The 57671-nt window shown below is 41.5% G+C and carries 32 protein-coding genes (2 of these 32 only partly in view); 30 read left to right on the top strand and 2 right to left on the bottom strand.

All coding sequences use genetic code 11. From position 1 onward, the window contains the following. The 26 genes from LQ227_RS02325 to LQ227_RS02200 form a co-directional block, all read left to right on the top strand. On the top strand, positions 1–616 hold the end of the coding sequence (locus tag LQ227_RS02325; protein WP_230148082.1) for a RagB/SusD family nutrient uptake outer membrane protein. 1103 nt of this gene lie to the left of the window's left edge; the window shows 616 of its 1719 coding nt (coding positions 1104–1719); the start codon falls outside the window, past its left edge; the stop codon is at positions 614–616. Positions 617–673: 57 nt separating this feature from the next. Next, positions 674–2188, top strand: a complete 1515-nt coding sequence (locus LQ227_RS02320; protein WP_230143800.1) for a glycoside hydrolase family 32 protein — start codon at positions 674–676, stop codon at positions 2186–2188. 438 nt (positions 2189–2626) lie between these two features. Further along, positions 2627–3226 (top strand): RNA polymerase sigma factor, encoded by a 600-nt coding sequence (locus tag LQ227_RS02315; protein ID WP_230143801.1) that lies wholly within the window; start codon positions 2627–2629, stop codon positions 3224–3226. Positions 3227–3402: 176 nt separating this feature from the next. Beyond that, positions 3403–4515, top strand: a complete 1113-nt coding sequence (locus LQ227_RS02310) for a FecR family protein (protein ID WP_230148079.1) — start codon at positions 3403–3405, stop codon at positions 4513–4515. Positions 4516–4725: 210 nt separating this feature from the next. Then, positions 4726–8046: a SusC/RagA family TonB-linked outer membrane protein gene (locus LQ227_RS02305; protein WP_230148077.1), complete on the top strand. Its 3321-nt coding sequence runs from the start codon at positions 4726–4728 to the stop codon at positions 8044–8046. Between the two features lie 25 nt (positions 8047–8071). After that, positions 8072–9505, top strand: a complete 1434-nt coding sequence (locus LQ227_RS02300; RefSeq protein WP_230143806.1) for a RagB/SusD family nutrient uptake outer membrane protein — start codon at positions 8072–8074, stop codon at positions 9503–9505. Positions 9506–9518: 13 nt separating this feature from the next. Continuing rightward, positions 9519–10256, top strand: a complete 738-nt coding sequence (locus LQ227_RS02295) for a DUF4843 domain-containing protein (protein WP_230143807.1) — start codon at positions 9519–9521, stop codon at positions 10254–10256. An 11-nt stretch (positions 10257–10267) separates the two neighbouring features. Continuing rightward, a complete protein-coding gene (locus LQ227_RS02290) occupies positions 10268–11692 on the top strand; it encodes a PKD-like family lipoprotein (protein ID WP_230148075.1) in 1425 nt (474 codons plus the stop codon). A 9-nt stretch (positions 11693–11701) separates the two neighbouring features. After that, positions 11702–12910 carry a redoxin domain-containing protein gene (locus LQ227_RS02285; protein ID WP_230148073.1) on the top strand — a complete coding sequence of 403 codons (1209 nt, stop codon included), beginning with the start codon at positions 11702–11704 and terminating at the stop codon, positions 12908–12910. A gap of 39 nt (positions 12911–12949) precedes the next feature. After that, the gene (locus tag LQ227_RS02280; protein ID WP_230148071.1) at positions 12950–14167 is read left to right on the top strand and encodes a thioredoxin fold domain-containing protein; all 1218 of its coding nucleotides are present in this window, start codon (positions 12950–12952) and stop codon (positions 14165–14167) included. A gap of 475 nt (positions 14168–14642) precedes the next feature. Continuing rightward, positions 14643–21479: a cellulose binding domain-containing protein gene (locus tag LQ227_RS02275; RefSeq protein WP_230148068.1), complete on the top strand. Its 6837-nt coding sequence runs from the start codon at positions 14643–14645 to the stop codon at positions 21477–21479. A 198-nt stretch (positions 21480–21677) separates the two neighbouring features. Then, positions 21678–22853: a type IX secretion system outer membrane channel protein PorV gene (porV, locus tag LQ227_RS02270; RefSeq protein WP_230148066.1), complete on the top strand. Its 1176-nt coding sequence runs from the start codon at positions 21678–21680 to the stop codon at positions 22851–22853. A 290-nt stretch (positions 22854–23143) separates the two neighbouring features. Further along, positions 23144–25729, top strand: a complete 2586-nt coding sequence (locus LQ227_RS02265) for a helix-turn-helix domain-containing protein (RefSeq protein WP_230148064.1) — start codon at positions 23144–23146, stop codon at positions 25727–25729. Positions 25730–25811: 82 nt separating this feature from the next. Next, positions 25812–28160, top strand: a complete 2349-nt coding sequence (locus tag LQ227_RS02260; RefSeq protein WP_230148062.1) for a TIM-barrel domain-containing protein — start codon at positions 25812–25814, stop codon at positions 28158–28160. Between the two features lie 116 nt (positions 28161–28276). Further along, positions 28277–29836, top strand: coding sequence for a glycoside hydrolase 43 family protein (locus tag LQ227_RS02255; RefSeq protein WP_230148060.1), 1560 nt, complete (start codon positions 28277–28279; stop codon positions 29834–29836). A 575-nt stretch (positions 29837–30411) separates the two neighbouring features. Continuing rightward, the gene (locus LQ227_RS02250; protein ID WP_230148058.1) at positions 30412–32412 is read left to right on the top strand and encodes an alpha-L-arabinofuranosidase C-terminal domain-containing protein; all 2001 of its coding nucleotides are present in this window, start codon (positions 30412–30414) and stop codon (positions 32410–32412) included. A 518-nt stretch (positions 32413–32930) separates the two neighbouring features. Continuing rightward, on the top strand, positions 32931–35894 hold the full coding sequence (locus LQ227_RS02245) for a SusC/RagA family TonB-linked outer membrane protein (RefSeq protein WP_230148056.1): 2964 nt from the start codon (positions 32931–32933) through the stop codon (positions 35892–35894). Between the two features lie 34 nt (positions 35895–35928). After that, positions 35929–37497, top strand: a complete 1569-nt coding sequence (locus LQ227_RS02240; RefSeq protein WP_230148055.1) for a RagB/SusD family nutrient uptake outer membrane protein — start codon at positions 35929–35931, stop codon at positions 37495–37497. A gap of 9 nt (positions 37498–37506) precedes the next feature. Next, the gene (locus tag LQ227_RS02235; protein ID WP_230148052.1) at positions 37507–38724 is read left to right on the top strand and encodes a carbohydrate-binding protein; all 1218 of its coding nucleotides are present in this window, start codon (positions 37507–37509) and stop codon (positions 38722–38724) included. Positions 38725–38735: 11 nt separating this feature from the next. Beyond that, a complete protein-coding gene (locus LQ227_RS02230; RefSeq protein WP_230148050.1) occupies positions 38736–39779 on the top strand; it encodes a DUF5007 domain-containing protein in 1044 nt (347 codons plus the stop codon). Between the two features lie 23 nt (positions 39780–39802). Further along, entirely contained in the window at positions 39803–42958 is a 3156-nt protein-coding gene (locus tag LQ227_RS02225; RefSeq protein ID WP_230148048.1) for a SusC/RagA family TonB-linked outer membrane protein, read from the top strand. 25 nt (positions 42959–42983) lie between these two features. Further along, a complete protein-coding gene (locus tag LQ227_RS02220) occupies positions 42984–44516 on the top strand; it encodes a RagB/SusD family nutrient uptake outer membrane protein (RefSeq protein ID WP_230148047.1) in 1533 nt (510 codons plus the stop codon). A gap of 15 nt (positions 44517–44531) precedes the next feature. Continuing rightward, a complete protein-coding gene (locus LQ227_RS02215; RefSeq protein WP_230143834.1) occupies positions 44532–45236 on the top strand; it encodes a fasciclin domain-containing protein in 705 nt (234 codons plus the stop codon). Positions 45237–45282: 46 nt separating this feature from the next. Beyond that, positions 45283–46944 (top strand): DUF5008 domain-containing protein, encoded by a 1662-nt coding sequence (locus tag LQ227_RS02210; protein ID WP_230143835.1) that lies wholly within the window; start codon positions 45283–45285, stop codon positions 46942–46944. A 28-nt stretch (positions 46945–46972) separates the two neighbouring features. Next, positions 46973–48721 carry a LamG-like jellyroll fold domain-containing protein gene (locus tag LQ227_RS02205; protein WP_230143836.1) on the top strand — a complete coding sequence of 583 codons (1749 nt, stop codon included), beginning with the start codon at positions 46973–46975 and terminating at the stop codon, positions 48719–48721. A gap of 122 nt (positions 48722–48843) precedes the next feature. After that, positions 48844–51309, top strand: coding sequence for a glycoside hydrolase N-terminal domain-containing protein (locus tag LQ227_RS02200; RefSeq protein ID WP_230143837.1), 2466 nt, complete (start codon positions 48844–48846; stop codon positions 51307–51309). Between the two features lie 146 nt (positions 51310–51455). On the opposite strand, the gene LQ227_RS02195 is transcribed toward LQ227_RS02200, so the two are convergent. Continuing rightward, a complete protein-coding gene (locus LQ227_RS02195) occupies positions 51456–52430 on the bottom strand; it encodes an AraC family transcriptional regulator (protein ID WP_230143838.1) in 975 nt (324 codons plus the stop codon). A 296-nt stretch (positions 52431–52726) separates the two neighbouring features. On the opposite strand from LQ227_RS02195, the gene LQ227_RS02190 reads away from it, so the two are divergent. Further along, the gene (locus LQ227_RS02190) at positions 52727–53224 is read left to right on the top strand and encodes a hypothetical protein (protein ID WP_230032684.1); all 498 of its coding nucleotides are present in this window, start codon (positions 52727–52729) and stop codon (positions 53222–53224) included. Further along, entirely contained in the window at positions 53217–54401 is a 1185-nt protein-coding gene (locus tag LQ227_RS02185) for an NAD(P)/FAD-dependent oxidoreductase (RefSeq protein ID WP_230143839.1), read from the top strand. The genes LQ227_RS02190 and LQ227_RS02185 overlap by 8 nt, the downstream gene beginning before the upstream one ends. Before the next feature lie 153 nt (positions 54402–54554). Here the strand turns inward: LQ227_RS02185 and LQ227_RS02180 are convergent, their stop codons facing one another. After that, positions 54555–55445: a winged helix-turn-helix domain-containing protein gene (locus LQ227_RS02180; RefSeq protein ID WP_230148045.1), complete on the bottom strand. Its 891-nt coding sequence runs from the start codon at positions 55443–55445 to the stop codon at positions 54555–54557. 250 nt (positions 55446–55695) lie between these two features. Between LQ227_RS02180 and LQ227_RS02175 the strand changes: the two genes are divergently transcribed. Beyond that, positions 55696–56544: a helix-turn-helix transcriptional regulator gene (locus LQ227_RS02175; protein ID WP_230148043.1), complete on the top strand. Its 849-nt coding sequence runs from the start codon at positions 55696–55698 to the stop codon at positions 56542–56544. Between the two features lie 179 nt (positions 56545–56723). Continuing rightward, on the top strand, positions 56724–57671 hold the 5' portion of the coding sequence (locus LQ227_RS02170; protein ID WP_230148041.1) for an amidohydrolase. The gene runs 327 nt beyond the window's last position; 948 of the gene's 1275 nt are visible here — the first part of the coding sequence; its start codon is at positions 56724–56726; the stop codon falls past the right edge of the window.

Here is a 57671-nt window from a genome sequence, read left to right as displayed (position 1 = left end):
AGGTGCACCTTTTAAATATAAGCCAACATTTGTATTCCAGCGCTCCTGGTCAAGAGCACCGGCTATTTACGATGCGTTTGCCAGTATGAAAGAAGCAGTACTTCCAGATGACGCTTCTTTTCAGAAAGTTCCACCATTTATCGGAAGTTCGAAAAACTGGCAGATCATCCGCTACTCAGATGTGCTGCTTTGGAAAGCAGAAGTGTTGATAGAGCTGGGGCGGCCATTGGAAGCTGTTCCGCTGATCAATCAGGTTAGAAACCGTGCAAACCTAAGTCGTAACCTACTGAAAAATGCAGCTGGAAACCCGACTTCAAACTATAACGTTCAGCTTTATCAACCAGGGGTAAATTGCACCTGGACCCAGGATTTTGCAAGGCAGGCCCTAAGATTTGAAAGAAGACTTGAGTTCGCCACAGAAGGTTATCACTTTTTTGATTTGGTGAGGTGGGGGATTGCTGCGCAGACTATGAACGCTTATTTTACAGTCGAAAAATCAAGGGTTGCCCATCTCGCAGATGCCCGGTTTACGGCAGGAAGGGATGAATATTTCCCAATTCCATTAAATCAGATTAACTTTAGTAGCGGGGTATATAAACAAAACAACGGATGGTAATATTTCTAATGTCCAGGGAGCCTTCCCTGGATATTTGTTAAATTTTAAAAATACAACATGAAAAACAAATCTATAAGATCGATATTCTTTTTGCTTTTTTGCCTATTTTCTGTCGGTTCTAAAGCTCAATCTACAGGAGGCGAAAAATACAGGCCAGCTTTCCATTTCTCACCAAAGGCACATTGGATGAATGATCCTAACGGAATGGTGTATTATAATGGCGTTTACCATCTTTTCTTTCAGTATCATCCCGGAGGTACAACCTGGGGACCTATGCACTGGGGACATGCGACAACCCAAGATTTCTTTAACTGGGAGGAAAAGCCCATAGCACTTTATCCAGATAGCCTGGGCACTATTTTTTCTGGAAGTATCGTAATTGATAAAGACAATACCGCAGGATTTGGCAAAAATGCTATGGTTGCAATATTTACGCATCATAACCAGAAAATCGAAGAGGCCAAGACTGGTCTGCACCAATACCAGAGTATTGCTTATAGTAATGATGAAGGTAAAACGTGGACTAAATATAAGGGTAACCCTGTGCTTCCAAACCCCGGGATAAGTGATTTCAGGGATCCCAAGGTAATGTGGTATGAGCAAGGCAAAAAATGGATCATGACTTTAGCAACAAAGGACAGGATAACTTTCTATTCCGCTCCAGATCTTAAAGCCTGGAAACGCGAAAGTGATTTTGGAGCCAACCTGGGCGCCCATGGTGGGGTTTGGGAATGCCCGGATCTATTTCCACTCAAAAGCAATGGTAAAACGGTATGGGTGCTTTTAGTAAGCATCAATCCCGGAGGCCCTAACGGAGGTTCTGCAACCCAATACTTTACAGGAAACTTTGATGGGAATAAATTCGTGCCAAATTCTACAAAAGAGAAATGGGTGGATTATGGAACCGATAATTATGCAGGGGTTACCTGGTCTAACACTGGCGACAGGAAGATATTCCTTGGTTGGATGAACAACTGGCAGTATGCCAACCAGGTGCCTACCAAGGCCTGGCGCGGCGCTACAACAATTGCCAGAGATTTATCGCTCGCAAGTGTAGATGGAGATTATTATCTTCGTTCATTACCTGTAAAGGAAATTTCGCCATCATTAAAGCCTGTTTATAAGAAAGGACCTGTTATTATTGATAAGGAGATTGACCTTTCTGCATATGCCAAAGCTCTGGATGGAAAGTTCAAACTCGATCTTAGCCTTGAAAATACCAGCGACTTCAATATTATATTATCGAACGTTAAAGGACAAAAGCTGATTATAGGCTACGACAAAAAGAACAACAGTTACTTTATCGACCGGACACTATCTGGCGAAACATCATTTGAAAAAGGATTTGCAAAAAAACATAGTGCGCCCAGGTTACTGGCCGATAAGAAAATCAATATTAGCTTGATCCTGGATGTAGCATCTATAGAACTTTTTGCTGATAACGGATTAACTGTGATGACAGATATCTTTTTTCCGGATAGTGCTATTAAAACAATCAAGATTCAGAGCAAAGCCGTTAGGAAGTTAAGCAGTCTTTCTCTGTCAAAGATTGACGAGAAGCAATTAAAATAGTGTAAGAGGTTGTATCTTAAATATAGATTTGTCATCCTTTCCAAAGGACTCCTACGAAGAGGGGGTAATTTATTTTATAAAAATCAAAATAGATGAGAGAGACGTTTTTTTTGCAGTGATAGGCTGCGAAGAATCGTCATTGCGAGAAGGCTTTTTCAGCCGACGAAGCAATCTTACAACGATCGCTACCAGCGTGCGCATTAAGATTATTCATTTTTGCAGTTGTTTTTAAAGGCATTCATGAGCTCGCTTCGTTCGGTTATCTTTGTTCCTCGCAATGACGACCTTTCTATAGGATTTGTCTTATGATAAAACATTAATCACCAAAACCCTGGCAAATAAATATCCTGTAAGTATTCATTGAAATATATGCCAATGGCGTTTCCCCGAAATTATTATTACCTTGTATTTTTAAGTTAATGTATATTTGTCGGACGAATGGTCAACATTAATCACACGGATGAAAAGTCTTTATTGCTTCAATTGAAAAACGGTGATGAGCGTGCATTTGAAATACTATACAATAACTATAAATTCCGGATTGCCGGAAATTTATTCAAACTTCTCAAATCTGACGACCTGGTAAAAGAAATGCTGCAGGAGCTTTTTTTTAAAATATGGGAAGTGCGGACACAGATTGATCCCGAAAAGTCATTTAAATCATATCTCTTTCGTATAGCGGAAAACCTGGTGCATGATTATTTTCGGAAAGTGGCAAAAGACAAACGTTTACTGACTAAAATAGTTGCTTCAAGTTCAGAGCTTTATCTTCATGTTGAAGAAGATATGCTGAGTAAAGAAGATGCCCAAAAATTGCAGAACGCCATAAATCTGATGCCCCCTCAGCGTAAAATGGTATTTACACTCTGTAAATTAGAGGGTAAATCTTATAAAGAAGTAGAGGAGATTATGGGCATTAGTGCCAAAACCATCAGTAGCCACATGCTGCAAGCCAATAGGTTTCTTAAAACGTATTTTAGGGATTCTCCAACACTTACCATTTCGATCGTTTTAGGTATTTTATTCAAAGGCTTTTGATGGTGATCGTTAATTTTGGAAATTAATTGTTAATTTTTTATTAACCGACTAAGGATATTTTTGCTTAGCTCCGTATTAGCTGTAAAAATTGAACCTTGAAGCCATCCGATCAACTCCATATTCTCTTCAAAAAATACCTTAATAATAGCTGTAGTCTTGAAGAAACACAGCGTCTGATGAGGTATTTTCAGCTTGATGAAGATCAGGAAGTGTTGAAAGATCTCATTATCGGCGTTTTAGAAATTGAGGACGAACGTTATGAAACCGATCCTGCCATTGCCGGGGTACTGGCTAAGGTAGACCGGGATCTGTTTGTTCAGATACATGAATCAGCACAAGCCGTACCTGAAGGTAAAAATAAAACACTTAAACTTTGGTTACAAATCGCTGCTGTTGCTGCCGTTTTGGCCGTAGTATACATCGGTGTTTATTTCTTTAATAACCAATCCGAAAAGGTTGCCACTGTCCCTGTAACAACTGTACATGATATCAAACCAGGGGATTTTGGCGCTACACTTACTCTGGCAAATGGAAGGAAAATTAGTTTAGCCAATGCATCCAAAGGCGAAATAGGAAGGGAATCAGGAATAGTCATCACTAAATCAGGCGATGGCAAACTGGTGTATCGAGTTAGTGAAAAGGTTTCGGATCCCAATGCATCCAATACCTTGTCTACCGCCCGTGGCGAAACCTATCAGGTGCGGTTGCCCGACGGATCGCTTGTATATTTAAATGCCGCTTCCAGCCTCACCTATACCACCTCCCTCATTGAAAACGGAAAACGGGTAGTTACCCTTAGTGGTGAAGGATATTTTGAAGTGGCTAAGGATAAGCAACATCCATTTATTGTAAAGACAGACCGGCAGGAAGTAGAAGTATTGGGAACTCATTTTAACATCAGCAGTTATGCTGATGATGAAATAGAAAAAACCACCTTGCTGGAAGGAAGCGTGAAGCTCTCAGCATCGGGTAACTACAAATTGCTAAGACCAGGGCAACAAGCAAGGTTATCCGCTGGTAAAATAAAGATTATTGAAACGGATACCGATCTGGCTGTTGCCTGGAAAAACAATGAATTTGTAGTCGAAAGTGAGCACATTGAAACAATCATGAAAATGATCAGTCGATGGTATAATTTGGAGGTTGTTTACGTTGGTGAAAAAACCACCCAGCGTTTCAGCGGCAAAGTGTCAAGATTTGATAAACTGTCAAAAGTACTTGAAATCGTCGAGTCAACAGGGGAAGCCCATTTCGATGTAAAAGGACGAACCGTGTATGTATCAAAATAAACAAACTAAACTATTAATAGAATACTAACCTTAAACCAACCAAATGAAGAAAAGATTACACTAACTCAAGACATGTTGAACGAAACCAGGCCCTGATTAGCCATCAGGACCTGGCAAAAGTTTGGAACATTCAATTAAAAATCAAACTAATAACCGCAGTCCTCTGTACGGTCCAACGCAAAAGAGGCTGCTTAACCAAACCGACTACTAATGTATCAAAATTCAAGGAAATTTGGTATGCCTAAACGGCTGTACCTTAAATTATTGCTAACTATGCGCTTAACCATCGTAATTATAATAGCGTGCTTTTTGCAGGTGAGTGCGTCGAGCTTTGCCCAAAAAGTGACCTTAACCAAGTCGAATGCTTCACTCCGATCTGTCTTCAAAGAACTTAACCAACAGACGGGTTACAATTTTTTTTATACGGACAATTTGTTGGAAAATTCGTCGCCAGTAACCATCAATGTTAAAGATGTAGAATTGTCTGCTGTACTTAACCAGATTTTTGCAGCGCAAAACCTGGATTTTGTTATCCGTAACAAAACTGTGGTCATCAAAGCAAGTGAGCTGGCCAGGCAGGAAATCATTTCCGGTTTTGTAGGCGATGCCAAAGAACGCAAGCCCATCCCGGGTGTTACAGTGTCGATCAAGGGAACAAAGTCTACCGTTCAGACGGATAAAAATGGAAAATTTACTATCAGTATATCAGCAGGTGCAACCTCTTTGGAGTTCAGATTTGTAGGTTATAAAACCGTTGATGTACCCATCTCACCTAATTCGAATTATACCATTTACATGGAGGAGAATCAGGTTACGCTAAATGAGATGGTAATTACAGGGATGGTTGACCGGAAGGTAAGTACCTACACCGGAGCTGCCAAAACCATAACTGCTGCCGAGCTTAAGGCGGTGAGTCCCGTAAATATCTTTGCCGGCATTGCTGCCCTTGATCCATCTTTCAGAATGATCCCCAATAACAAGATAGGCGGGAATATCAACGCGCTTCCGGAAGTGACCATGCGTGGGCAAACGTCTTATCCAACCCTGGGTTCGGAGCTTGTTGGCAACCCAAATACGCCATTATTCATTCTTGACGGATTTCAGGTTTCTTTACAGGCAATTGTAGACCTGGACATGAATCAGATTGCCTCGGTAACTTTATTAAAGGATGCTTCGGCCACTGCAATGTATGGCTCTCGTGGCGGTAACGGTGTGATGGTCGTTACAACAATTCTTCCTCCGAGAGGAAAAGTAGAAGTTTCCATTACCAATAACTTCACTTTATCATCTCCTGATCTTTCCGTTTACCATATGCTGAATGCGGAAGAAAAATTGGATTTCGAACGTCGTGTCGGTTTTCTCAACAGTTATAGAGGGCAAGCCATTAATGCCGAACGATATAAAGCAGTGGTGAGCGGTGTTAATACAGACTGGAAATCTATTCCTGTTCAAACAGGAATCAACAACAGAACCAACCTTTCATTACGTGGGGGCGACCAGTCTCTAACTTTCAACCTTACTTTTAGTGGGAATTTTTTACAGGGCGTAATGAAGGAACAGGACAGGAAAAATTATTCGGGAAGTTTTACGCTGAGTTATAAAACCAATAAATTAACGTTCCAAAACAATACGATTGCAACTCAGGTCATTTCTAATGATTCGCCTTATGGGGAATTTAGTCAGTACCTGGATCTGAATCCGTACTGGAAACCTTACGATGAAAACGGTAATGTAAACAAGTACTTGGAAAACATCGATTTGGGCTTCGGTGTAGGAAGTTCTGTGGTCTTAAACCCGTTAATGGATATTAATTATAACACCATTAACAACAGAAATAAGAACTTTAATTTAAGAAACAATACCACTGTACGTTACGACTTTAGTAAATCACTATGGTTCAATGGCGCACTTGGAATCACAAAAGTGAACGGAACAATAGATAATTTCTATTCCGCATTAGATAGCCGTTTCAATGGAATCGCAGATTTAAGTGCACGAGGTACCTATTCGAAAGATAACAGTGATGCCTTTACCATGGACGGAACAGGCTCTGTGAACTACAACAAGAATTTTGGAAAACATGGTATTACTGTATATGCAGGATTCAGGCTGGCCAGTACAAGCTTAAATTCATATAATGTATCTACGCAGGGTTTCCCATTCGATCGTCTGGACAATATCTTGTTTGCTGCACAATATTTGAACAGCAGGCCTACCGGAACTGAAAGTACAATTAACAATCTTTCTTATACAGGAAGTGCAAACTACTCTTATGATAACCGGTATTTTACCGATTTTACTTATACAAGAGATGGCTCTTCTGCTTATGGAGAGAATAATAAATTTGGTAATTTTTGGTCTGCAGGTTTAGGATGGAACATACATAATGAACAATTCCTTAAGGATAGCAGAATAATTAACTTGTTGAGGATTCGCGGTAGTTACGGTTCTACAGGTACATCTGTACAAGATCCTTACGCCGCACAATTCAGGTACAATCTGGGTACGTCCACCGGTTATTTCGGCGAGGTAGGAGCTTTTCCCGGTGCACTTGGCAATCCCAATCTGAGCTGGCAGCAAGTACTGAAGTCGAACATTGGTATTGCTTCATCATTTCTGGACAACCGTTTGACTTTTAATGCAGAATTTTATAATGAAGTAACTCAGAATGCGTTAACTACAGTTTCGCTGGCACCTAGTACCGGTTTCCCTTCATATACCGAAAATTTAGGTAAAATTCAAAATAGGGGATTGCAATTTGACCTCGGTTATACTATACTGTCTGAACCTCGCAAAGGCTTAAAGTGGAATGTTTCTGTAAACGCCGCCACTAACAAATCTGTATTGAAAGAACTTTCTGGTAAACTTAAAGCCTTCAATGCCGCATTAAATACAAATAACGCCAATCAGACTTCCGAAAATGCACAGTTCATTGAAGGTCAGTCGACCACGGCTATTTATGCGGTAAGGTCGCTAGGCATTGATCCCGTTACCGGCCAGGAAGTTTACCTGAAAGCAGATGGTACCCCAACTTTTGTGTGGGACGTTAATGACAAGACCTATGTTGGTGATACCCGCCCCAAGTGGACAGGTGCCATCAATTCAAACTTCCTATATGCAGGTTTTGCCTTAAATTTTAGCTTCAATTATAATTATGGTGCTGATCTGTATAATAGTACGTTATTAAACCGGGTAGAGGCCGTTGATGCACGCAACAACGTAGACCGAAGAGCGTACGACCTAGGTTGGACGGGACCTGGAAGTTTGAGCCCATACCGCAGGATTACCACCTTCCCGACACCAACAAAGCTTACTTCACGCTTCGTTCAACGCGATAATAACATTCAGCTCAGCTCAATTAATTTGAGTTATCAATTTAAAACCGCATTGGTAAAAAAATTAGGCTTGCAAAACCTTAGTGTTAGTGCCACTACGAACAACCTGGGCACCTTTAGTTCCATTGAAATTGAACGTGGTACAGATAATCCTTTTGCCAGAGAATATACATTCGGCTTAAGTGCAAGATTTTAAATTCAAAAGATAAATTCATATCCCAATGAAAAGAACAATATTAATTATAGGAATTCTGGCAATAGGTGCGGTGTTTTCCGGTTGTAAGAAATTTTTGGATGTACAGCCCAAAACGAGTCTATCTGAAGAACAGCTGTTTACTTCAGAAGTTGGTTTTCAACAGGCTTTATCAGGCGTATACGGCCAATTGGCTGGTAGCAATCTTTACGGAGATAACCTTTCTATGGGCTTCGTTTCTGCCCTGGCACAAAATTATTCAACACTCAATACCAGTGCAGGTGTTTCGCTGCAACAAACACAACTCCTAAACTATGCTTCAACGGAAGTAGTAGGATACACCAATGCCATCTGGTCTTCGAGTTACAGTGCAATTGCTGCAGCAAATAAAATAATTGCAAATACGGAAATAAACCGTTCTGTACTAAGCAATAATTCATATGCACAGCTGCGCGGTGAAGCCTTAGCTTTAAGGGCGTTTATACATTTTGATTTATTACGGATGTTCGGTCCTGAATATACTGCGGGTGCTAATTTAAAAGCCATCCCTTATAAAAAAGATGTAAACGAAAACGCAATTATACCTGCTACAACTGCTGACTTGGTCAAATTTGCTTTAGCCGATCTGAAAGAGGCTGCAGATCTGTTGCTAGCGGTTGACCCGATTGTAACCAGCGATTTGAGGAGCAGACGGAATAAGTTAAATTACTACGGCGTAAAAGCACTGGAAGCAAGAATAAGATTATACAGTGGGGATAAAGCTGGTGCTGCTGCCGCTGCAAATGTAGTAATCAGTTCGGGTAAATATACGTTCGTAACTCAAGCTGCGGCAAGTGCCATTAGCTCAGGATTGGTGGTACGCGACCGCCTATATTTCAATGAGCAGGTATTCATGATCAGGGTTAGGGATATATTGCCAACTGTACAGCGTTACTTCAGATTTAGAGGTGCTGTAGATCAAACCCTTACGCGTACTCCTGCTAATTTTGCTACGCTGTACGAAACTTCATCCGGTGGTGGTACAGACATCAGGTTCGTTTACCGTTTAGAGCAGGATGGAGGAGGCTTGTTCCCATCTAAGTTCTGGCAAGCCTCAACCGCTACCACTACAATTACCGATAATTTATTAGATCAGTATGTACCGGGTATACGTCTTTCAGAAATGTACTACATCCTGGCTGAAACTGCAGAAACACCAGCTGCAGGCGTTGGGTATTTAAATACGGTGCGCCAAAACAGGGGGCTTTCCAATCTGGCAACAACGCTCACAGCCACCGATCTTACAGCTGCAATCACCAAGGAATACCAGAAGGAATTTTATGCAGAAGGCCAGTTGTTTTTTTACTATAAGCGCATTAAAGCACTAAGAATGCAATTCCGCAACATCAACATGACCCCAGCGGACTACAAACTCCCAATTCCAGATGCTGAACTTCAATTTAATCCGAATTATGGAAACTAATCAAACTCGTATTATGAAATACTTATCATATATATTGATAGTAACCTGTCTTTTTTCCTGCAAGAAAGAAGCAGTCGAAACCTATCAGGGAAAGGATGGCATCAGTTTCTTTGCCTACACTTACGAACTTTTGCATACCACTGCAGTAAGAAGCTACTCATTTGCGCTGCAAGCGACTCAAAAGCAAAGAGACACCTTATTTATACCAATGCGCATCACAGGTAAGTTAACCGATAAACCGCGCACGGTACTACTCAAAACAGCTCAGGGAACAACCGCGACTGCAGGCGTAGATTTTGAGCTGAAAGAATTTACCATTCCAGCAGGAGTATCGAAATTTAATTATCCGTTAATATTGCTCAATTCTGCCGGAATGGCCAAAAATGTGTACAGAATTGTGCTGGAGCCCGCAGAAACTAAAGACTTTATTTTGGGTACTTTAGGACAGACACCTGCTACGATCATCAATCTTGGTACAGAAGAAAACTTCAGGTATCTGAAGGTAGATGTAACCAGCCAATATATTGAGCCTGCTTATTGGATCTATCTCCAGGCGGATTTTGGAGAATTCAGTGCCGTAAAATACAAGTTTATGGTGAAGACATTGGGTATAACCGATTTTTCTTACGATAAGATTGGTTCTGATGGTTTACTGAACTTTCCGGTTACCCTAAGGAATGCACTGGCCGCTTATGAGGCTGCAAATGGTCCATTGTTAGATGAGAACGGTCAACAGATATCGTTCCCTTAATTTAAAATATTATGCATTTAAAATACTTTTTAAAGCTCAGCCCAGTTTTTATTCTAATTATGCTGGCATTTGCTGCCTGCAAAAAAGACAATCAATCGTTTAAATATGATCAAATCAACGACATTAAGATTACAGATGCTATAACCGCTTTCACGGTTCCACAACTGGATTCGCTGATCATTACACCAACATTGGCCCAAACAATGCCCGAAGGTGATTCATTTACATATAGCTGGACAATTGATTCGACAACGATTGCCAAAACTAAAAATTTACGCATTAAAGTAACCTTAAGTCCAGGCACTTATTCCATAATTTACAGAGTAACGAGTAATAAAAATGGTATTTACACGCTGAAGCGTTATACCATCACAGTAAATGGTGTTTACCCGGATGGCTGGTATGTGCTCAACAGCAGGGATGGAAAGGGTAAAGCTTCTTTGATCCGGACGGATGACGTGATTTTTGATAACCCTATGGAGGTGGCCAACAATAAAACCTATCCGGGAAAACCCTTGGCCTTATACAATTTTGGAAAAGGTGGTTTCTTTTATTATTTCACTGATCAAAATGTGTATCGCTTTAACATGAACGATTGGTTAGAACTTGGTGATAGAAGTTCGATACTTCCAGGATTGGCAACACCGCTTCCATTTAAAACTGCACCGGCATTTATCATGAATACCTCAAAATTTGAACAGTATATTGTTGCTGATGGTAGTCTGTATGTTGGTGTTTCGGGAACAAATTCTGAAAATCTGAAACCCTTATCACAACGCATCCCCGGCAATTATGATTTATTCCCAGGCGTTTTCCCAGGCAATTTTAACACGACCTATTTTTACAATAATGCAACGATGAGTTTTATGCAGATGGGAATTTTGTCTAGAGTCCTTGAGCAATCGCCTGCAACACCATCGAGACCTTTCGATATGGCAAATGTAGGTAAGAAAATGATTGCCTATGATCGTGGCGTAACTACGTTATCCCAGGAAGGTATTGAGTGGTATTACATTATGGAAGACAATAATGGTCGTTACCTGATGTCGTTAACAGGCGACTCAGACAACAGTTTCCCTGGCGTTAACCAAAAAATGACGAACAGTCCGGAAATAGGAAGCGCAACTAACTTCGCAACCTCATCAATTTTAAAACAACTTTACTACACTGTTGGCAACAAGGTTTATTTGTACGATATGCTTGCAAACGCCGCACGTTTGATTTACACTTTTCCATCAGGATACGTAATTAAAGACATTGAAATGTTGCGTAGCACCAGTAAACAATTGGTGATCGGCGTTAATAATGGTGCAGCGGGTGAAGTTTATTATTTCAGTATCAATGGTCAGGGGGAATTTAGTAATGGTACCTATACCAAGAAATTTACCGGCTTTGGTGAAATTATACAAATTGCTCCTGCCAGACAAAACCTATAAACAACCCAATTGAATTATATTAATTATTTAACATATACGATCATGAAAAAAATAGTCCTGCTCATTGCAATCCTGGCTATAGGAAAGTCTGCGTTTACCCAGCAGGCACAACCGGCTTATAAAGCAAGTCTCGATTCTATGAAGCTATTTATTGATCTTTCAAAGAAAGAAGCCATTGTTAATCGCCTTGTCAAAGCCCATCCAAACGAAAGCTTTGACCAATACAGAGCTATACTCGTAGATAATTTTATAGTAGCAAAAAATTCTGAGAAGGCTTTATATTATTTTAACCAGATTCAGGAAACTGCAAGAATTATGTATGTTGAAAATGTTACTACCGGTTTAATGACTTATGATTTGAAAGCAGCTGAAACTTTGGTTAAGCAAGAATTAAACAACTCAACAAACGCAAAAGAAGAGCGGTTGTATTTATTACAGCTATATAGTCAGGTGGCGGATAAACTGGGCGATCATGAGAAAGCTTTCGCTGCTATAAAAGAGTGTTATGAGCAGGCTAACAAAAAAAATGCAGGATTGACTGCACAGTATTATTATTTGATGAGCAAAACCGGCAGGTACCAGGAAGCGCTTCCTGAACTGGAGAAAGCAGTTTTGTTAGGCTTGGCCGATGATGACTTTAAGAATGAACTGAAAAAAGCCTATATAAGTGAGCATCCGGGGAAAGATTCAAATGCTTACCTGGCTACTTTAACCAAGCAGTTTAACGACAAATATAAAGCAGAAATAGCAGCCAAAATGATGTCGGAGCAGGCACCTGAATTTAAAGTCAAAGACATAAATGGTAAAGAAGTATCCTTGTCAGACTTTAAAGGAAAAACCATTGTTCTTGATTTTTGGGCAACCTGGTGTGGACCCTGTAAGAAATCACTGCCGGCAATGCAAATGATGGTTAATAAATATAAAAACGACCCGACGGTGAAATTTTTGTTTATACACACTTGGGAAACGGTTCCAAACCCCAAGCCTGATGCGGTGAACTATTTGTTAACGCATAACCTGGATTTACCATTGTATATGGATACTAAAGATTCCGTTACAAAAAAGAACCCTGCAGTATCGTCATTTGGCGTTTCAGGAATCCCCGCAAAGTTTATTATTGATGGCAATGGTAAAATACGTTTCAAGGAGCTGGGATTACTTTGGCCAAATGAGGTTGCCGTTAGGCAACTTTCAACCATGATAGAATTGTCCCGTTAAAATGTAATCACCCAAAGAAACTCATAGAAAACAAACTGTATGAAAAAATTATTTTTAATATTCCTGTTGCTGCCTTTTATTGGTACGGCTCAGGTTAAAGGCACACATTTTGAACATGGACTTTCCTGGCAGGAGGTAAAAGATAAAGCTAAAAAAGAGAACAAATACCTTTTGGTAGACTGCTTTACAACCTGGTGCGGGCCTTGCAAATACATGGCCAGTACCATTTTTCCGCAGGAAAAGGTCGGTGAATTCTTCAACAAAAACTTTGTAAATGTTAAGGTACAGTTCGACCAGACCAAAAATGACAGCGAAGAAGTTAAAAGCTGGTATGCAGATGCCCAATCGATGAGCAAAGCGTTCAAGATAAATGCCTATCCTACTTTTCTGATCTTTTCTCCGCAGGGCAATCTTGTACACCGTATTGTGGGTGGCGGTGAGGCAGATGAATTTATCGCCAAAGCGAAGATGGCGCTGAATCCGGAAACCCAATATTACACGCTACTGAAAAAAAGCGAGTCTGGAAATGCTGCTCCTGAGACCCTGAAACAGTTGGCAATTAGTGCCGAGGCCGCCTATGATGAGGAAAACTCCGAAAAGTTTGCCAGTGCTTACATCGCTACACAAAAAGACCTGTATACCAAAGAGAACCTGGAGTTTGTGAGGAAATACACCAAAAGCAGCCAAAGCAAGGGATTTGAACTGATGCTAAAAGATCCTGAAAAAGCAGATGCCGTTCTGGGAAAAGGAAAATCAAATGAAATCCTGAGCGCCGTTGTTCTGGAGGAAAACATTTATCCCGGACTTCGAAAGCCCAATGCTAATGTAGATTCACTGGTTGCCGCCGTACAGGCGAAATACCCAACAGTAGACATCAGCAAGGCTACCGAACTGATAAAGATTCAGGTTTTCCATGCCGACAAAAAATGGGATAAATTTCAGCCGGCCTTACTAAGTTATATGAAAAAATACGGTGCCGAAGTAACCGCTGATAGGTTGAATTTCTTTGCATGGGCGGTTTTTGAAAACTGTAAAGATACTGACTGTATTACTGAGGCGTTGAGCTGGAGTAAACGCAGCGTGGATGAGACCCAAGCCAAGGAGCCTGCCTACCTCGACACCTATGCCAACCTGCTGTATAAGCTGGGCAAAAAGGACCAGGCGATTGCCATGCAGCAGAAAGCGGTAGACCTGGTTGCAGCCGAAAATAAAGCGAAATACCAGGTTACGCTCGACAAAATGAAAAAAGGCGAATAAACCTTTAAGATTAAGTAAAAGGGATGCAGTTCATGACACTGCATCCCTTTTTTATTGTGTCCTGACATAAGCCTCAGCAATAGGCTTGTTCTGTAAGCAAGCATTTCCATACGGAAATAACGCGCCCGATTTACCATATATAGAATATGCTGCATTAAAAATAGTGCGCTGTTACCGAGGCATAACATGGTTGTGCGGTATTATAATGTAAAACTGCAATGGTATATTCTGGCGACAGTAAGTGCAGCTATCATAGTTTTATGCTTTGTCGTACGTGTTGTATGTTATTTAATACACATTCGTCGAATAATAAATACAAAGCCATCACGCGTCACAAATAGAATACTTTAGAACACTAATTATAGTTATTTCTAAAAATATTTTTTAAATACCTAAGTATCAAAGTTAATATCATGTGTCCTTATGGAAATCAGCGCTCAAAAATCTGATCTATAACCAACTAAATTACATCCTTATGAAAAAACTTTTACTTTATCAGCTAAAACTGATGGCAAAAAAGAACCTGTTTTTTTTCTTTTTTGCCGTTCTGACATTTATCGGCGCTCAGCAATCAAAAGCCCAGGTTCAGACCTTAGTCCACCCGGGTATCGCTTTAAACCAGGCTGACCTGAATCAGTTAAAAGCCAACATTACCCAGGAACCATGGTTATCGGCTTACAATGCATTTAAAAATGACGGCAAGTCTAAGTTGAACTACGTGATGGCAGGGCCATATGCTACGGTAAGCCGTGCCCCGCACTTGAATAACAATGCGTGGATAAACGATATGGTTGCTATCCGCAATCTGACCTTTATGTATGTTTTTACTGCGGATAGTGCCTATGCCCGAAAAGCAACCAACATGCTGGATGCCTGGGCAGTTACCAATACCTATTGGGGCGGTATTGAAAATAATCTGGACATTGGCGACCATGCCCAGGATTGGGGCGTAGCGGCTGAAATACTCCGTTATACGTTTCCCGGCTGGACCGCAGCCAATACTCAGCATGTTGAAAACTATTTCGCTAATATCTTATTTCCGACATCCTTTGTACCTAATCCATTACGCGACCAGAACAAAGGTGCTATTCAGCTAAAAACAGCCCTCGCAGCATCGATTTTCTGTAATGATGTAACCCGGTTTAACCAGGCGCTTGAAGTGTACAGGATGGATGCCGGCGGAGGCATGCGTAACTCGTTGCCCAATGGCGAAACAGGTGATACAGGCCGCGATGATCACTGGGGAGTGCAGGCTACTGCCCTGGTATGGGGTGCAGAAGTTGCCTGGAAGCAAAGGGTTGATATGTTTTCCGAGTTAAACAACCGGGTATTGGCTATCGCTGAGCTGTATCATAAATTTGCTTTTGATGGGGATACCATGACTTATATCCCTTTTGGGGGCTATGCCAGTTATTGGACCAACTGGGGAATTAAGCCTGGAGGAAGACCATGGGGGATGACCAATATTATTCATAACGCATATAACAGGCGTAAGGGAATACCTACTCCTCAAACCGATAGGATGCGGGCCGCTTTGGGTGGTACCCAAGGGGAGTTCTTATATCTAAAATCATCCGATACTTCTACTGCGGTTAGTTTGCCCCCTGTATTTTATCCTTCCGAGCATGTGCAGCCAGTAAGTAACCTGACCAATATTGACATCGGTAACCCCGGACTCGCAGGCAGCGCATCCTTCAATAATGGAATCTGGACCCTTAAGGGCGCCGGAAATTCCACCAGTAATGCCTTCACTTTCAACTTTAAAAAAATTAGTGGTGATGCTGGCCTTGTAATAAAAATTGAAAATATGTCGCTTACTACCGGAAGCTCGGGTGTTATGTTTCGCGAATCATTAGCGCCCGGTTCCCGTTTTTGGGATCTTGCGCTCGGGGCAAATGGCGGTGTAGGAAGGCATGGACAGCCGAAAGCCCCGTGGTGGTTAAAAATTGAACGTGTAAACACCCGCATATTTGCTTACCACTCGCAGGATGGCGTTAACTGGACGAATCTTAGTTGCTGGTATTCAGCAACCGGTTTCCCGGCAGAGTTGTACCTCGGTTTTTACACCATCTCTAATAATACATCGTTACATAATACAACCACGTTCAGTAATGTAGGCTATAGCCAATCTGCACCGGCGGGATCTCCGGTAATTAGCAGTGCTACCACTGCCACAACTACCATTGGCCAACCTTTCAGTTATAACATCAGTGCCAGTGCCAGTCCTACTGCTTATAGTACCAGCGGTTTGCCTGCAGGGCTTAGCCTGAATGCGGCTACCGGTATTATTTCCGGCACGCCTACCGGATTAGGACAAAGCGAAGTAACACTAACAGCTACCAATGCCATAGGCAGCGGCACTGCAACTTTGATCCTGAAAGTGCTCAATAACCAGGCTCCTGCAGCGATCACTTCTGTTGTGGCATCAGTTGTTAATAATACACAGATCAAACTGAGCTGGCCAGCTTCAGCGACCGCTACCGGTTATTCGGTAAAACGTTCATTAGCAGCAGGAGGCCCATATAGCACTATTCAGGCAGCTATTACCCTCAACAGTTTTACAGATCCTGCTCCTGTACCTGAAGTAAATAACTATTATGTGATTACGGCATTTACAGGTGATATGGAAAGTGCTAATTCGAACGTAGTTTTTGCTAACGTTCCTCCAGGTATTCCGGGGCGCCCTGTAATAACCAATCAAAGCGACCGGATCAATCTTCTATGGGATGCTGCCAACGGTGCTTCTTCGTATAAAGTAAAACGAGGTACTGTAAGTGGTGGTCCGTATACTACGGTCGCAACGGTAAGTACGACGAGCTATACCGACACAAATGTTACCAGTGGCAATCCATACTTCTATGTACTTTCGTCATTAGGGGCTACAAAGGAAAGTGCTAATTCGTTAGAAGCCTTTGGCTCACCGGGTGCGAATTCGGCAATATGGAGCCCAACACCACTTACCGATTCATTGAACCTGGCCGCTAACTGGACGGGAAATATGCTTCCTGCGAATCCGGCCATATTAACGTTTGGCTCGACTACGGATTCGTTACTAACGAATGACCTAACCGGTCTGGTAGCCTCAAGGATTCAATTTGCACCTGATGCGAATTCCTATACTATTGCAGGGAATGGGTTAACACTGAAAAACGACCTGGTTAACAACTCGTCAGGAATTCAGACATTTACGACTGCTTTACAATTGACTGATCAGGTAAGTGTGAGTACAGGTGGCGGCGTTGTTTTGAATGGGATAATAAGCGGTACGGGTTCTTTAAGGATGAACTCTTGGGGAAATTTTTATATTAAAGGAAACAATAATACTTATTCAGGAAATACGACGATTATTAGTGGTAAGGTAATTGCATCGGGCTACGGAACCGGAACGCCCAGCCATCCTACAGCAGGGCCATTGGGCACAGGCAAGATCATAATGAACGGAGGGCTGCTACAGGCTCCGCCCGATGCGGGACTATCGTTATATAACGACATAGAAGTGTTGCCCGGAACCAGGAGTAGTTTGTATGAAGATTACGCTGCAATAAACCTTTACGGAAAACTATTAGGTTCTGGTAACATAGCGCATGATGGAAATTACTATGCCGGTTTGAATTTGTATGGAGATAATAGCGAGTATACCGGTACCTTTACCTCGATATTTAGAAGCGGGGCCCAGCGGATTCGCTTCATGGTCCCCGAATCTGGAAGTGCAAAGGCAGACTGGTTACTTGATGCCAATGCGCCTGATTGCCAGAATCTAAGTTTTAAAACCGGAACGATCCATTTTGGAGCCCTTAGGGGACGTGGTTATATTCGTACCGCCGGGAGTAATTCGCCGGTTATCAGCATTGGCGCACTAAATACATATTGCGACTATGGAGGAACCATTGACGCTCTTGGTGGTAATCTGACGGTTGAAAAAGTAGGTACAGGTACTTTGCGAATGTACGGTAACCAGCTCTACAACGGAACCACTACTGTAAAAAAGGGAAGACTATTAATAGCTAATGATGCAGCCAGTGGAGTTTTCAACAGCCCGATAATTGTACAAGAAGGTACTTTGGCAGGCACGGGAGTAATTCAATCATCGGCTACCATTGGAACCGGAAGCGGACCAGGTGCGATATTGGAACCTGGAGCGTCAGCGATCGGTACGCTTAAAGTAGGAGCACTTACCATGAAGGCTGATGCCACTTACACTGCAGAAATTAACCTGGGAAATGGCACTGGCGATAAAATTACAGCAACAAGTGTTATTTTGTTAAACAGTCCGAAACTTGTGTTAATTCCGATTGCGGGAGTACTTCCTTCTGGAACTTCATATACCATCGTTAACAATACCGGAACCTTACCTATAAATGGTACTTTCAAAGATCTGCCTGAATTATCTCTTATTTCGGCAGGCGGTTACAATTTTCGTGTTACGTACAGAGGTGGAACTGGTAATGACGTGGTATTGCTTGACGATCGTACTATAGGTGTAACCATCACCAGTGCATTAACTGATACTGCAATCATTGGCAAGAATTTTTCTTATACAATTACAGCTATCAAATCACCGACCAGCTTTAATGCTTCTGGTCTTCCTGCCGGATTGAGTGTAAATGCCACTACAGGTGTAATATCTGGAATGCCGGCCGAATTTGGGCTTTTCCCAGTTACGTTAACCGCTTCAAACGGTGCCGGAGCAGATACAGCCGCTCTTTCTTTAAAGATTTCAAGCAATATTGTAGGTGGCTTGATCGCTGCCCCTGGTGATGCTCAAATCATCCTTCAATGGGACTCGGTTATAAACGCTAATTATTCGTATCGTATCAAACGTTCTGAAACACCGGGTGGCCCTTATGCAACCGTTGCAACCATCAAAGGTTCAGAATATTTAGATACGGGTTTAACCAATGGTGTTACCTATTATTATACAATCGCAACAATAGATGGTATAATTGAAAATCCCAACAGTGCAGAGATCAGTGCAAAGCCATCTGTAAGTAAATACAGTTACTGGCCTTTTGACGAAGCCAATGGCATAACCGCTACAGATGTTTGGGGTAGCCGTACAGGTACACTGAAAACCGCAGCAACCTGGACTGCGGGAAAGATTAACAATGGACTTCGTTTTGATGGCACGGCCAATGGTTATGCGACGCTTCCTACATCTGTAGTAAGCACCTTAAATGATTTTACTATTGCCACCTGGGTTAAAATGGATGGTATATCTAACTGGGCACGTATTTTTGACTTTGGTACAGGAACTACGAATTATATGTTCCTTACACCGAAAAGCAGCGCCGGGAACCCTCGTTATGCCATTAAAGCCGGTGGTGGAGAGCTGATTTTAAACAGTAATATTGCCATTGCAACGGGTGTATGGACACATATTGCCGTAACGCAATCAGGTAATGAGGCTATTATGTATATTAATGGGACGGAAGTTGGGCGCAACAACGCGATGACATTAAAGCCTTTAAGTTTGGGAAATACTACCCTGAACTATCTTGGCAAGTCTCAATGGCCTGACCCTATGTTAAATGGAACCCTGGATGATTTCAGGATCTACAGCAAAGCACTGACGGCAACGGAAATAAAGATGCTGAACGCAGTGCTTAGTCAAACCATCACGTTTAACGCCCTGGCTCAAAAAACGGTTGGTGAAGCTGATTTTGATGCAGGCGCAACAGCAAGCTCGGGTTTAACCGTAAGCTATAGCAGCTCAGACCCTAATGTTGCAACAATAGTGAATGGACAACTTCACATTCTAACTGCGGGTACTACAACAATCACAGCTTCACAGGCCGGAAATGCCCAGTACATGGCTGCAACCCCTGTATCACAGGTATTGACCGTTAAAAATGTACAGACCATAAACTTCGCTGCCATTGCGCCGAAAGTTCTTGGCGATGCAGATTTTACCCTTGAGGCTTCCGCTTCTTCTGGTATTCCTGTAAGTTTTAGCAGTTCTGACGAAAGCGTAGCTACGGTTACAAATGGCGTGGCGCGAATCTTAAAAGCCGGAACCACAGTATTTACAGCCAGTCAGCCCGGAAATGAAACATACAATGCTGCCAGTGCTACTCAAAACCTAACTATACTGCCTTTAAATTTAAAGGTTTTATCGGCTGATGGTGACAACGGACAGCAATCGAACAATGTAATCAGGCCAAAGTTAAAGATCGTAAATGAGGATACCACTTCAACCAGTTACAGCATGCTTACAGCCCGGTACTGGCTTACAGCAGAAAATTTTGCAGGCATTAATACTTGGATAGATTATGCGCAGATAGGCAACAGCAAGGTTAAAACCAAATATGTTGCGTTACCTCAGCCAAGGAACGATGCATATGGCTATATCGAATACAGCTTTGATGCTACCGCAGGAACACTTAGCGCTGGGGGCAGTTCGGGCATTATCGAATCGGGCCTTGCCAACTCAAACTGGGCAAACTTAACCGAAAATAACGACTTTTCTTATCGTACAGGTTCTACCTACGCCGACAATAGCAAAATTACTTTATACCGTAACGGAACCCTGATATGGGGAGATGAGCCAGCGTTGATAACGGAAACCAAAAGCCTTAAAGTACTTACAGAGGGTAAAAATGCTGGAAGCAGCACAATCAGTACCTATTTAAAGCTAGAGAACACAGGCAATACTCCAGTAGATTACAAAGATATTTCCATCAGGTATTTCTTTACCCCTGAAAGTGCAGCAAGCCTGAACTTCTGGGCAGACTATGCCAATTTGGGAGCGTCTAAAATCCAGGGGCAGTTTGTGGCTATAAGTCCATCAATAGTCACTAATGGTGGTGCATACCTGGAACTGAAAGTAGATTCGAGTGCTGGTAAACTACATCCCTTAAGTGGAACAGGAAACATTCAGTACCGGATTGCCAAGTCAGACTGGTCAGCGTTTAATCAGTTAAATGACCATTCTTACCAACCTGGTAGTTTTGCTGAAAATAACCATGTGTGTGTTTACTACAGGGGAGACTTGATTTATGGCACTTTGCCTACCGGTACAAATAACCAGTTGGCCATTGCAGCACCAAAAGAATCCAGCATTAATTTAGCCAGCAGTACGGTAATTTATCCAAACCCGGTAACAAACAACAGGTTTAATATTACCACAACTGCAAACCTGTTAAAGAAGGATGTGGAAGTGAAGTTAGTAGATTTAACCGGACGCACCGTGTATTCAAAATCTGCGCTTAACAATTCTGGTAATATAGAAGTGCAGTTGCAGCGACAGGTGTCTGCGGGGCTTTATATTTTGCTTCTCAATAAACAGTATGCAGGCAAAGTGCTTATCAATTAGTCTTTGATTTTAATTTATATCCGTTCAGGAAGGGCGTTTTTAATTAATGTCCTTCCTGTTTTAAGTATGGCCAGTGGTATCTTAACTTACCTGTTAAAACCGGTTTGGTAAAGGTAATTCAGTAAAAAATGCTTTAACGATAATAAACGCTCATCAAAACTTAATGTGCAATCGATCCACATTTATATATCTAACACTATGAAAATACGATCAAACAAGGTGTCTACGAAAAAGTGGACTTTATTAATTCTGATTCTTTTGCATCAAACAGTATCTGCGCAGTCCATAAACGGCATCCAGACAGATGCCAGCGTGAGGAACAATATTTACACTGCGGTACCATTCCTGTTGATTACGCCACAGCCAAGGTCAGGAGCGATGGGAAATGCCGGCGTTGCCCTTGATCCTGATGCCAATTCTACTGTGATGAATACATCTGCGTTGGCATTTCTCACAGAGGGAGATTTCGGTATCTCCTGCTCTTATAGCCCTTGGCTCAAGCAGCTAGCCCCTGATATGAGTATTTCATATCTTAGTGGCTACTATAGGGTGAACCAGCGGAATACAGTATCTGCATCCATTAGGTATTTTTCTATGGGGGATATTAATTTCAGCGACGAAAATTTTCAGAATCTCGGCGTTTATAGTCCCAGTGAAGCTGCATTCGATCTTGGCTATTCGCTCAGGCTTGGTCCGGATTTCGCTCTCGGCGGAAATGTAAGGTATATCAGCAGTAATCTTTTCGGCGGAGGAACAGTTAATGGAAACAGGGGCTCGGGGAAAGCCCTGGCTGTAGATATTTCTGCTTTTCAGAAATCGGAAATAACGCTGGCAGGCACTCCTGCGGTTTTAAGCTTTGGCCTTAACCTGTCCAATATCGGCACAAAAATGACCTATCGCAATACCGCCCAGTCTTACTTCCTTCCTGCCAATATGAAGTTAGGATCTGCGCTTAAAATAGGCGAAGGGCAGAACAAGCTTACCTTATTGCTTGATTTTAATAAACTGATGGCTCCAACGCAGCCGGTTTACGGTCCGGATGGGAATATCGTAAAGGGACGGGATCCTGACCGTTCGGTACCATCTGGGATTTTAGGCTCTTTTAGTGACGCCCCCGGAGGCTTTCGCGAAGAATTAAAAGAGGTTGGCATATCAACGGGCGCAGAAATGAGCTTCAAAGAGACGCTGTACCTCAGAGCCGGCTACTTGTATCAGCACCCTGAGAAGGCAAATACTTCTTATTTCACCCTCGGCCTTGGTGTTCATTACAGTAGCCTTTCCCTTGATTTTTCATACCTGGTAGGATCGGGCTATAATCCACTTCGGAATACCCTGCGGTTTGGCATACAAACAAAATTCAGGAAATTTAAGTAAGCCCAGATTTTTTAAGGGCATTTTCGGGATTCGCATATCTTAGAACTGTAGTGGCCTGTTGGTTGGGATAACCAAAAGCTAATTGGGAGACTATTTGTTCAATTTCGACATGAGTAGCGTTAACTAAAATATTTTTGCGCAATCGATTGCTTAAATCGATTATTTTGCGAAATTCGTGTAACCAAATGTGTAAATAAAAGATGCTGTTGCCAGTATTGAAGTGGCAGCCTCATCTTCAACTAAATCTGTTCATAATTGCACCGATATTTTATGAGAACTCTGAAGCCAGAATGAAGCGAACAATCTTCCTTATTTCCATCTTTCTTTTCTTGTTCTCTTGTGCAAAATCACAAGAATTTGTATTTACACCACTTAATGTTCTTCACGGACTGAGTGACAACCAGGTTCGTTACATGCTTCAGTTACCCGACGGACGTATGGTTTTCAAAACAACCGGTAATATCAATATCTATGATGGGGCGGGGTTTAAGTATATTCACCGGGATTCGCAGCGAAAATATCCGTTAAAAACATACGATGGTTTTTACAGGATTTATCTGAGTGGCGATTCCATACTTTGGATAAAGGACTATAAGGAACTTTTGCGGGTTGATCTGCGCAAGGAGAAGTATACACAAGATTTAGCGGGCTATTTCAAAAAGATAGGTTTCCCTAAGCCAATAGATAATTTCTTCATGGATACAAAGCAACGGCTGTGGTTGCTAATTGGTGATAAACTTGTGCTTAGCGATCATACTCAAGAATTCGATCTCTCGCAGAATCAGGGGAGACTTCAGGATGTGAGCGCTGATGAAGAAAAGCTGCATCTTTTCTACAGTACAGGAAAGGTAATCTGTTACGATCTGAATTCGAAACGTAAGTTGTACAGTGCAGCTGCATATCCGGATACGCATTACGCTAGGTTTGGCAGTACTTCCCTAGTGGTCAAAGGGCGCAATGGTTTTTATCAGTTGAGAAATGGGACCCACGGCGGATTCTTTTTCTTTGATCTTCAAAAACAGGCCTGGAGAAAAATCCTTGAGACAGCATATACCTTAAATACCTTAGTGGTGGATGCAAAAGGTAAAGCATCTATCAGTTGCGCCAAGGGGATTTGGATAATTGATTGTTTTAGTAACGAAAAACGATATTGGCCGCTGCTAAACAAAACCGACGGAAGTAAACTTAATACAGAGATCAGTACACTGCTTTATGATAAGCAGGGCGGATTCTGGTTGGGGACCGTAAATCAAGGAATCCTTTACGATCATCCAGAGAGATATATTTTTAAGCATATCGGCGCATCGTATTTTTCAGGTGCCTTACTGGGCGATATCATCGTGAAAACATTTGCTGAGGACGCATCGGGCAACATTTACCTGAAATGTAAATCGGGCTTTTATCGTTACAAAGCCGCTTTAAGTAATGGTAATGCACTTGAGAAAGTTGATGTTTTTTCGATCCCCTCACCAGTACGTCGTAAATTGGAATATCCTCAAACGTTGATGGATTATAACATAGACCATACTGCAGAACTTACTGATTCGAGAGGCTGGAAATGGATAGGAACTGGAGACGGACTAAAATTATTTAAACCTTCCGGAGAACAGCATGTGTTTTATACTAAGGATGGGCTGTCAAACAATTTTATACAGGCGATATTACAAGACCGCCATAACAACATCTGGATCACCACCAGTTATGGCATTAATAAGCTTCAGATTGATTCAAGCAGTGGAAATGTTCACTTTACCAGTTTCGATTCGAATGCTGGCACATTAGACGGTGAATATACAAATCAGGCCGTTTACGAAAGTTTGAGTGGTGACCTTTATTTTGGAGGAATAAATGGATTCAGCATTTTGAAACCCAGTCGCCTTTTGCAACGTAAGCTGCCGTTTAAGCCTGTTTTTACTAATCTGTTCTTAAGGGGAGAAAAGGTTGAGCCGGGCAAAAGTTACGGTGATCGTGTAATTTTAATCAATAGTGCGCCGTATGTTAAGCAGATACAGCTTGATTATGATCAAAACTTTCTCACTTTTCAGTTTTCAGCGCTTAACTATCAGAATCCATCCCAAACCTTTTATCGATATCAGTTGATGGGGATAGACAAGTCCTGGCGTGAAACCTTCAGTCGCAGGGAAGATGGCGTAAATGGGCATGGTGTTCTCGAAATATCATATACCAATCTGCCTCACGGTAATTATAAGCTAAGGGTGATGGCTGCTAACAACAATAAAGAATGGAATGGGCCAATTTCTGAAATTGATCTAACCATTAATGCACCCTGGTGGCAGACATTGCCCGCAATTATCTGTTTCGGAGTATTGGCTTCAGTCTTGATATCGGCAGCAATATTTGCTTATATTTCTCACACCAGAAAATCATTGGAACGCAAGCATCGGGAAGAGCTTTTATTACTCAGGATCCGTAACTTAATTGATCAACAAAATGTTCTTCTCGCCGAAAAAGAAAACCTCCCTGCAACAGCTGAGGAGCATAGTAATGCTTCAGAATCCAAAACCGGTCTCAACCAGGCCGAATCTGAATTTTTAGAAAAGGCGATGAAGCTCGTAGAAATGAATATTGAGGTTACAGATTATTCAGTCGAGCAGCTCAGCCGTGATCTTAATATGGACCGTACCGGACTTTACCGGAAACTCATCACACTCCTTGATAAATCGCCATCACTGTTCATCCGCAATGTTCGCCTGGAAAAAGCGACGCAATTAATTTTAGAAGGCAAACTCAATATTTCAGAGATCACTGAAAGGGTGGGATTCAGCAGCTCAAGCTACCTGGGTAAATGTTTTTTTGAACAGTATGGCTGCAGGCCTTCGGAGTATGCCCGCAAGGTGAAAAATCAACGCCATTGATACTTTTTGCAACATGGTTGTTGTCTTAACATCACCGCTCAGCAGTATGTTTGCTATGATCAAATAAAAACTTATGATGCTTATGAAATTTTACAACAAAGCCGGTGGTGTGTTTATGCTTTTTGCATTTTTGCTCACCATGAACGGATGGGCACAACCCATACAAAAGACAGCACAAGGGCTGAAGTTTGCAGCCCGGCAAATGGATATCTCAGTTGAGTTCTATACAGAAAATACGGTAAGGGTTTACAAAACACCCATTGGCAAACCTTATCCTAAAACCAGTCTTTCAGTTGTGGCGGCACCTAGTAAAGTAGCTGTGAGGTATGCAAAAAAAGGGCAGAATCTGGTGGTAAAAAGCAGTAAAATTCAGGTAGAGGTAAATGTGGAAACTGGAGGGGTTTACTTCTACGATGCTTCTGGCAAGGAACTCCTTCAGGATAAGGATGGAGGCACACTGTTTTCGCCTGTAAATGATGCCGGAACCCCATCATTCAAGGTCAGAAATGCTTTTTCGCTGGATAAAGATGAAGCCATATACGGTGTAGGTCAGATCATGGATAATAAATTTAACCGGCGCAATTCCTCACATCTGATGAAAAATGAAAATATGTCAACTTATTCGCCATATTTTCTTTCTGTAAAGGGGTATGCGGTATTCTGGGACAATTACTCGATCTCTAAGTTTGAGGATAAACCTGACGAACTATCTTTTGAAAGCCTGGGTCACTGTGCTGATTATTATTTCATGTTTGGTTCCAATACGGATGGCGTAATTTCAGAACTGCGTGGACTAACCGGTAAAGCTCCAATGCTTCCGCTATGGGCTTATGGATTCTTTCAGAGCAAAGAACGTTATCATACACAGGATGAAAGTCTGAATGTGGTTAAAAAGTACCGGGACTTGAAAGTTCCACTGGATGTAATCATTCAGGATTGGCGCTATTGGCCGGAATATAATAAAACGGATAGCGCCTGGAATTCACAAACCTTTGATAAAGACCATTTTCCAGATCCAAAAAAATGGGTTGATGAGATTCATAGTTTGAATGCGAAGCTCCTGATTGTAACATGGCCGGGCTTTGGTCCGAAAACACCTCAGCGCAAGGAGTTCGACAGTAAGAATATGATCATTAATTTTGATACCTGGCCCCCGAAAAGTGGCGCAAGACCTTATGATGTATTCAATCCAAAAGCACTTGATATTTATTGGAAATACCTCAATAAGGGAATATTCAGCTATATTGGTAACGATGGGTGGTGGCTTGATTCAACAGAACCTGATCACATAAACGTTAAAGAATCTGATTTTGACCTCCCTACCCATTTAGGTAGCTACAGAAGTGTAAAAAACGGGTTCAGTCTGATGCACAATAAAGGGATTGCAACTAATCAGCGTGCTTCAAATCATGACAAGCGTGTGGTGATCCTTACCAGATCAGGCTTCATCGGCCAGCAGCGTTTTGGATCCAACACCTGGAGCGGAGATGTTACATCGAGCTGGGAGATGCTTCAAAAGCAGGTACCGGCGGCTTTAAACTATACCTTGATGGGAATCCCTAACTGGAATAGCGATATCGGTGGCTTTTTTGCCGGGCGCTGGCGAAATAATGGTGGGAATAAAAATCCTGAATTTCAGGAATTATATGTTCGCTGGATGCAATTCGGGGCTTTTAGTCCAATGATGCGTTCTCATGGAACCGACCTGCCACGGGAGATCTGGAATTTCGGTGAACGTGGTTCATGGTGTTTTGATGCTCAGGAGAAATCCATAAAACTGCGTTATAAGTTGTTGCCTTACATATATGGTACATCATGGGATGTAAGCGAAAATAACGGAACCTTTATGCGCCCATTGATTATGGATTTTATCGCCGACCAACGTACGCATGAAATCGGCACTGAATATATGTTTGGCCGCTCGATCCTGGTTGCGCCGGTAACGAAATATCAGATAAGGAAATCTCCGGTTTATTTACCTAAAGGAAGTGGCTGGTATAACTTTTGGACGAATGAGTATAGCGTAGGAGGGCAGACGGTTGAAACAGATGCTCCTGTTGACATCATTCCATTATATATGAAGACTGGCGCTATCATTCCATTCGGTCCTGATGTGCAGTATTCTACTGAGAAAAAATGGGAGAATCTTGATATTCGGGTTTATGAAGGTGCAAATGGAAATTTTACACTTTATGAGGATGAAAATGATAATTATAACTATGAAAAAGGGGCTTATACTACCATTGTGTTGAAATGGGATCAAAAATCAAGGACATTAAATATTTCCGATCGAAAAGGAAGTTATACCGGAATGTTGGCAAAGAGAAACTTCAATGTTGAGCTGATCACTTTGAATGCTAATAAAACCGGCGCCAAAACAAATACCCGATCGGTTGAATATAAAGGGAAAAGTATTGCTATTAAATTCTAGTTGAAGCTTTTTATGTGCTCACGGAGTATATCAATTGGTATTTATTGTCAATAAGCTACATGCATTAGGTTAAAATGAGCGCGCTATTAAGAACACTGAATTTTTGGATAATTATAATGCTGGTTTCACTAGGTGTTTTTGCCCAGGATGGGCTTGAAAAAGTAAAATGGGGAGCATGGGATAAATGGGGAGATATGGGAGATGGAACTTATAGAAACCCCTTGCTGCCTGGTGATTATAGCGATATTGATTGTATCAGGGTTGGAGCTGATTATTATGCCATTTCTTCTACTTTTCAATTTTCTCCAGGGGTGGTCATTCTCCATTCAAAAGATCTGGTAAACTGGACGATAGCCGGCCATGCGGTAAATGATCTTATACAGATTTCTGAGAAACTCGGATGGGAGCGAATGGACAGTTACGGAAGAGGGATCTGGGCAGGGGCCATCAGGCATCACTTAGGGAAATTCTGGATTTATTTCGGCACACCGGATGATGGATATTTCATGACCTCCGCTAAAAGTATAAATGGGCCTTGGGCACCCTTGGTGAAGGTTTTGGCCGCAAAAGGCTGGGATGACTGCTGTCCCTTTTGGGACGATAATGGCCAGGGTTACCTGGTTGGAACAAATTTCGCAGACGGCTATAAGATACACCTGTTTAAACTAACTGCTGATGGAAAAGAAATTATTACCGGATCAGATCAGGTAATCTATCAATCAAAAGGGAGCGAGGCAAGTAAACTCTATAAAATCAACGGTATGTACTACCACTTTTTTAGTGAGGTAAAGGATGATGGGCGGGTAGTGATGATCAGGAAGGCGAAAACCATAGCAGGGCCATACGGACCCGCGAAACAGATCGGGCATGCACAAAAGGATTTTCACGAACCCAACCAGGGCGGTATCGTAGAGGCTCCTGGCGGGAAATGGTATTTTCTAACCCACCACGGTTCGGGAGACTGGTCTGGCCGGAATATGAGTCTCTTACCCGTTAACTGGGTTGATGGCTGGCCTATCCTTGGTAAAGTAGGTATCGATACCATTGGCACTATGGTATGGGCTGATAAAAAGCCCGTTCAATCTTCAAATAAAATTCTGCCGCAATCAAGCGATGAATTTAATAAGGGCAAGATTCAGCCCCAATGGGAGTGGAACTATCAGCCGCGCATAGAAAAAATATCGCTAAAAGAAAGGAAGGGCTGGTTAAGGTTAAGGGCTTTCAGTCCACTGGAGAAAGACAATTTACTTAAGGCCGGAAATACCGTTACGCAACGTTCTATGCGTACAGTTAAAAATGAATCAGTCGTTAAACTCGATCTCAGCGGAATGAGTAACGGCCAAAAGTGTGGCTTAACCCATTTTGGATCTCCCTTGTACGCTGCATTTGGTGTGACCCAAAAAAATGGTAAAAAGGTGCTCGAACTGAATTTAAAAAAGATTATTTCTACCGGGCCTGAGATTAAAGGCAATATACTTTGGCTAAAATCTACCTGGGGCCTGGATGGGTTAAGCCAATATTACTATAGTACTGATGGGCTGCAGTTTATCGCCTTTGGTGCACCATACCAGTTAAGCTGGGGGAGTTATAGGGGCGACCGTATCGGTTTGTACAACTATAATAACGATAGCGACTCGGGGTATGTTGATATCGATTATTTCAGATATACTTACTAATCTATCAGGTCTGATTGGAACAGACTGAGGAGGCTGTATCATAAAATATAAGATTCTCATTCGAGGGATGATTTATTGTGTAAAAATCAATATAAATGACATGAGGATTTTTAGTGCATTTAGGTCGTGTGGAATCGTCATTGCGAGAAGGCTTTTTCAGCCGACGAAGCAATCTTACAACTATCGCTAGTAGCGAGTGCTTTAAGATTATTCATTTTTGCAGTTGTTTTTAAAGGCATTCATGAGCTTACTGTCGTTCGGTTATCTTCGTTCCTCGCAATGACGACCTTTCTTAAGAGATCTGTCATTGATAGCCTTGAAGAACCTGCCATAACACCGTCTAAGTCGTTTCGACAGGCTCTCCGAAGTAGTCCTTTGCAAAATTATATTTTTTGCCACAGGGATAGAAACGGTGAGTTATGAAAGTATAAATTGGATTTTCATGTTGATAAAATGGAGTCTACAGAGTATTAAATAGAGATTTGTATGTCTATAAAATATAACAAAACTATCCCCGAACAAACAAATGTTGCGGCGATATTTATTATGGTATATACCCTTACAAATTAAACCCTATGAAATTAAATTACCCTGTAAAAAGTGTGTTTTCTGCATGCATGGCTTATACAGCGATTGCAATCGGATACACTTCCGAAGTACAGGCACAAACTGCAAAAGTGATCAAAGTTAAAACAGACCATTCCATTGCCAAGGTACAGCCTAACATGTGGGGCGTTTTTTTTGAAGACATCAACTTTGGCGCCGATGGTGGCATTTATGCCGAACTGATCAAAAACCGCTCTTTCGAATTTACAAAACCGCTGATGGGCTGGACTTTCCAACCCAAAAAACCACAGGAAGGCGAGATATTGGTGGTAAACCGAAAAGAGGTGAACACCGCCAATCCCCGATATTTACAGGTGAAAAAACAAACCGGCGATTTTGAACTCGTAAACGAAGGTTTTAAAGGCATGGGCGTAAAAAAGGGCCTCCGTTACGATTTTTCAGTGATGTACCGTCAATCGAAGCCAGGTATTAAACTCGTGCTATTACTAAAAGATGCGAACAATAAAATTATCGGACAGGGAAGTTTAATACCTGATCAAGCCGGTAGCGACTGGAAAAAGCAATCAGCAAGTTTTACCGCGACAGAAACCGATCCAAAAGCCAGATTTTCAATTGTGTTTCAGGGAAAAGGAAATATCGATCTGGATATGATTTCTCTATTCCCAGGCGACACCTGGAAAAACCGTCCGCAGGGATTAAGGGCCGATATGGTACAGTTACTGGCCGATATGAAACCCGGTTTTATCCGTTTCCCTGGTGGCTGCATTGTAGAAGGCACCGACCTGGCCAACCGTTATCAGTGGAAAAAAACCATCGGCCCGATCGAAAACAGGCAACTGTTGATGAACCGCTGGAATATTGAATTTGCACACCGCCCCGCACCTGATTATTACCAGAGTTTTGGTTTGGGTTTTTTTGAATATTTCCAACTGGCAGAAGATATAGGCTCTGATGCCCTTCCGATATTAAACTGCGGCATGGCCTGTCAGTATAATTCGGCAGAAGTAGCTTCACTTGATGAACTCGATCCTTATATTCAGGATGCGCTGGACCTGATCGAATTTGCCAATGGCGATGTAAATACCAAGTGGGGGAAAATGAGGGCAGATCTTGGTCATCCAAAACCTTTCAATTTAAAAATGATGGGGGTTGGAAACGAAAACTGGGGCCCACAGTACCTGGAAAGGCTAGCGATTTTCACCAAGGCCATAAAAGCCAAATATCCCGATTTTAAGCTGATCTACAGCTCTGGCACCGGTCCGGATGGCGACCGTTTTGACTTATTGAATACTACTTTAAGAAACAATAATGCCGATTTTATCGATGAGCACTATTACCGCCCTGCTGATTGGTTTTTAAAAAATGCCGGCCGTTACGATAACTACCCGAGAAACGGATCGAAGGTTTTTGTTGGCGAATATGCGGTCCACGCAGACAATAGTATAGTTGGAAGCAACCGCAACAACTGGCAAAGTGCTTTAGCTTCAGCTTCGTTGATGACCGGTTTGGAGCGCAATGCCGATGTGGTACAGATGGCTTCATATGCGCCGCTTTTTGCCCATATCGATGCCTGGCAATGGGCACCCGATATGATCTGGGTAGATAACCTAAAATCGTACGGAACACCTGATTATTATGTACAGAAACAGTTTTCTACAAATAAAGGGACCGATGTGGTTTCGGTTACGCTTGATGAAAAGAATATTATCGGCCAGGATGGCCTTTATGCTTCTGCGGTAACCGATCAGGCAAAAAAAGAACTGATCATTAAAATTGCCAACAACTCCGATCAGGCACAGAATATTGATTTCGACCTGGAAGGAAAAATGAAACTAAAAAGTAAGGCCACCAATGAGGAAATAGCGAACAGTAACCTAAATCAACTCAACTCTTTCGAAAATCCTGAAGCGGTAAGCCCACAAAAAAGTATAATCAACCTAAAAGGCAAAAAACTCAACATCACTTTAAAACCTTATTCTTTTAACGTTATCAAAATTCCATTTAATTAATAGATTAACGATCATAATAAATCATATTATGATCTGATCGGATCTTTGGAAAGATGTTCAAAAGAAAATAAACCCATTTATCAGGTTAGTATTTAGTTAGCAAAGGGATATCCCGGATGAGGATGTCCCTTTATGTTAATTTCCCCTTCTCCGCTAACCAAAGTACAATATGTGAAGCCATAACTGAGCACATATTCATCCTGAAATATTAGACAGGAATAAATTTTCAGAAATAACTGGATCAGGAGAGTATAAGTTATACTGCATTGTGTCTTAACATAAACTAACCAACTATAAACTAAATTTTATGAAGCTTTTATACCTTAGAAACCCCGTTTTTGGGTTTTTAAACGTCTTTGTGACGTTTAAATGTTTTCTGGTTCAGGTAGAAATCCATCGGCGTTTTGAACTGTAATTTTAAAATCGATGTGGCTTCTTCCCAAGATTTTCTGATCGGCCCCAACTGTTCCATTAAAGGAACATTCATTTGAATCAATTGCACTTATAACACATTTATTATGCGTTTTGTATTTTTTTTATGCCTTTGCATTTCTTCAGTTTCAGTGTCTGCAATGGGGATTAACCATTATGGGTGGATCAGACAGGATACCACAGTAATCCAGAGGAGCTCAGCTCATATTTCCGCTAAAGATTCGCTCCAAAAGAAGGTAGCCAATATTGGGGGACTAAATAAGAGTGTGGTGAAATCTGCCCGGATATCTTCATTTCCCGGGGTTTCCCTACAACAATATTTAAAAGGACAGGCTGCCGGGGTAACTATTCAGGAACCAAGCGGTGAACCTGGAACAGAACAGCATATTTTTATACATGGCACACCTGTTCCACTCTTTTCGGCGAAAGATATTTCTTCATCGCAACCTTTGATCGTCTTGGATGGCGTACCATTGATTTCCAAGGATCATCCTTTTGCTTACGATATTCAACAATATGATTACAACCGCATCGGTCCAGCTACTAATCTGCTTGCCGGAGTTGATCCAGAGAATATCGAATCTATAGAAGTGATTAAAGACCTGAGCGAGGTAGCCAGATATGGCCCAAGGGCAGCGAATGGCCTTATTCTTATCCGTTCTAAAAAACCGCAGGCGAAGAAGACCATTAGCTTCAACTCCTATATTGGTCTGGCAACACGTGATGGCGTTAGCACCCTCAACGGAGCATCCGAGAGTAATTTCAGAAAACCGTTTTATAGCCAATATGCAACCGAAGAGCAAAAACAGAATACTCCGGCTTATCTGCGCGATTCTCTGTACAGCATTTATTACGGGCCAGCCAACTGGACGGATCTATATTATAAAAATGCCTTAATATATTCGGCAAATGCAAGTCTTGCCGGAGGCTCTGATAAAACTAATTTTCGGGCATCACTGGGAAATCAGAGGAATAACGGGGTGGCAGACGGAACCGGACTGAGCCGTTATAGCATTGGCTTTGTAATTAGTATGAAACCCCTGTCCTGGTTAAATATAACCACTTCAATTAATGGCAGCCAATTGGTACGCGATAGAAACAGGTACCAGCGTGACCGTTTTGCTGAAGAAAGGTATCTCCCGAATTTAACCAATCCAATTTCGCCGAACAAAGATTTCTATGCCAACTACTTAAGTGAATATGATAAATCATTTGATAAGAACAAAACCAATATTTTTGACGGTTATACAGAATTTGATTTCAGTTTTGGTAAACTAAATATCACTTCCAGGTTTTCGGCCGACTATAATGAAGGTTATCGCGATATATTTTATCCCAGTACACTGCTTGAAACGAATAGTTATGTATCCAACTACTTCGGATATAACCAGCGCCTGACGGCAGAAAATACAATAAGCTATTCATTTGATTGGAATAACGTTCATAAGCTTGATTTACAGGCAGGCCAGACATTGCAGTGGGATACTTACCATTACAACTATGGGTATGCTTACAGAGGTTCCAGTGATTACATTAAGATCAATTTACTTAATGATCCTAAAAATCCGCTTACCGCTTTCTTTTCGTATAACCCCAATACCGGATTTCTTAATACATTGATGTACAGGTTTTTGGATAATATTCAAAACAACTTGATATCCTTTTATGGAAAAGGTACTTATAGTTTTAAAGATAAATACAGTCTATCACTAATGCTTAGAACAGACGGTTCTTCAGCAGCTCAGCCTACAAGCCGCTGGTTCTTTTCGCCGGTGGTTTCTGCCGGATGGAACCTGAAGAATGATCTGTCACTTCAGGGCAGCAAAATATCTGAACTGAAATTACACGCAAGTTATGGCCGTATAGGCAGGGTGCAACTGGACGATCGTTATGCCGCAGGCCCTCAATATACGGTGGATATCGGTTATACCGGCGAACCCCGTGTAGGAACATACTCTGGTGTAGCAACGCTAAACAGGCCTTATAGTTCAGGATGGGTTGGATATAACATTCCATGGGCTTACAGCGAACAGATCGATATTGGAGGAAACATTGGTTTTTGGGACAATAGGTTAATGATTGCTGCCGATGTATACAGCAGATCAGATAAAGATCAGCTGATCGGTGTGCCTGCCTTTGCAGAATATGGTTATACGCAATCTTACCAGGCAGGAATGAATATCAACAATTCTGGGATTGATGCTAGCATCAACGCCAATATATTCCCCAATTCCAAAAAACTTCAATGGAATTCATCATTAAATATCAATTATAACAGAAACAGACTAAAATCATTACCGGGTGGACTTCGTGAACTTGTAGTGGGAAACCGATTGCTACAGGTGGGAAAGGCTGTAGATCAATATTGGCTGCTGGATAACGGCGGCATTTACAAGAGCGATGCCGAAGTTCCTGTAAATCCTAAAACCGGCCTGCCCCTTAATTTTCAAGGGATTCCGCTTAAGGCTGGCGATGCCATATGGAACGATCGCAATGGCGATTATACCATTGATGATGCTGACCGCATACTAACAGGACATTCTCTTCCATTAGTATCGGGTGGGTTTAACAATGATTTTAAATACGGTAACTGGACACTTGGGCTGAACCTTTATTATAATCTTGGTCGGAATATCATCAATCAGGACATGGCAAAAAGATTCGATTTCATCAATCAGGAAAGTGCCAACGATATAAATTCGGTCAAAGAAGTTACATTTTGGGAAAAACGCGGTGATTATAACAAATACCCGGTTTACAATCCCTGGAGTAGCGCAGTACCCTACCGAAGCGATCAAAATCTTTTTCTCGAAAACGCAGCTTTCCTGAAACTACGCGCTGTATCTGTAGGCTATGACCTGAAAGACCTGCTGAAACGTAAACGCTCGAAAATTGACAGGTTATATGTTTATGCTACGGCCAATAACCTATTCACCCTTACCCCTTATACAGGACGAGATCCCGAACTGACAGACTATGCAGGCTACGATACTGGCTACGGACTGCCTATTCCAAGAACCTTTACACTTGGAGTGAAAATGGAATTATAGCAACTGGAACTAATAAAGACTTAAAATTAAAGAAATGAAAATTCGCATTTTAATCGTATTGATTGCCACCTTAACGATATTCAGTGCCTGTAAAAAGATGCTTGATGTTCAATCGAGCAGATTGGTTGGCGAGGCCAATATGTACAGGACAGTTGAGGATGCCCGTGCAGGCCTGATGGGTGCATACGGACTGGCCAGAGCAGCGTTGTGTGACAATGACAGGCACTGGCTTTATGGCGATCTTAGGGCTGTAAACGGAGCCGGGGGTGATTTTAGGAGTGCTAACCGTTTGGATATGAAGTCTATAGCAGACAATAATCTTCAGGCGACTTTTCCGGTCGTACAGGCCTTGTCAAACTGGAGAAGATTTTATGCTGTAATCAATGCAGCCAATATATTTCTTGAAAGGGCACCGGGAATCGTTGAGTCGGATAAACGCTATTTACCGCAGGATCTTAAACTAGATGTAGCCCATGCAAGATTTCTCAGGGCTTTCATGTATTTCTACATGGTCAGGATCTGGGGAGATGTACCTTTCATCATCAGTTCGCATGACGGACAATTTGAAAACAAACCCAGAGAAAACCAACAGAAAATACTTGCTTTTGCTGAATCAGAGCTGTTGCTTTCGGCACCAGATTTACCCGTAGCCTACAACAAGAACCAACCCGAGCAGACCCGGACTCCCTACTATACTATTGAGGAAGAGATGGCTAAAAAGCATACAGTTTATGCTGTTCTGGCGCATGTATATGCCTGGCAGGGTAAATATGCAGAGTCAGCCAAATGGGCTAAATGGGTATTGGATAATATGGGCCTTGCAGAGATGGGAAATGAAAGGATGTTCTTTATGAATGTAGATCAGACCAGACAGATGTTTAGGGGTGAATTTGGTAATAATCAATATAATATTATTGCCGGATTTAGCCATATGTTTCTAAACGCAGAGAGTGGTACTTCAGGTTTTATGGAAGAGCTTACGCTTGCTGCCCCTTATGTCATCAACAAAAGCTTACCAGCAATTTACGTTCCCAAAGATTCGATCCTATCCATATTCAGCCAGGAAAACGATGCGCGGTTTGGTATCGATAAGATTACCTCTACACCAACTTCCGACCGTTATTTTGGTGTTTTTGACAGACCTTTTCCTGTTTTTACCAAGGTATTTATCATCCGTGATAATAATCCGCCTTTAAATACCATAAACGGTGCCGGGTCTGACGGCTCGATGACCCAATATGCAAGTTCTCTTGTTTTTACCCGACCAGAAGAAGTTGCGCTCTTACTTGCCGAAGCCAAAGCAGTGCTCGGCGATGTTTCCGGTGCAATCGATCTATTAAATGCAAGACGGATCAATCGTGGCCTTCTCGCATTTGATCAGACTAAAGATGGGAGCCTGATCGATGCCATATTCCTCGAGCGGAGAAAAGAACTGATGGGAGAGGGATGGAGATGGTACGACCTGATCAGATACAAAAAAATCAAAAATAACGATCCTGCGTTTAATGCGCTCATTCAAAACGGGGGTATTTATTGGCCCATAGCAAAATCTCTGCTTACCCAGAATTCATTATTAACTCAAACGACGTATTGGAACAGATAATTTATGGTTATGAAACGTATACAAATGATATCTAAATATATGGGCGTGCTCCTGCTGGGATCAATGCTTGTTGCTGGCTGTTCAAAGGATAAAGGTGATTATAATTACATCAACAGTACAGTAGCCTTTCCGGGAACTACATACGATTATTTGAAAAGTAAGAAAGGGATGTTTGATTCGCTCTTATTTGTAATCGATCGTCTAAAATTAACCGATACGCTAAGGAACAACAATGTAACCTTATTTGCAGTTACCAATCAGAGCTTTCAACAGGTAGTCGATAAACTGAATACCACCAGGAAATTACGGGGAAAAGCTCCTGTTTACCTTAAAGATATGGCAGAGGAGTCGCTCGACAGTATGATCTGCAGGTATGTAATCAGGGGAAGTTATACAGCAGATTCGCTGACACAGACTGATGGAAAAATGCTTAAGGCCGTTAGGTATGCTTATCCCATGAATGGTAAACTGGCCACTGCTAATGCGAGTGGATACAAGGGTGGTGGGCCAGCGGTAATTAAATATTTCTTTACCAAAAAAAGCAATTTCGTTAAAGACTGGGTTTTAGCAACTGCTGATGCAATTAACATCCGTACCTCCAACGGTATTGTGCACGTACTGGAAACTACTCATCCCTTTGGATTCGGCGAATATACCAAGCCTAAGGCCGAACCCTATGATAAAAGTACATTCAGACCAGCAGGTTACAATGGACCTTTTATTCTGCCCTCGGTGGTCGGCGAAACCGTGTTGATCGAAGCGGAAGACTATGACCTGGGAGGAGAAGGTATTGCCTATCACGATGACTTAACTAAAAATGGAGGCAATTACAGGCCAGCTGAATATGTGGATATTGATGTCGCATTCGGGAGCCTTGGTCAGATGTATACCGATGCCGCTGGTACTTATACAGCCAGTTATTCCCTGGGATGGACAGTTGCCGGCGAATGGACAGTTTACTCTGTAAATGTACCGGTAGAAGGAGATTATAAAATTACTTCAAGGCTCGGTAACGGCAATGCTTCAACGCCTTTAAAGTTTCACATTGAATTTGATTACAAAGACGTAACAGGATCCCTGACTTTTCCAAACAATAAAGGCTGGTGGGTATGGCAGTTGGTCGAGAGCCCTGTATTTCACTTAAAGGCTGGTAATCATGTGATGCGGTTTTTTCATGAAACCAAAGACATACAGGTGAACAATTTTGTCATCAAACGGGTCAACTAAACTATACCGATATGAAATTTAGAACAATATATATATATCTTGCTTTTGCAGCAGTTATAATAAGTACAGCCACGGGTTGTAAAAAATGGCTGGATATCCCGGCTGATGTCGATTATTTCAGCGAAAAAGTAGATTATACCACGAAAACTTTTTCGCCGGTATTGGGGCGTACAACTGTAATAACCAATATTTTTAACTACGATAATTCAAGTTTACCCTTAACTTTTCAGCTGCTGAACGTCAGAAAAGCAGATGGTACCCCTGCCGATAACCTCACAAAAATGCAGCCGGTCTGGGTATGGTCTACCGCTTATGATGGCAAAGAAACCAGTCTGCAGCAAATTCTCGATAAAAGAAAAAAAGAGGACCACCCCCTGTGGGAACTGAGAAAATCGGGTGATCTGATTCTCTGGCAGAGCGCAACCAATGCGTTGGTGCCTGCATATCAGGGTTCTACTAATCCCGGTGGCTATCTTTTTGATGTCAAAGTTTCCAATTCCGGAGGAGAGAAAACCATTAAGGATCTGTTACTTAATCCACTTAGGGAAATGCCCTATGAGCCTACCAACATGGACGTGATTTCAAGTCTGCCAAAAGATTCTATACTACCTTCTGAACTAAGTGGGATGATCGGCCAAAATACCAGGAAAGCACTTTCTAACGATAATAAAGATGTTTACATCTATTTTAAAAGAACGGGTAACGGCAATTCTTTAACCTTTAAGTTTCTGGACAAAAATAAAAACCCGATGAATGTAGATGCTTTTAGAGATACGAAATGGGCCGAACTGATACACGGCTTTAATATGCAAAAAACGGGTGATTATGTACGGTATGATGTGGCTTACCCTATTCCCCTGGTTAAACTTCCAACCAAATATACCAATGGTGATGGTTCCAGGGCCATGGTAGAGTTTAGTTATAGCCGGATCGGGTTTAATGGGATAAGGGAAACTGGAAAGCTGAAATTTAATTTCAGCATCTTCCGCGAAGGGGATTGGGAAATAGATTTTCATTTCCGCAATGACACGCCAAGGTTTCAGGACGAATATTAATGTGTAGGCTTAATATGATACAAATGACAAAGAGAATATTATTGCTCGCGGTTTTTATAGCTGGCCTGTTGGTTCCGGGCTACCTGGCAGCACAGGTGCAAAAAGTAATTGTTAAAGGAACTGTTATGGACAGGGAAACCAGACAGGGTATACCAGATGTAACAATTTTATTGGACGGTAAGCCGCCAAAACCAACTTCTTTTACAGATCGTGATGGTAGATACACCATTGCAGTAGCTCCAGAATCAACCCTTATTTTTAGGTATATCGGCTATAACGAGAACCGGGTTAAAGTTAAATCCGGACAGACTTTGTTGAACATAACCTTAGGCGCAAGTTCTTCTGATATGGAAGAGGTGGTTGTTCGGGGTTATCAGAAACGGTTAAAAGAAACCAGTACGGGATCTTCCTATGTGATTAGCGGAAAAGAAATCCAGGATATTCCTGTCTCCAATGCAGAGCAGCTGCTACAGGGTAAAGTTCCCGGCCTTAATATACAGGTAAATACCGGGGCGCCCGGTTATCGTGGATCTGTAGCAATACGCGGTGTATCCGGAATTGATATTTCGGGTTCGGGAACCAGTTCGTTTTTAACGCCCACTTCTCCGCTTTATGTAATAGATGGCGTACCGGTTGAGGCTGATGCAAATTTCGAATATGGTTTCAATTCTGCAGGGCCTGGCGTTAGCCCGCTCTCGTTAATCCCTCCTGAGGATATTGGTAGTATTGAAGTGCTTAAAGATGCTCAGGCTACCTCACTTTATGGTTCAAGGGGCGCTTTCGGTGTTATCCTGATTACCACAAGGCGTGGTAATTCTAAAGTGCCAAGAATCCGCTATACCGCTAATTTTTTCGTTAACAAAAGTCCAAAACTCCGCGAAACCCTTGGTGGCAAATCTGAACGGGACGCCAAGATCAATGAAATTTTAACCATGGGGAATTATGTAGATGTGATGAAAATTTCCACTACACCCATCCTGGCAGACAGTTTAAATCCATATTATAACAATTCTACAGACTGGCAGGCGGTATTTTACCGCACAACCTATAATACCACGCAGAACCTGAACATCGATGGAGGTAATGATAAATTCAATTACAAAACCAACTTTGGATATTATGGAGAAAAGGGAATTATAGAAAATACAGGGTATAAACGCTACAACCTAACCACAAATATGAACTATAAGCCAAATGATAAGTTTGGTGTATTTATAAATCTTGCCGGTGGTTTGGGAAAAAAGAATAAAGGCGATGGACAGGGGCTTTTTCAAACAGGCGTAGCAACCAATGCTTCGGTCTCCTCCTTGCTTCCGGGGCCATCATTATTTCAGACAACTAGCGGGGTACTATCGGCGCTGACCGTCAAAAATGACAATGTTGCCAAAAACCTGCGCTCCAATGTTGATGTGAACTTTATGGTGTTTCCTGGCTTTAGGGTTTCTTCAAGCGGTAGTTATGATTATGCGGTAGGAACAGAAGAAACATTTACACCAGCTGCTGCCAATTATTTGTACTCAGGTATTTATTCCTATAACGAACGGAATTCGACCTTGTATAACAGGAGCGGGTTCACTTATGCTAAGAGTTTCAAAGACGGTACGCATAATTTCTTTGTAAACTCGTTTGGCGAGGTTTACCTCAAAGATTATCAGGCGTCGTTTATTATACAGCAGCGTACACCCAATGATCAGTTTCAGGGGCCGTTGGGTGCAAGTAGTTTCGCTTCCAGGGGAGGAGGAGTGCTCGGAAATTATAAAAACGAACATGTGGTATCTTTCGCCAGTGCTTTTTCTTACGATTATAAGAAAAAGTATGTACTCGATCTTACCTACCGGCTTGATGCGTCATCTGTTTCTGGTTTTGATAATCCTTTTGCTAAAAATCCTTCTATTGGATTTAGATGGAATTTTAACAGAGAAAACTTTTTGGCTAACTCCAAATGGTTGTCATCCGGTGATATCCGCATGAGCTGGGGCAGGAATATCCAGCCTACCGGAAATATCTATTCCCTGTACGGAACCTATGCACCAAACGGCAATTATGTAGGTGTTCCCCGTATCGGTATAAATTATGGCAGTTTACCCAATAGTGTTTTACAGCCGTCGACCAATACTACGTATAATTTTGGTGTAGATATGGGCTTCTTCGATAGTAAAATAGAATTTATGTTCGATGCTTACTATAAAAAAGTAACCAACCTCAAACGCGACATGGCACTTTCGAGTATGACCGGTTTTGGACAGGTATCCAGTAATGATGCCGGCCTGATCGATTATGGTTATGAGCTGTCAGTGGTGCTGCGGCCTCTACCTAAAAATAGTCCTGTAAATTGGAGTATTTCTGTAAATGGTGCCATAAACCATGATGTGTTAACCCGCCTGCCTGGTAATATAAACCAAATCGTGATTGATGGAGATCCGACAAAGAACAACCCGGCAACCGTATTGCGAGTTGGCCGGAATACCCTGTCCAATTTTCTGTTGAACAATCAGGGGGTTTATGGCAGCAATACTGCGGTTCCTGTTGACCCTGCCACAGGGCTTTTGTACCGCACAGATAACAACTCTACTGCATTTTTTAGGGCCGGAGACCCGATCTGGCAAGATTTAGACGGAGATTATGTATTAACGAACAAAGACCGGATGGTGTTGGGTAATTCCCAGCCAATTGTAACCGGGGGATTAAATACCTATCTGTCCTACAAAAACTTTTCCCTGAATGTGAATGGTTCATTTACCTTAAAAAGAGATATCATCAACGATGCATTAGCCTCCAGGTTAAGGTTGGTTAGCAATCCTTTTGGATCGAGTGTATACTTACCACTTTCGGATGTCAATTACTATGGTTCCTCAGGCGCAGCGGCGGCTTATCCAAATCCGTTTGACTATACCCGATCGGGCATAATTAACCCTTTCAGGTCTAACCAGTCACTTTTCCAGGAAGATGGCAGTTATTTCAAGTTGAACAACGTAACCTTTGGTTATACCCTGGGAAAACAACTTGCAAAGAGAATGGGACTTAATATGGCCAGGGTTTACCTCTCGGCAAATAATGTGGTTACTTTTTCTTCATATTCAGGGCCAAATCCGGAGAATGTTACCGCTTTAGGTTATGATTCTTCTGCAGGCTACCCCGTTTCCCGCACCTATAACCTGGGTGTCAATGTAGAATTTTAATGATTTAACCTACAATCCAAAGAAAATGAAAACACACTCCTTTTATATACTACTTCTCGCAGTTTGCATCTCAAATTCTGCCTGCAAGAAATTTCTGGATGTAAAGCCCCTGGATAAATTAAGCGGTAATGTCTTTTGGCAGTCGCGGTCTGATGTCGAATCATTTACCAGTGATCAATACGCAAACCTGAGAAACAAGTTTACCAGCACTTCTTTTATTCCCGCTACAGGCGAACTGCGTTCAGGATACATCCTGCCTACTATTTTAAATAATTCCAATTCTGTAGCGGAAAAAAATATCCGCCTGGTTTATACGCAGTTTGCTGCGAATAACCTTAAAACAAATACAGGTGTACTGTCATCTACCCAGGCCTGGAACGGGCTTGGCTTTGACTCAATCACCAAGTGGTATGAGTTTTATTCTGTTATACAGGGAGCCAACATCCTTTACGAACGGGTTAATAATGGCGTTCCCGGCCTCTCAGGTGATGATAAGAAAAGGTATCAGGCAGAGGCTGTGTTTCTGCGCTGCCTGACTTATTTTTTCATGGTCAGGCTATACGGCGATGTGCCATATTATACAAAAGCCTATCAGCAGGCCCCGTTGCCCAGGGAAAAAGCCGTATCTGTGATCAACCAATGTATCGCTGATCTTAAGGCAAACCTGGATGATTTACCATTGGTTTACCCTGATCCGGCATTAAGGGCTGTTAGGGCAACGAAAGGGGCGGCACTTGATCTGCTGATGAATATGAATATGTGGAATGCAGGCTTTGATAGTGGTAATAAGTTGAAATATTATCAGCAGACAGCAGATTTGGGCAGTGAATTAATAGGCAGCAACGTATACCAGTTACTTCCCCTTGATAACTTTAGTGAGGTAATGAAAGGCAGGAGCAATGAAGGGATCTTTGAATTCAACCAAAGTATAAATTATGAGTCTGCACCTAATTTTCGAGCTTTTTTTGGAGAGATGATGCTTAGATATCCGAATAAAAATAGCGGAACAGACAACAGCTCAAGCCACGCTTATTTTAGGGCAGATTACCTGCTGCGTTTGTATCCGGCAGGTATAGCAGATAAGCGTAAGGATCTTTGGTTTGACAACAGTATGTTCAGCCAGGATGGGAATTTTCAACTGCTCAAATTTAAAGGCAACCTGGCATCTAACCAGAGTAGCCCGGAATGGGGCCTGATCATTTTTAGATTCGCCGAAGCAATTTTGCTCAGGGCTGAAGCGCTTGCAGAGCTGGGCGGACAGGATGCAGAAGCAATAAAAATGCTGAATATGATAAGACGCAGGGCCGTGGCACCTGAGTATGTAGGAATTGGTGGACAAGACCTGAAAAATGCAATCTTCAATGAGCGCTGTAAGGAACTGATGGGTGAAGGACACCTGTATTTCGACCTGATCAGGACCGGACGGATCTTAAACCCGCAATGGACACTCAATCCGCTTTCAGCTGATCAGTTTGCCAGGGGCGGATGGACCTGGCCGATAGACGTTTCCGCACTATACAACAATCCATACATGAAATTAAACGAGTACTGGCAATAATAAATGCTAAGCGATATGAGAAATTATTTTAAAAAAATAAGATGGGGGCTGGGATTATTTTCTTTGATCCTGTTATTATTGGCTTCCTGTAAAAAAGATAAATATTATTTTGACGGTGGTAAATCTGATCCCAATTTCAAAGGGACTATGCTTCAATACTTGCAGTCAAAGCCTCTGCAGTTCGATACAATTGCACAGATTATAAAAATTGCTGGTCTTGAAAAGGAGTTTCAGCAGGATGAGCTGACATTTTTTGCACCAACAGATCTGTCGGTCAGGTCGGCTTTAAAAAATGTCAATAACTACCTCTACCAAACCGGTAAAGACACGCTTAAAGTGCTGACTGACATTCAGCCACAGATCTGGCGTAAGTACCTGATGATGTATATGTTCAAAGGTGCAAACAGCATGAAAGATTATTACCAGCTGGATATCAATCTTAAATCGGTTTATCCCGGACAGAACTATTATTCTTATAACAATGTGATTTTTAACATCGGGGTGATATTTGAAGACATCAACGGGATCAAATATGCAGGTTACAGGCATCTTACGATCGGTTATATCACAGATCTCAATAAACCTACTGATAGCTGGGTTAGTGCCGATATTTCATCATCAGATATTAAACCGCTTAATGGTGTGGTACATACATTGAATACCAATCATATTTTCGGATTTGATTACGGATTTGTTTATGATGTTTATGCCGGTAAATGATGAGGATATTCAAATTTTATAAAGCGGATTATTTAAAATTAAGATAATGAATTCAAAATATATCAGTTTAACACTGGCTTTTTTAACCATACTTTTTATTACGGCCTGTAAGAAAAGTGAAGTTTATGAAAATCCCTATGAGGGTGGAAAGCAACCCTTGGGGATTAGTCTCAGTCTCAGCACGGCTCCTGTGCCTCAGGAAGCAACTGGCGGAAGTACGGTTACATTTGCGGCAACAGGTTTATTGCCGTATAAAGACCTGGCTGTATTTTCCTTCAATGGGCAGAAGGCTGAAATACTCAGTATTACGGCAACGGGCATTACCGTCAAAGTGCCTGAAGATGCCAGTACGGGCGTTGCTACCCTATCTATAAACGATCAGGTGTTTTTTGGACCAAGGTTTAAGGTCGGTGGAAAGATTAGTATCGATCCGGAGTTTAGGGTTAGCGGTGGCGCAAACAGAGACATTTTTGCTTATTACCCATTAACAGATGACCGCTTTATTTTTCTTGGCGCATTTACCGATTATGATGGCAAAGGCATCATCACTCCGGTAAACCGCATTGTACGCGCATTTAAAAATGGGGGTGCCGATATTTCTTTCCGTTCGGGCGGCGCAGACGGCTCATTGTACGGCATTGCTCCCCTGGGGGATAAATATATAACCGCAGGCAGTTTTTCGGGCTTTTACTTTAACGGCGGAAGATCCATTTTGACAAATATTAACAATATTACCCAGCTTAGCGCCAGTGGCGAAATAGATTCGGTGCTTGTAGACACCTATAGTACCAACCATAGCTTGGCTCCGGGCATTCCGGCTACAGGAAAGAAAAAGGCCGTTCCTGCTTTTAATGGAGGGACTAATTCTACCATTGGAAAAATTTATAATTACCAGAATAAATTAACAGCAACCGGTAATTTCAAATATTATATCAGCAAACGATATGATATTTCCAGGAAGCCTGTCGTAATCTCTGGCGTCACCCTTTATGCCGATAGTATTGTTATCGACAGTGTGGAGACCCCTCAGGTTGTCCGTTTCAATGCCGATGGATCACTGGACAAAACGTTCAGGTTCAATAGTACAAATAATATGGGCTTGCCTGCCGGAAACGGGTTTGTATCCAGCTCCTATATGCAGGCTGACGGAAAGCTGATTGTGGTTGGATCTTTCAATAAGTTTGATGAGCTTCCTGCCGGGCGCATCGTCCGGTTGAATTTAAATGGAACAGTAGATCCCGTTTTTAACTCCGGTACAGGCGCAGATCAGTCCATAGGTTCGATAACCTACAATCCGCTTAACCGGAAGTATTTAATTACTGGTTCTTTTACCAGCTACAACGGCGTTCCAGCCAAAGGAATCGCCTTGCTTGATGAAGATGGTTCCATCGATCAGTCATTTGTAGCAAAAGGGTTCTCTGCTGATGGCGGTGCCAATTTTGCCAAACAACTCTCAAACGGTATGATCGTAGTGAGCGGTGTCTTTTCCACTTATAATGGAATCAGGCGATCAGGCTTTATGGTGTTAACACCTACGGGAGATCTGGCTAGGGGGTACAATGCGATCGGAAGCATCAAGGGATATGTGAATGATCTTTATGAAACAACCAATTCAACCGGGCAGATGGCTGTTATGCTTATCGGATCTTTTAGCCAGATCGATGGTACGGGAGCAAACAATATTACCCGCTTAGTATTTGAAAAATAGACCTGAAAATCTTTTAATAGTTAAGAAAATGAAGAATTATAGATTGATAACAGGCATGATAGCACTTTTTACCCTGGGTATTGTGGTATTATCATGCAATAGTGGATTTGATAAGCTGCTGCCTTCAAAGGAGTACAGCGATTCGACATCAGCGGTAGCAAAAAGCAGGAAAGTTTTATACCTGATTGTGGATGGGGCAAGAGGCTGGTCGGTACGGGATGCGCAGGCTCCTAATATTACTGCATTGACTAAAAATGCGACCTATTCGTGGAATTCGCTAAGCGATAGTCTGTCAAATAATGGCAATGGCTGGGCAGATTTACTTACGGGTGTTAATAAAGCAAAACATAAAATTATTGACGATTCTTTTACCGGAAATAAACTGGATCAGTATCCGGAAATCTTCCAGCGGGTTAAATCTATAAAACCAGATACAAGAACAGCCGCATTTGCTGCCTCGGCATTGTTTAAAGATAAATTAACTACAGGTGCCGATATCAGTCAATCCTACAGTACTGATGCAGAAGTTAAAACCGCAATTATTTCTGAACTTGGAAACGATGCCTCTGCTCTGATAGTAGGGCAGTTTGGAGCGGTTAATGCAGCGGGAATCCAATTTGGGTACGACAATTCTTTTCCGGCTTATAAAAGTGCCATTTTACAGTTTGATCAATATCTTGGAGAAATCCTCATGGCATTGAAATCCAGAAAGAACTATGTAAAAGAGGATTGGCTGATCGTGCTGACTTCCAATCACGGCGGACAAGCAGTAATCCCGGTTGAGCAGGATGACAAAACCATTTTTAGCTATCCTAAAGCCAATACATTTACAGTTATAGCCAACATCAGTTATAAGCCGTATCTGGTTGATAAACCGTTCACCGGTAATAAGTATACGGGTAAATTTTTGCGCTTGTATTCCAATCCCGCCAGTTCAGCTGCAACTCCGGCGACCTCGGTCCGGGCTGAAGTCAAGAACAACAATAACATTTATAATTTCGGAGATACCATATCTTTTACGATCGAATTAAAGGTCAAAAAAAATATTCGCGGTACCAGTTATCGATATGAATGGCCGGTATTTTTCTCTAAAAGATTTGATAAGACCAAAAAGGTCGGAAACGGATGGGCATTTGGTTGGGAGTCGGATAAATGGCGGTTTTTTATGGGAACACCCGGCCAGGATCATCAAGCGGCCGACGATCCAACGAATCTTATCGATGGAAATTGGCATAGTCTTGCTGTTGTGGTTCTGAACCGCGATTTTAAAAGAGTAATCCGCTATTTCCGCGATGGCAAATATGTGGCAGAGAAAATATTGCCAGACAATTTCGGAACAATGAATAACTCCGCACCCTTACAAATGGGCCTCATTCCCGTTGATCTTAATAATCCTTTTGATGGTTACCTTAGTGATATCCGCATCTGGAAAGCGGCACTACCGGATGCTGTGATTTTCCAATTTTCCTGCGATACAAGGGTCAATCAATCGCACCCGTACTGGAACCGCCTAATTGGTTACTGGCCGGCAAATGATGGCAGTGGCCTAATTATTAAAGATGAAAGCCCAGCCAAGAACGATTTTTATATTTCCGTTGGTACCGGTACTACTTTACAGTGGGATACTTTAAATGATATCATCTGTCCGCCTCCCACAGGCGATTTGGCCTTACTGGTTCCTAAAACAACAGATCTTACACGCCAGATCCTGAGCTGGCTGGCCATTGCGCCACCTGATAGCTGGAAACTGGATGGAAGGGTCTGGTTAAATCAATAGAATCTTTATCTGCTTTGATGAGAACGAAGAAATTCCGTTCATCCATCAAAACAGATTTTTAAATACATTTAAAATCAACTTGGCCAGTCCTGATAATGGCCGTGAATTAATTTAATCACAATATGAAGTATTTATTGACCTGCTTTTTGTCTTTTTTCTCTCTCTATGGTTTTTCTCAACATAACAATAGTTTAAAATTGTGGTATAACAAACCGGCAGAGAAATGGGTAGAGGCTTTACCGGTTGGGAATGGAAGAATCGGGGCCATGGTTTTTGGAGGAATAGAACAAGAACTTTTGCAGCTTAATGAAAGCACATTGTGGAGCGGTGGCCCCGTAAAAAAGGGTGTAAACCCCGAAGCTAAAAATTACCTTCCCATATTGCGCGAAGCATTATTGAAAAATGAAGATTATACACAGGCAAACCAGCTTTCAAAAAAAATGCAGGGACTGTATTCAACGTTCTATTTGCCAATGGGCGATATAATGATCAAACACGATTTTGGAAGCTCGAAAGCCGATAATTATTACCGGGATTTGAATCTGACAAACGGACTGTCTACTACGCAGTTTACTGTTAATGGTGTAGAATATACGCGGGAGATTTTTACTTCTGCCCCAGATAACATAATGGTAGTCAGAATCAGGGCAAATCAGGTTGGTAAACTCAAATTTACGGTAGCTGTAAATAGCTTGCTTAATTACCGGTTATCCACGCAGCTTAATAACGAACTAATTGTAAGCGGCAAGGCACCGGTCAATGTAAATCCGTCTAATCCTAAAGGTGTAGAGCCGCTTATTTACGGAGATACGGGCCGATGCAACGGGATGCGGTTTCAATATCGGATAAAAGCAATAAGCAAAGATGGAAGTGTGAATACGCAAAACGATCATTTGCTCATATCTGGTGCTACAGAAGTCTGGTTATATGTAGCTGCGGCGACAAGCTATAATGGCTTTGATAAATGTCCGGATAAAGAGGGGAAAGATGAAAAAAAACTGGTTTCCGATTTGATTGATAAAGCCTCCAAAAAGACTTATCTAAATGTTTTTAATGCACATGTTGCCGATTTTAAAAAATATTTTGATCGGGTGTCTTTCCATGTTAAAGATACTTTGGTTAATAATCCTAATGCTAATCTGCCCTCTAATGAAAGGTTGAAGGGGTATGCTTCTGGAATTTATGATCCAGGCCTGGAAACGTTATATTTTCAATATGGAAGATACCTGCTGATGTCCTCATCCCGCCCGGGCGGACCGCCGGCTAATCTTCAGGGAATCTGGAACAAGGAGCTGCTGGCACCATGGAGATCAAATTATACCATTAATATCAATACCGAGATGAATTACTGGCCTGCAGAAATAACCAATCTTTCAGAAATGCATATGCCGCTTTTGAACTGGATACAAAGTTTGTCAAAAACAGGAAAGGTAACTGCAAGGGAATTTTACAACGCAAACGGTTGGGTTGCACACCACAATTCAGATTTGTGGGCTTTAAGCAATCCTGTAGGAGACAAAGGTGCCGGCGATCCCTCTTGGGCAAACTGGGCAATGGGTGGAAACTGGCTTTGCCAGCATTTGTATGAACATTACCGGTACACAGGAGATAAGAAATTCCTTGCAGAAAAAGCCTACCCCGTGATGAAGGAAGCTGCACTTTTTACATTAGACTGGCTGGTTGAAGACAAGGATGGTTATCTGGTTACAGCGCCTGCAACCTCTCCTGAAAATAAGTTTAAAGACATGGCAGGAAATCAACAGTCGGTGTCTGTAGCAACCACAATGGATATGTCCATCATCAGGGATCTTTTTGCAAACGTGATTGACGCTGCAAATGTTATAGGTACTGATCATACTTTCCATGATTTACTGATTTCAAAACAAAAGAAACTCTATCCGCTAAAGATCGGAAGTAAAGGACAGATCCAGGAGTGGTATAAGGATTTTACTGAAACAGATATCCATCACAGGCATGTTTCTCACCTTTTTGGTTTATATCCAGGCAGCGAGATCTCACCCTTAACACCAGGGTATTTTGCGGCAGCACGAAAATCCCTTGAAATACGGGGAGACGATGGTACCGGCTGGAGTAAAGGCTGGAAGATTAATTGGTGGGCAAGACTACAGGATGGAGACCATGCTTATAGCCTGATCCGGCAATTGTTAAACTATGTTGAAACCACTGGAGGCAGTGTTAAGGGCGGTGGTACCTATCCGAATTTTTTTGATGCACATCCGCCCTTTCAGATTGATGGCAATTTTGCCGGTACTGCCGGAATGGCTGAAATGCTGATGCAGAGTCACCTTGGCTTTATCCAGTTATTGCCAGCATTACCAAAAGCCTGGAATGAAGGTGAAATAAAAGGCCTTAAAGCCCGGGGAGGATTTGAGATAGCGATTACCTGGAAAAATATGAAGTTGCAGGCCGGGTCAATAAAATCAATAAATGGAAACGAATGTATTTTGCAGACAGATCTGCCAATAAGGATAAATGGAGCAAAGGCCAGCTCCAAAAAAAATACCGGAGGTTACGAGACTAAGTTTAAAACCAGTAAAAATAAAACCTATCAATTTACCGCTTTATAGCAAAATTTGCGATAGGTGCGGCCTTAGCTTTAATTTGAAGACGAGCGCAATAGACTGCTGGCTAAATTAGGCCATTTGCCATATGGTTTTTTGGAATTTAACAGCCTATTTTATTTAGAACATTTTTATCTGGTAGTTCTTTGTCTTTAACGTCTCACCCGGCTTGGAGGGATAGCGAACTTTCTCTTGAATGCACTACTAAAATGCTGCAATGAACAGTAGCCCAGTTCAAAAGCGATTTCGGTAGCTTGTTTTTTACCTTCGAGCAGATCATTTTTTGCAAGATCCAAACGTAAGTCGGATAAATAAGAAAAAGCCGTCTGATTAAACATTTCTTTAAATCCCCGCTTGAGTTTATATTCATTTATCCCCACTATTTTTGCCAATTCTACCAGCGTTGGTGGCGATTCAATGTTTTTAACCAAATAATCACGGGCAAATACAATCCGTTCTTTGTCGTAATCATGTTTTATGTATTCAGATTTTGAATTTTGAAAGTTATTAAACGATTCGGCTTGCAAAACAAGTAGTTCAATCGTTTTCGAAAGAAGAAACAACCGCTTTAACCCACTTGTATAATCACAGTTCAAAATTGAATTAATACAGGTCTGTAAGGGTAGATCAATATTTAGATTAGCATTTGAAAAAGCTATAGGTGTTCCCGAAACTATTTTCTCCGCAAACTGCTTAAGGGAATCATTCCCATCTTTTGACATCGTTAAAAAAGAATCCTTTGCAAATTGAATCATAAATGATTTCATCCGCAACTCATCAAACTTCATTTTACCTTCAGCACTGGTGCCATAGAATAAATTATGCTGATTCCCGTTCAACTCAAAAGAATTGCTCATCCCATCCTGTTTTATTGAAGTTCTTCCCTGCAAATTAAAGTGCATGGTTACCAATTCCGTATCTCCTCTCCAATCCAGTTCGGTTGGTTTATCCAGCTCGGTTTCGGAATATATAATCTTGATACCATCAAAAAGCCACTGTTTTGCCGTCAAACGTCCAAAAGGGATATTTATTTTAAAGGCATCTTCTTTAAAACCGTGATTATTAAAGTCATTTTCATCAAAGACCGTTTTGAATGTCTTTTTATCATTTCTTAATTCAAATCCCATTGCTCCCTAATATATCAGTTTAACTCCTTTTTTTACAAGCTTATCTTTTGATCGTGCGATAATTTTGCATCATAAGGTATGTATGGAATATACAAAAATCGAAGTTAGAAAAAAATCACTGGCCTAATGACTACCCCAAATGATAAAATGGAAACATAAGTATATGCCAACAAAACAATTGAAATTAATCAATTGGGAGATGGGCCTATTTATTACTCCGTAAATGCTGTGCTGTATGATATAAATAAAAGAGGAGAAGGTAAAGCCGAACACATTTAGCAACGATAATTTTAAACATGGAAAATACACAACAATATTCGAAATCCACCCAATGGTTATTTTATTCCATCTGTGCTTACTTTATAATGAACGGCGCTCAGGTGTGGGAAACTGCGCTAATGGTTCCTGCGTGGACAGCAGCCCCGCCTTCCTCCTTAATCTTTTTTCAAAAACCCTATGGCTTGGATTTTAAAGTGTTCTGGATAATTGTACATGGGATACATGAAATAATATTTGTTGCAGCTTTAATTTTTAACTGGAAGATAAAGAAACGCAGAAGGATGATTGCATTGGTTCTTATCGGACATATTGCAGTCAGGGCATGGACATTAATGTATTTCGCGCCAACTATCATGGAGTTCCAGCGAATACCCTATAGCGATACTGTTAATATATTCCTGCAAGAAAAAGCAGCACAATGGCGCAATTTAAACTATGTGAGGGTGGCGATATTTTTTACACTAAACTTTTTACTGATACCAGGATTAAAAATAAAAGAGAAAAACAATGAATAAAAAAGCAATAATAATTGGTGCAGGTGTTGCAGGACCAATACTGGCTTTACAACTGAAAAAAATAGGCTTTAATGCTGAAATATTTGAATCGAGATCAGAAGACAATACAAAAGAGGGAGCCTTTTTGGGACTTACCCCCAATGGCTTGAATGTATTGAAAGAATTTATTGATTTGAGGATGCTCAAAGATGACTATACGCCTGGCGCAATGAGATTTTTCAATTCCAAAGGAAAACAGATAGCAGAACTGGGTACAGCTTATCAGAAAAAGCAATACGGTGTAGAAACATTGCAGTTAAAACGGGCAAATCTTAATAAATATGCCCAGATAGCAGCTGCTGACGCTGGCATAAAAATAGGATATGATAAGAAATTTGTCCGTTATGATGAAACAAATGACCAGGTAACAGCGTATTTTGCTGATGGAACTATGGCGACTGGTGATATTATGATCGGCTGTGATGGAATGTTTTCTGAAGTTAGAAACCAGTTGTTTCCGGAAGTTTCTGCAATCAAATACACAAAGCTTATCTCTACCGGTGGTTATGCCAAGATACCCGAACTTTCAGCACCCCTGGATACCATACGAATGGCTTTTGGAGAAAGGGGATTTTTTGCCTATTCGGTTTCTGATAAAGGGGAAGTCTGGTGGTTCAATAATTATTTTAGAGCGCAGCAGCCAAAGCCACAGGAAATAGAGAAAACATTAAAAACTGAAATTCAGGACCATTTAATAAATGTCCATAAAAATGATGATCCTTTATTCTCCAAAATAATCAGAAACAGCCACGAGATTATTGCCTACCCTATTTATGATGTACCCAAACTTTCGCATTGGTATAAAGGCAGGGTCTGTCTTATTGGAGACGCTGCACATGGTATTTCTCCACATATTGGCCAAGGAGCATCACTGGCATTAGAAGATACTGTTGTAATTGCGGAGCTGTTAAAATTACATGAAGACTATAGAACTGTATTTCAGATTTTCCAATCCAAACGCCAGCCCAGGGTAGAAAAAGTGATAAAAAGTGCTAGAAAATTAGGCGATACTAAAACAAAAACTAACCCGATAGCAGCATGGTTCCGCGACTGCTTAATTGGGTTCTTTATTGGTAAACAAATTCAACAGCTTGATTGGATTTATGGCTGGACTTATTCAGACAAGAATAACAGTTAGTACAAGAGCATCAGATAGAATTTAAATTTAAAAGGATAGACTCTTGTTTAAGGGGTTGTCGAAACGTCTTACTAGATATTTAAACAGTCCTTTGACAGGTTCCAATATAAGGGTCGTCATCTCGACTGGAGTGCAACGGAATGGAGAGATCTTTTAAACGCTAATTTCAAGCTTATATCCTTTACCCCTTATAACGACAATGTTGATATTCGGATCATCTTCAAGCTTTTTTCTAAGTTTTGATATGAACATATCCAAGCTTCGGCCCACAATAACACCTTCATCTTCCCATATCTCTTTTTGTAACCGGCTTCTGTCTATAGTTTCATTGGGTGACAATGCGAAAATGAGCAATACACGGGTTTCCGTTCCGGTTAGTTCTATTGTTTTTCCATTTATTGTAAGCTTCCGATTTTTCGCATCGAACAATACCGAGCCCAAAGTGAATAGGCCAGTATACTCCCCTTTAGGTAAAGTTTTTCGCCGCTTAACAGCGCTCAAAAAAATAAATCCAACGAAGGCTAAAAGTGGCAGGCCAGCCAGAAGATATCTATTTTTGGCTGTATTTATGCCCGTTGGTTTGAACTTAATGTTGATCATGTAACATGCCTTAGGCTGTTTTCTTCCTCTGCAGGTTACAATGTCATCTTTTTTGTTTTTGGATATGGCATATCCATAAGCTACACTGGCATTGCCACAGTTTAGTACATTAACAACATAATCACTTGTGAGCGGATCTTTGGTAAACAAACGCTGAGTGGTATTCACCAGGGAGTCGGGTTGAAAAGTCAGTTCATTCTCAAACGCGATCTGGTATTCATTTTCAGCGATCTTTTTTATGGGAAGAACCCTCGATATACTGTCGCCTGACTGTAGAAGTAGTTCATGCCCGATCCGGCGCAGCAAAACTTCCCTTCTGGAGATATCAAAGTCGTTACTGCCAGCCATACTGAAAGCTACACAGATTGCAGCGATAAACAAAAGTATTATCGATCCAAACAAGTATTTGCGTTTCTCGAAGAGGAGATTTCGGCTAAGATGCATGGTGTCAGGTTTTTATTTACAAAGGTTGCATTTTTATTTACAATCCTGGTTCTTCAGCCGGAAAGATATCAAAGTAAGTTCGATGAATCAATTTTATCCGATATGAAACCATCATGATTTTGCCGAAGCTACAGGATATAAAATTAAATCATGATCCTTCATCTCCATAAAACCTGCGTAATAATACTCCTTCATTCACTTTCCATCTTCTTTTTTCGTAACTTCTATACAAAAATGGTATTTTTCGCCGATGGATGTGATTGCAAATTTTCCTACACTCGATATCAGTGAATTCTGGCCCGAGCAAGATTCGGGAAATAACTTGCTGTATCATGAAATAATTGGAAAAAGGCATATAGAAAAACCACATAAACATGATTTTTTCCTTTTTATGCTTTTTGAGCAGGGTAGCGGTCTACACACCATCGATTTTGTAGATCACCAGGTTACCTGTGGGCAGTTGCACTTATTGTTTCCTGAGCAGATCCATAAATGGGAGCTCGGTGAAGAAACCCATGCCCATCAACTTATGATCAGTAGGGGCATATTCGAAACGCTGGCCAATTCTTTACGCTTTTCATTAATCTTATACCAAAATTACCCGGTAATAAATTTAAGTGCCGACGCTTACGGAAAAATCCTGTACGAATTTCGGAGCATCAGATCCGAACTCGCAAAGCCTGCCATAATTTGGGAAATTATCAATGCCAGGATCAGGCTTATTGCGCTGATGATTAGTGAAGAGGCTGAAACGCTATTCAATAACCAAACGGTTTACCAAACCAAACCGATGCTTTTTAAATACCGCTCGCTGATCGATATGCATTACAAGAAGGAAAAACTTGTTGGATTTTATGCCGATCAGTTAAATATTTCGGGAAACTATCTGAATATGCTCTGCAAAAAACATTTTCATGTATCAGCCACTGCACTCATTCACGAACGTTTAATACTCGAAGCAAAACGGATTTTATTAACGACCGAAAGACCCATTAAAGCGATTGCCTTCGATCTTGGGTTTTATGACGTCGCTTATTTCTCTAAATTCTTTAAAAATCAAACCCGAATTACCCCACGTGCATTTCGCGAACAGTTATGAATTGAGCAAGATATGAGCTGTAAATTCGATAAATAAGTATGGATAGTTATAAATGGTACAATTTTTAATATAAATCCTACTATTCATAAACATAACAGAAGGTTATTTTTGTAATAAAGAATCCTGTTATGATAAACCCAAATTCCATCTCAAGAAAAGACTTTATTAAAAGCTCATCTATGTTGCTTGCAAGCACTTGTTTACTGTCAGCAGAACAGGCCATTGCAGATGAAAATATAACCCGTTTCTCAGAAAAAACTTTGACCTTAAAAAATGTTAGGCTCGAAACGGGATTCGAATATGATCAGGATGAGGTAATCAAAACGAAAACCGAACTTTTCATTATTGAGATTGAAGACGGTAAGGTGAAGCGTGTTCTTCCTAATAATCCTAATGCAAAAGCAATCGATGCAAAGGGGTTGTTAATGCTCCCGGCTTTCAGGGATATGCACATCCATCTGGATAAAACCTATTATGGATTGCCGTGGCAGGCGCATTTGAAGAAGAACAGATCTGTAAAGGATATGATTGCTTTCGAACAACAGATCATTCCTGAGCTGTTAAAAACTTCTATACCACGTAGTGAAAAATTAATTGAGTTACTTCAATCTTACGGAACAAGTTATGCAAGGTCCCATGTAAATATCGATCCTACCTCTGGGTTAGACTCGCTGAAGCATCTCGAAACCGCATTATTGCATAAAAAGAAATCTTTTCGGGCAGAGTTGGTGGCTTTCCCCCAGCATGGCATCTATTACACTAAATCTGCGGAACTGCTGAAAGAAGCAGCCAAAATGGATATAGACTTTATTGGTGGCCTTGATCCAACTTCAATTGATGGCGGTATTGAAAAACACATGGATTTTGTGGTACAGTTGGCGCTAGATCATGGAAAGGGGATTGATATCCATCTTCACGAGTCGGGCGAATCTGGTTTGAAAACAATCGAATACCTGATTGATAAAGTAATGGAAAACCCATCGCTGAAAGGAAAAACCTATGTGAGCCATGCTTTTGCATTGCGGTATCTCGATAAAGCCAAAACCGAAGAAATTGCTGAAAAACTTGGCGCTGCAAAAATGGGAATAGCTTCAACCATTCCGCTTTCTGGTAACCCAATGCCCATC

Source organism: Pedobacter sp. Bi27 (assembly GCF_918698255.1).
Lineage (GTDB): Bacteria > Bacteroidota > Bacteroidia > Sphingobacteriales > Sphingobacteriaceae > Pedobacter.
This window is presented reverse-complemented; position numbering and strand designations above follow the sequence as displayed.

Bases quoted from the DNA above. Each gene is read 5' to 3' on its own strand.
- LQ227_RS02320 (WP_230143800.1), top strand. From the start codon at position 674: ATGAAAAACAAATCTATAAGATCGATATTCTTTTTGCTTTTTTGCCTA.
- LQ227_RS02315 (WP_230143801.1), top strand. From the start codon at position 2,627: ATGGTCAACATTAATCACACGGATGAAAAGTCTTTATTGCTTCAATTG.
- LQ227_RS02310 (WP_230148079.1), top strand. From the start codon at position 3,403: ATGAGGTATTTTCAGCTTGATGAAGATCAGGAAGTGTTGAAAGATCTC.
- LQ227_RS02305 (WP_230148077.1), top strand. From the start codon at position 4,726: ATGTATCAAAATTCAAGGAAATTTGGTATGCCTAAACGGCTGTACCTT.
- LQ227_RS02300 (WP_230143806.1), top strand. From the start codon at position 8,072: ATGAAAAGAACAATATTAATTATAGGAATTCTGGCAATAGGTGCGGTG.
- LQ227_RS02295 (WP_230143807.1), top strand. From the start codon at position 9,519: ATGAAATACTTATCATATATATTGATAGTAACCTGTCTTTTTTCCTGC.
- LQ227_RS02290 (WP_230148075.1), top strand. From the start codon at position 10,268: ATGCATTTAAAATACTTTTTAAAGCTCAGCCCAGTTTTTATTCTAATT.
- LQ227_RS02280 (WP_230148071.1), top strand. From the start codon at position 12,950: ATGAAAAAATTATTTTTAATATTCCTGTTGCTGCCTTTTATTGGTACG.
- LQ227_RS02275 (WP_230148068.1), top strand. From the start codon at position 14,643: ATGAAAAAACTTTTACTTTATCAGCTAAAACTGATGGCAAAAAAGAAC.
- porV (WP_230148066.1), top strand. From the start codon at position 21,678: ATGAAAATACGATCAAACAAGGTGTCTACGAAAAAGTGGACTTTATTA.
- LQ227_RS02265 (WP_230148064.1), top strand. From the start codon at position 23,144: ATGAAGCGAACAATCTTCCTTATTTCCATCTTTCTTTTCTTGTTCTCT.
- LQ227_RS02260 (WP_230148062.1), top strand. From the start codon at position 25,812: ATGAAATTTTACAACAAAGCCGGTGGTGTGTTTATGCTTTTTGCATTT.
- LQ227_RS02255 (WP_230148060.1), top strand. From the start codon at position 28,277: ATGCTGGTTTCACTAGGTGTTTTTGCCCAGGATGGGCTTGAAAAAGTA.
- LQ227_RS02250 (WP_230148058.1), top strand. From the start codon at position 30,412: ATGAAATTAAATTACCCTGTAAAAAGTGTGTTTTCTGCATGCATGGCT.
- LQ227_RS02245 (WP_230148056.1), top strand. From the start codon at position 32,931: ATGCGTTTTGTATTTTTTTTATGCCTTTGCATTTCTTCAGTTTCAGTG.
- LQ227_RS02240 (WP_230148055.1), top strand. From the start codon at position 35,929: ATGAAAATTCGCATTTTAATCGTATTGATTGCCACCTTAACGATATTC.
- LQ227_RS02235 (WP_230148052.1), top strand. From the start codon at position 37,507: ATGAAACGTATACAAATGATATCTAAATATATGGGCGTGCTCCTGCTG.
- LQ227_RS02230 (WP_230148050.1), top strand. From the start codon at position 38,736: ATGAAATTTAGAACAATATATATATATCTTGCTTTTGCAGCAGTTATA.
- LQ227_RS02225 (WP_230148048.1), top strand. From the start codon at position 39,803: ATGACAAAGAGAATATTATTGCTCGCGGTTTTTATAGCTGGCCTGTTG.
- LQ227_RS02220 (WP_230148047.1), top strand. From the start codon at position 42,984: ATGAAAACACACTCCTTTTATATACTACTTCTCGCAGTTTGCATCTCA.
- LQ227_RS02215 (WP_230143834.1), top strand. From the start codon at position 44,532: ATGAGAAATTATTTTAAAAAAATAAGATGGGGGCTGGGATTATTTTCT.
- LQ227_RS02210 (WP_230143835.1), top strand. From the start codon at position 45,283: ATGAATTCAAAATATATCAGTTTAACACTGGCTTTTTTAACCATACTT.
- LQ227_RS02205 (WP_230143836.1), top strand. From the start codon at position 46,973: ATGAAGAATTATAGATTGATAACAGGCATGATAGCACTTTTTACCCTG.
- LQ227_RS02200 (WP_230143837.1), top strand. From the start codon at position 48,844: ATGAAGTATTTATTGACCTGCTTTTTGTCTTTTTTCTCTCTCTATGGT.
- LQ227_RS02195 (WP_230143838.1), bottom strand. From the start codon at position 52,430: ATGGGATTTGAATTAAGAAATGATAAAAAGACATTCAAAACGGTCTTT.
- LQ227_RS02190 (WP_230032684.1), top strand. From the start codon at position 52,727: ATGGAAAATACACAACAATATTCGAAATCCACCCAATGGTTATTTTAT.
- LQ227_RS02185 (WP_230143839.1), top strand. From the start codon at position 53,217: ATGAATAAAAAAGCAATAATAATTGGTGCAGGTGTTGCAGGACCAATA.
- LQ227_RS02180 (WP_230148045.1), bottom strand. From the start codon at position 55,445: ATGCATCTTAGCCGAAATCTCCTCTTCGAGAAACGCAAATACTTGTTT.
- LQ227_RS02175 (WP_230148043.1), top strand. From the start codon at position 55,696: ATGGATGTGATTGCAAATTTTCCTACACTCGATATCAGTGAATTCTGG.